Genomic DNA, 57344 nt, shown 5'->3' on the forward strand with positions numbered 1-57344 from the left:
GGCCAAGGCTTTGGGCGCGCCTTCCGGGCTGCGGTGGACGGACGCGGAGGTGTTCGTCGAGGAGAGCGGGCAGCCGCGGCTGCGGGTGAAGGGGACGGTGGCCGCGCGGGCCGCCGAGCTGGGGGTGCGGTCGTGGCATGTCTCGCTCAGCCATGACGCGGGGGTGGCTTCGGCTGTGGTGATTGCGGAGGGGTGATCGCTGGGGCTGGTTGCGGAGGGCTGGTTGCCGAGGGGTGATTGCTGGGGTTTGTTGGGGAGGGCTGGTTGCCGAGGGTTGGTCGTCGGGGCTGATTGCTGAGGGCTGATTGCTGGGGGGTGGGCGCCGGGTGACACTCGGGGCATGCGTACTGCTTATTCGGTGGAGACGGTCAGGGCCGCTGAGCGCGAGCTGATGGCCCGGGTGCCGGAAGGTGCCCTGATGCAGAGGGCCGCTGCGGGGCTCGCGGTGGTCTGTGCCGAGGTGCTCGGCAAGGTGTACGGGTCCCGGGTCGTGCTGCTCGTGGGGAGCGGGGACAACGGGGGCGACGCGCTGTACGCGGGGGCTCGGCTCGCCCGGCGCGGGGCGGGGGTTTCCGCGGTGCTGCTCTCACCCGAACGGGTGCATGCGGGCGGGCTTGCGGCCTTTCGGGCGGCCGGGGGGCGGGTCGTCGCGAGTGAGGGCGCGGAGGGTGTGCTGGGGCGGGCCGACCTTGTCGTGGACGGGATCGTGGGCATCGGGGGGAAGGGCGGGCTGCGGGCGCCGGCTGCTCAACTGGCGGGTGCGGTACGGGAGTCCGGGGTGCCTGCGGTCGCCGTGGACCTGCCGAGCGGGGTCGACGCGGACAGCGGGGAGGTTGCCGGGGCGGCCGTGCGGGCGGACGTGACGGTGACGTTCGGGGCGTACAAGCCGGGGCTGTTGATCGATCCGGGGCGGGAGTACGCGGGGGTTGTGCGGCTTGTGGACATCGGGCTCGGGGCTGTGCTGGGCGAGGGCGAGGGCGAGGTTGAGGCGCTTCAGTACGCCGATGTGGCCTCGCTTCTGCCGATGCCGACCGGGGAAAGCGACAAGTACCGGCGGGGTGTCGTGGGGATCGTCGCCGGGTCCGGCCGGTATCCCGGAGCGGCTGTGCTCTGCGTCGCCGGTGCGCTGCGGGGCGGTGCGGGGGCCGTGCGTTACGTGGGGCATGCCGCGGACGCGGTCATCGCACGGTTCCCGGAGACCCTCGTGTCCGCGGGGCCGCCGTCCAAGGCGGGGCGGGTGCAGGCCTGGGTGGTCGGTCCGGGGCTCGGGGACGACTCCGAGCGGCTCGAGGACGTGGTCGGCGCGGATGTGCCCGTGCTGATCGACGCGGACGGGCTGCGGCTTGCCGATGAGGCGGTGGTGCGGGGGCGCAGCGCGCCTACTTTGCTCACGCCGCATGCGGGGGAGGCTGCTGCCCTGCTGGGTGTGGCGCGGGAGGAGGTCGAGCGGGGGCGGCTTGCCGCTGTGCGGGAGTTGGCGGGGCGGTACGGGGCGACTGTGCTGCTGAAGGGGTCTACGACTCTGGTTGCGGGTGCCGCTGGCGGTGGGAGCGGTGGGGGCGGTGGGAGCGGGGTGGTGCGGGTCAATCCGACGGGGACGCCGTGGCTGGCCACCGCGGGGAGCGGGGACGTGCTTTCGGGGCTTGCGGGGGCGTTGCTGGCGGCGGGGCTCGGGGCGTTGGACGCGGGGGCCGTGGGGGCGTATCTGCATGGCCTTGCGGGGCGGCTTGCGGCGGATGGGGCGCCGGTGGGGGCGCATGATGTGGCGGAGGCGGTTCCGGTGGCTTGGCGGGATGTGCGGGGGGACTAGCGTCCGGCTTTGGCGGGGGCGGGGCTGGTCCGGTTGTGGGTGCGGGTGCGCGCCGGTATGTCCGTCCTCGCCATCCGCTGGTGGGCGCTTGGTTGCTTCGGGTGGGGAGTGCTGCGAACCGTGCTCCGGGCGGAAATACCGGCACACCCCCTTGCGAGCGCTGCCGGGTGCGGGTGCGTTCCGGTGCGGCTTCGCTTCGTGGGTGGGTGCGGGTGCGCGCCGGTATGTCCGTCCTCGCCATCCGCCTGCGGGCGTCTCGATGCTTCGGCTGGGGAGCGCTGCGAACCGTGCTCCGGGCGGAAATACCGACACACCCCCTCGCGTCTCGACGCCGACTGCGGCCTCCAGGGGGCGGATGCGGGGCAATCGGGCGGGCGGGAGAGCCTGTGCGGTCAGGGCGGATGCGGGGCAATCGGGCGGGTGGGTGGGGAAGGCTTGTTCGGTGCAGGTGAGGTCGCGGGGGTTCGGGCAGGGGTGGATTGGGGGGTGTTGCCGGCAGGCGGGTGGCGGCTGCTGACAGGGTGTTGGCGGGCTCTGAGAGACTGGGCGGCGATATGACTGAGACCGCACCCTTGCGTGCCCGTGCCGAGATCGACCTGGCCGCCCTCCGGGCCAACGTGCGCTCTTTGCGCGCCCACGCGCCAGGCGCCGCCTTCATGGCCGTCGTGAAGGCGGACGCGTACGGCCACGGAATGGTGCCCTGCGCCCGCGCCGCAGTCGAGGCGGGCGCCACCTGGGTGGGCACAGCGACCCCCGAGGAGGCCCTCGCGCTGCGGGCCGCCGGGATCGGGGGCCGGGTGATGTGCTGGCTGTGGACTCCCGGCGGGCCCTGGCGCGAGGGTGTCGAAGCTGATCTTGATATGTCCGTGAGTGGTATGTGGGCCCTGCGCGAAGTGGTGTCCGCGGCGCGGGACGCGGGGCGGACCGCCCGTATCCAGCTGAAGGCCGACACCGGACTCGGACGCAACGGCTGCATGCCCGCCGACTGGCCCGAGTTGGTCTCACAGGCCAGGCAGGCCGAGGCCGAGGGGCTCGTGCGCGTCACCGGCATCTGGTCGCACTTCGCCTGTGCCGATGAGCCGGGGCATCCCTCCATCGCCGCTCAGCTGGAGCTGTTCCGGGAGATGGTCGCCGCCGCCGAGGAGCGCGGCATCCGGCCCGAGGTGCGGCACATCGCCAACTCGCCCGGCACGCTCACGCTTCCGGAGACCCACTTCGATCTCGTACGCCCCGGCATCGCGATGTACGGGATCTCGCCCGTTCCGGATGTCGGCACTCCGGAGGACTTCGGGCTGCGGCCCGTCATGACGCTCAGCGCGTCGCTCGCCCTCGTGAAGCACGCTCCGGGGGGTCACGGCGTCAGTTACGGGCATCAGTACGTCACGCCCGGCGAGACGACCCTCGGGCTCGTCCCGCTCGGGTACGGGGACGGCATCCCGCGCCACGCCTCGGGCACCGGGCCCGTCCTTGTGGGCGGCAAGTTGCGGAAGGTCGCGGGAAGGGTGGCGATGGACCAGTTCGTGGTCGACCTGGGCGGAGACGAGCCCGCGGTGGGCTCCGAAGCCGTCCTGTTCGGCCCCGGCGACCGGGGGGAGCCGACCGCCGAGGACTGGGCCCGGGCAGCGGGCACCATCGCGTACGAGATCGTCACCCGCATCGGTTCGCGTGTTCCGCGCGTCCATGTGAATGAGCGACCCGACGACTGAGTAGGAGCGGCACGTGAGTGAGACCAGCACGGGGGCGGCCGCACAAGCGGTGACGGAAGTCGCCGCGACGGCCGGGAACTGGCGCAGGGCCGGCCTTGCCGGTGCCGCGATAGGCGTCGTCGCCGCGGGTGCCGCCGCCGGTGTCGCCATCGAGCGGCTGACCGTCGGCCGCGGCATGCGCAAGAAGGCGCGGCTCGCACTCGACGCGTCGGGGCCGTACGGATCGCTGCGCGGCACGCCGGGCCAGGCGTACGCCGACGACGGCACGGAGCTGTCGTACGAGGTCGACGAGGTCGAGACGGACGGCGCGCAGGCCCCGCGCCGCCGCAGGCTCTTCGGACGCAGGGCACCCGCTCCGGTCACCGTCGTCTTCAGCCATGGCTACTGTCTGAGCCAGGACTCCTGGCACTTCCAGCGGGCGGCCCTGCGCGGTGTGGTGCGCTGCGTGTACTGGGACCAGCGCAGCCACGGCCGATCGGAGCGCGGGGCGGCGCAGCTGGCGGACAGGACGCCGGTCTCCATCGACCAGTTGGGGCGGGACCTGAAGGCCGTCATCGACGCGGCGGCGCCCGAGGGGCCGCTGGTCCTGGTCGGGCACTCCATGGGCGGCATGACGACGATGGCCCTCGCCGACCACTGCCCGGAGCTGATCCGTGAGCGCGTCGTCGGCGTCGCCCTTGTCGGTACGTCGTCCGGGCGGCTCGGCGAGGTCAACTTCGGCCTCCCGGTCGCCGGGATGAACGCCGTGCGGCGACTGCTTCCGGGGGTCCTGAAGGCCCTCGGCTCCCAGGCCGATCTCGTGGAGAAGGGGCGGCGGGCCACCGCGGACCTCTTCGCCGGGATCATCAAGCGCTACTCGTTCTCGTCGAAGGACGTGGATCCGGCCATTTCGCGGTTTGCCGAGCGCATGATCGAGTCGACGCCCATCGACGTGGTCGCGGAGTTCTATCCGGCGTTCGCTGAGCACGACAAGACGGAGGCCCTGAAGCACTTCGCCGAGCTGCCGGTGCTCGTGCTCGCCGGTGACAAGGACCTGGTGACTCCCAGCGAGCACAGCGAGGTCATCGCCGATCTGCTCCCGGACGCCGAGCTCGTGCTCGTCCCGGACGCGGGGCACCTGGTCATGCTGGAGCACCCCGAACTGGTCACGGACCGCCTGGCGGACCTTCTCGCGCGGGCGGGAGCGGTGCCCGAGGCGGCCGGGGCACGGACGTCCAGCGGCTAACGTGGGTGGGCATGGAAGCACCGCACAACCCGGCCCCCGTGAACTCCCTCGACCTCACCGTCACCTCCCCCGAGCAGATGGGCGACCTGGGTCGCCGCCTGGCCAAGCTGCTGCGCCCCGGTGACCTCGTGATGCTCACCGGCGAGCTCGGCGCAGGCAAGACGACACTGACCCGCGGCCTGGGCGAGGGCCTCGGTGTCCGGGGCGCCGTCACGTCCCCGACCTTCGTCATCGCCCGCGTCCATCCCTCCCTGTCCGACGGGCCTCCCCTCGTACATGTGGACGCGTACCGCCTGGGCGGCGGGCTCGACGAGATGGAGGACCTCGACCTGGACGTCTCGCTGCCCGAATCGGTGATCGTCGTGGAGTGGGGCGACGGCAAGGTCGAGGACCTCTCGGACGAGCGGCTGCGCGTCGTCATCGACCGCGCCGTCGGCGACACGACGGACGAGGTGCGCGAAGTGACGCTGACCGGCGTCGGGGAGCGGTGGGCGCAGGCCGATCTCACGCTGCTCTCGGCCTGAGGCACGCTGCTGAAGGTCTGAGTCACCCTGCTCCCGGCCTGAATCCCGTCTTTCGGCCAGGACTCTCGTCTTCCGGCCAGGGCTTTCGTCTTTTCGCCCGAACATTCCGACAAGGCGTCGGCAAGATGTTGCGCGGCGCGCGTCCGGCATGGTCACATGGATGCCAGTACTGGTTAGGTCTACCTAACCACGTCTGCCCCCGGAGCCCAGGAGGCATCCATGTCGGCTTCAGAACGTGACGTACAGCCCCGGCCGCACGGGCTGCCGGGGCCGGCAGGGCCAGTGGGGTCAGCGGGGGTTTCCATGCACGATCTGCTGGCGTCCTGCGCCGCAGCGAGCGCGGTCTCGACACCGCCGCGCGACCCCGCGCCCACGGGAAACCGTCCTGCCGACCGACGCCCTACGGAACGACGACGACCTTCTTGCTGATCGTCGCGAACTCCCACATCGCGTTGCCGTCCTTGCGCGACTCGCGGATGCCGCCGGTCTTCTTCGACGGGTCCGGCTTCGGCGTGGAGCCGTCCGTCGCCGCGCTGAAGCCGATCGCGATGCCGTCGACGTTCGCGAAGCGCACGACGTGCTCGATCGCCACGCCGTCCGTTCCGGTGACGGTGCCCGAGCGCGAGGTGACGGCGTACGTCCCGGGGGCCGGGTCCACCGTGCTCGGCGTGACCTTGAAGGTGCGCTGCGCCTTGCCGGCGGCGCCGACCAGCCATACGCGGTCGTCGCCCACGGAGTAGACGACCCGCTCGCCCGTACCGGACTGCGCCGGGACCGCCGTCGGGTCGGTCTTGTCCTTGGGGGAGCGCGGGGCCGAGGCCGAGGGGGACTTGCCCGGCTTCTTGCCCAGGTCGTCCGGCGCGCTGGCCGACGCCTGGTAAGCGAGGAAGCCGACCGCGGCGACCGCGGCGGCGGTGAGCCCGGCCACGAATCCCGAGCTGCTCCTGGACAACTGCGCCACCCTCTTCGTACTCCGTACGGCTATGGGGTGACGTTAGCAGCAGGTGTGCGGCATGCCCGGTCGGCCGTGCGCCGGGCGCCGGAGCCGTAGGCTATTCGCGTGCTCTTGCTCGCTCTGGATACCGCCACCCCCGCCGTCACCGTCGCGCTGCACGACGGCTCGTCCGTCGTCGCAGCCTCCAGCCAGGTGGACGCCCGCCGTCATGGCGAGCTGCTGCTCCCCGCCGTCGACCGGGTCCTCGCCGAAGCCGGGCTGAGACTCGACGCCGTGACCGGCATCGTCGTCGGCGTGGGCCCCGGCCCCTACACCGGCCTGCGCGTCGGCCTGATGACCGCAGAGACCTTCGGACTCGCGCTCGGCGTGCCGGTGCACGGGGTCTGCACGCTCGACGGCCTCGCGTACGAGTCCGGCGTCGAGAGCGGGCCCTTCGTGGTCGCCACGGACGCGCGGCGCAAGGAGGTCTACTGGGCGCGGTACGCGGACCCCCGCACCCGCCTCACCGAGGCCGCCGTGGACCGTCCCGCCGACATCGCGGACGAGGTGGCGGGCCTGCCCGCCGCCGGCGCGGGCGCGGTGCTCTACCCCGAGACCTTCCCCGACGCCCGCGCCCCCGAGAACGTATCGGCGGCCTCGCTCGCGTCCCTCGCCGCGGAGAAGCTCGCCGCGGGTCAGGAGCTGCTGGCTCCCAGGCCGCTGTACCTGCGCCGGCCCGACGCGCAGGTGCCCAAAAACTACAAGGTGGTCACCCCCAAGTGACGTCCGTGACGACAGCTGTCCTGCGCGAGATGCGCTGGTGGGACATCGAACCGGTCTTCGTCCTCGAGAAGGAGCTCTTCCCGGACGACGCATGGTCGCGCGGCATGTTCTGGTCCGAGCTCTCGCACGCGCGCGGGCCGCAGGCCACCCGCCGCTATGTGGTGGCGATAGACGAGGGGCGGCTCGTCGGGTACGCGGGGCTCGCGTCGGGCGGCGACCAGGCCGACGTACAGACCATCGCGGTGGCCCCGAGCCACTGGGGCACGGGGCTCGGCTCCCGGCTCCTCGCCGACCTGCTGAGCGCGGCGACCGCCTTCGAGTGCGCCGAGGTGATGCTCGAGGTGCGGGTCGACAACACCCGGGCGCAGAAGCTGTACGAGCGCTTCGGCTTCGAGCCCATCGGCTTCAGGCGCGGCTACTACCAGCCGGGCAACGTGGACGCCCTGGTGATGCGTCTGACCGATCCATCAACATCCGTACAAGGAACCGACACCCATGGCTGACTCGCGCGACCAACCTCTCGTTCTCGGCATCGAGACCTCCTGCGACGAGACCGGCGTCGGCATCGTCCACGGCACCACGCTGCTCGCCGACGCCATCGCCTCCAGCGTCGACGAGCACGCCCGCTTCGGGGGCGTCGTCCCCGAGGTCGCCTCGCGCGCGCACCTGGAGGCGATGGTGCCGACCATCGACCGCGCCCTGAAGGAAGCGGGCGTCACGGCGAAGGACCTGGACGGCATCGCGGTGACCGCGGGCCCCGGTCTCGCGGGCGCGCTGCTCGTGGGCGTCTCGGCGGCCAAGGCGTTCGCGTACGCCTTCGGCAAGCCCCTCTACGGCGTGAACCACCTGGCCTCGCACATCTGCGTCGATCAGTTGGAGCACGGCAAGCTGCCCGAGCCGACGATGGCGCTCCTGGTCTCCGGCGGGCACTCCTCGCTGCTGCTCTCCGCCGACATCACCTCGGACGTACGGCCCCTGGGCGCGACCATCGACGACGCGGCGGGCGAGGCCTTCGACAAGATCGCGCGGGTGCTCAACCTCGGCTTCCCCGGCGGTCCCGTCATCGACCGGTACGCGAAGGAGGGCGACCCGGACGCGATCGCCTTCCCGCGCGGCCTGACCGGGCCGCGCGACCCGGCGTACGACTTCTCCTTCTCCGGCCTCAAGACGTCCGTCGCGCGCTGGATCGAGGCCAAGCGGGCCGCGGGCGAGGAGGTCCCCGTCCGTGACGTGTCGGCGTCCTTCCAGGAGGCCGTCGTCGACGTGCTGACCCGCAAGGCCGTGCGCGCCTGCAAGGACGAAGGCGTGGACCACCTGATGATCGGCGGTGGCGTGGCCGCCAACACGCGGCTGCGCGCCATGGCGCAGGAGCGGTGTGACGCGGCCGGTATCCGGCTGCGGGTGCCGCGGCCGAAGCTGTGCACGGACAACGGCGCGATGGTCGCCGCGCTCGGCGCGGAGATGGTGGCACGCAACCGCTCGGCATCCGACTGGGACCTGTCGGCGGACTCCTCGCTCCCGGTGACGGAGCCGCACGTCCCCGGCCACTCGCACTCTCACGACCACGACCACGTCCACGAGGTCAGCAAGGAGAACCTGTACTCGTGACCGTCGCGCTGATGTGGGAGGCCCGTGCCGTCGAAGGCCGGGGCGGGGAACTGCTCGCGTGGGCGCGCGCGCAGGTCCTGGACGGCGATCCGGTCCGGCGGGAGAGCTTCCGTGCCCCGCAGGACCGGGTGCTCGTCCTGACCTGGTGGGACGCCCCTTACGACGCCGACCTTCCCGAACTCCCGGAGCCGACCCCGGAGTTGGTGACGCGGGCGGTGCACCGGTGGCGGTTCGAGTCGCTCGGCACGGACTGACGCGGAGGCGGGGGTGCGTCAGCCGCGTTCCCCCGCCCGCAGCAGCCCGTCGATGACCGCTCCCAGTTGCACGGACATGTCGTAAGCCTCCGTCAGTTCCAGCCAGCGGTCGGCGAGTGCGGTCATGTGGGGCAGCTCTTCGGCGTCCGCGTCCGTGAGCATGTCGGGGAAGTGGCGCGCCCGGTCCGGCTCCTCGGCGCGGCGGGCCATCGCCTGTCGGAAGACCAGGTCGCCGTAGACGCAGTGCCAGATCGTCCGGTAGGCGGCGACGGCCCGGGCCGGGGACAGGCCGCAGGTCATGCAGCAGTCGATGATCTCCTCGACCATCCACAGGGCGCCCTTGTCGGTGAGGTCGCCGAGGCTGAGCACCTCGACCACCCAGGGCATCCGCGCCAGCGTGCCGTGCATGTGCACGGAGACCGCGAGCATCCGGTCGCGCGGGTCGTCGGGGAGCTCGGGGCGCGGGACCGAGTCGGCGGTCCCGGCCAGGGTGAGCATCAGGAGCTCGTCCTTGTCGCGTACGTGGTGGTAGAGCGCCATCGGGGTCGTACCGACCTCCTTGGCGACCCGGCGCATGCTCAGGGCGGCGACGCCCTCTTCCTGGAGGATGCGGCGCGCGATGCCGACGATCGTGTCGAGGTCGATGCGGCTGGGGCGGCCGCGTTTCCTCTTCTTCGCTACTTCCGCTACTTCCGCTTTCTCTGCTTCCACGTGGCTGATTGTCGCGCCTGCGGTGGGACCGGGGTGCGCGAGGGCACGCAATCCACTGCATTTTCTATACGCGTATAGTAATGTCTCCGGGCATGGTGAATCCCGTTGACTCGACAACCTCGGGGACCCGTTGGCTGCTGCCGGTGCTGCTCACCGTGCAGTTCCTGGTCTCCCTCGACATGTCCGTGGTGAACATCGCGCTGCCCGACATCGGCGACGACCTCGGCTTCGGCGCCGATTCGCTGCTCTGGGTCGTCAACGCCTACGCGCTCGCCTTCGGCGGCCTCCTCATGCTGGGCGGGCGCCTCGCTGACGTCGCAGGGCGGCGGCGCACCTTGCTCGCCGGGTTCGCGGTCTTCGGCATCGCGAGCCTGGCGGGCGGGCTCGCGCAGACGCCGGGGCAGCTCGTCGCGGCGCGGGCCGTGCAGGGCGCGGGCGCGGCGGCACTCGCTCCCGTCGCGCTCGCGCTGATCACCGTCAACTACGCCGCCGGGCCCGCGCGTTCACGGGCGCTCGGGCTCTGGGGCGCGGCGGGCGCGCTCGGCGGTGCGGTCGGTGTGATGGCGGGCGGGCTGCTCACGGACTGGGCGGGCTGGCGCTCGGTGATGCTGATCAACGTCCCGGTGGTGCTCGCGGTGCTGCTGCTCTCACGGCACGGCGTGCCCGCCGACCGGCGCACCGGGCCCGCGCCGCGCCTCGACGTGGTGGGCGCCCTGCTGGTCACGGGCGGCATGGCGGTGCTCGTCCTCGGCCTCGTCCGCACGGAGACGTACGCGTGGGGATCCGGCACGACGCTCGGCACGCTGGGAGCCGCGGCGGTGCTGCTCGCCGCGTTCGCCGTCGTCGAGGCCCGGCAGCGTCAACCGTTGCTCCGGCTCGGCCTGCTCGCGAACCGGCCGGTGCTCTCCGCCAACGCGTTCGCGCTGCTGATGTCGTCGGGGCAGTTCGCCGCCTTCTACTTCACCTCGCTCTACCTCCAGGAGGTCATGTCGTACGGATCGACGCGGGCGGGGGCGGCGTTCCTGCCGTTCTGCGCGGGCGTCGTCGCCGGGTCGGTGATCTCGACGCGGAACGCAGGGCGCTTCGGGGAGCGGGTGACGCTGGTGACCGGGGGGCTCCTCGGGGCGGCGGGGTTCGTGTGGTTCGCGCTCACGGTCGGGCCCGACGGCACGTTCCTCGGGTCCGTCCTGGGGCCCTCGCTGGTGGCGAGCGTCGGCATCGGCATGTGCTTCGTGCCGCTGGGGACGGCGGCGACTTCCGGTGTGGCCGCGGGGGAGACCGGGATGGCTTCGGGGCTGCTCAACAGCTCGCGTCAGCTGGGCGGTTCGCTGGGGCTCGCTGTTCTGGTGACGGTGGCTTCGGGTGTCACGGCGGGTACGGGGAACGGCCGGAGCCCCGGCGCGCTGGCGGACGGGTACGCGACCGCTTTCGGGGTCGCCGCCGCGCTGCTCGTGGCGGCAGCGGCGGCCACCGCGGTGCTGCATCCGGCGCGTACACCTTCGCGACCTGCGGAAACGTCCGCTGAGACGGTCGCGGAGGCGTCCGACACCGCTGCTCCCGAAAAAAGTCCGGAGAATCTCGCAGACGATGTCGATCCGCGCCCCTACCGTTCGACGCAGAGGTGAGAGGCGGGGAGAAGCCCCGCCCGTCGCCCGGCCCGCAGGGCATGCGACAGCCGAACGGAGACATGACCATGCCGCGCTTTCTGACGATGATCCGCGTCAACGAGAAGAACTCCCCCGAGGGCGGCCCCAGCCCCGAGATGGGCGAGCGCATGGGTGCGCTGCTGGAGGAGATCACCAAGGCGGGCGTCATGCTCGACACCGCCGGGCTCACCCCGAGCGCCCAGACCACCCAGGTGCACTTCGAGGGCGGCAAGGTGTCCGTCACGGACGGCCCGTTCACCGAGGCCAAGGAGGTCGTCGGCGGCTACTCGATCACGCAGTGCAAGGACAAGGCCGAGGCGGTCGAGTGGGCGAGCCGGTTCCTGAAGACCCACGACGAGCACTGGACCGTGACGGCTGAGGTCCGGGAGATCATCGAGGGCTGAGCGGCCGGCGCAGGCTCTCGCCTGCCCTGGCCGGCTCTCGCCGGCCCTTTGCGGTGACACCGCGGGGGTGCTCTGATGGGTGGCCGTGACGGCCCACTCCTCAGAGCCCCCTCGCCCGGACACCCCTCGCCCGGACACCCCCAGCGGCGCCATCGAGACGGTCTTCCGCATAGAGTCGCCGCGCCTCATCGCCGGTGTCGCGCGGATCGTGCGCGACGTCGGCATCGCGGAGGAGCTCGCGCAGGACGCGCTGGTCGCCGCGCTCGAACAGTGGCCGCTGACCGGCGTCCCCGACAACCCGGGCGCCTGGCTGATGACCACCGCCAAGCGCCGCGCCATCGACCTCGTACGCCGCAGGGAGCGCTACGCGCGCAAGTTGGCGGAGATGGGCCGCGACCTGGAGGCCGCCCCACCCCACGTGGACGAGCCCGTCGACCCCGATGACATCGACGACGACCTCCTGCGCCTCGTCTTCACCGCCTGCCACCCCGTGCTCTCCGCCGAGGCCCGCATCGCGCTCACGCTGCGGCTGCTCGGCGGTCTCACGACGACGGAGATCGCCCGCGCGGTCCTCGTCCCCGAATCGACGGTGGCCCAGCGCATCGTGCGCGCCAAGCGCACCCTCGCCGCCAAGGGCGTGCCCTTCGAAGTGCCGTACGGAGCCGAGCGCGAGGCCCGGCTCGGGTCGGTGCTCGAAGTCATCTACCTCATCTTCAACGAGGGGTACGCGGCCACCGCGGGCGACGACTGGCTGCGGCCGTCCCTGTGCGAGGACGCCCTCCGGCTCGCCCGCGTCCTTGCCGGGCTGATGCCGCAGGAGGCCGAAGTGCACGGCCTCGCGGCGCTGTTGGAGCTCCAGACGTCCCGCGCGGCGGCGCGTACGGGCCCGAAGGGCGAGCCGGTGCTCCTCGCCGACCAGGACCGCCGCCACTGGAACCGCCTCCTGATCCGGCGGGGCTTCGCCGCCCTCGCCCGCGCACACGCGGCGGCTGCGGGAGCGGCGGGTCCTTACGCACTCCAGGCCGCGATCGCCGCCTGCCACGCGAACGCCGCTTCGTACGAGGAGACGGACTGGCCCCGGATCGTCGCCCTGTACGAACTCCTGGCCGCCCGCACTCCCTCACCGGTGATCGAACTGAACCGCGCGGTGGCGGTGTCGATGGCCTCGGGCCCGGCGGAGGCGCTGCGCCTGGTGGACGCGCTGCGGGACGAGCCCGCTCTGAAGGGCTATCACCTGCTGCCGAGCGTGCGGGGTGACCTGCTGTTGCGCCTGGGCCGTGCGGCGGAGGCGCGGGGGGAGTTCGAGCGGGCGGCGGGGCTTACGCGCAATGAGCGGGAGCGGGAGTTGTTGCTGGGGCGGGCGGAAGGAATCAGCCCGTCCGGCGTTTGAGGACGAACTCGGCGGAGCCGGTGACGAGGGCGAGCGACGCCCCGCCTTCAGGCCCCCACCGGCCGCCCGATCAACATCGCCGGCGCCCCCGCCACCCGCGTAAGGAACACCGTCGCGGAGTTCTTGCCCTGCGGCTTCACCTTGCGCCGCAGCTCTTCCGGCTCCACCGCTGAACCCCGCTTCTTCACCGTCAGGATCCCCACCTCCCGCTCCCGCAGCACCGCCTTCAACTTCTTGACGCCGAAGGGCAGTTGATCGGTGATCTCGTACGCCACCGCGTACGGCGTCGCGTGCAGCGCGTCGGAGGTGACGTACGCGATGGTCTCGTCGATGAGACCGCCCTCCACCCGCGCGGCCACCTCCGCCACCAGATGCGCACGGATGACGGCGCCGTCCGGTTCGTAGAGATAGCGGCCCACCGCCCGTACCTGCGGGTCCGGCAGCATCGCGTCGAGCGGGGACGACAGACAGGCGCCCGAGGGCAGCAGCGTCGCGCGGTGCGAGGACGGGGCGTCCGTGCCGAACCACAGCACGGCCTCCTTCACGTCACCGCCGTCCGAGATCCACTCCGCCGCGGCCTCGGCGGGAACGGCCTCGTGCGGAATGCCGGGGGCGATCTTCAGTGCCGCGTGCGGGGCCTTGAGAGCGGCCCGGACGGCCCAGGAGAGGGGTGGGGAGTAGGCCTCGGGGTCGAAGATGCGACCCCGCCCGCCACGCCGCGCCGGGTCCACGAACACCGCGTCGTACGCGGCCGTGTCGACCTCGGTGACGTCGGCCTCGCGCACCTCGATGAGGTCCGCGAGCCCAAGCGCCTCCGCGTTCGCGCGCGCCACCGCACAGGTCAGCGGGTCACGGTCGACGGCGAGTACGGCGATCCCGGCCCGGGCCAGGGCGATCGCGTCGCCGCCGATGCCGCAGCACAGATCGGCCACGCTGCGTACGCCCAGGGACTTGAAGCTCTCGGCGCGGTGCACGGCCACGCTGGTGCGCGTCGCCTGCTCGACGCCGTTCGGGGTGAAGAACATCCGCCCCGCGTCATCGGCGCCGAACTTCGCCACCGCGCGCCGCCGCAGCCGCGCCTGTGCGAGCACCGCCGTGACCAGCTCCGCCGGGTGCTCGCGGCGCAGTCGGGTGGCGACGGCGAGCTCCCGTGCCGGATCGGCGTCCCGCACCTCGTCGAGATCGAGCAGCGACCGGCCTTCGGCGGTGAGCAGCGCGGAGAAGGAGGTCAGGGCGGCCGGGGCGCGGTCGAGGTCGTTCACCCGGTCCATTGTGGGCCAGTCGGTGGATGGTGCGCGCCCGGCGGCGGTGCCTGCCCTGCGGCAGCGCCGTGAGCTGCAAAGATCCGGCGCCATGCAACTAGTACGACAAAAAGATGAATTCAGGGCAAAGCGGGAGAGGCGGGAGCGGGGTCCGGCGCGGCGCAGGCGCCGGGCGACGGGCCGGACGCGGGCCGGGGCCGCCGTGCTCACCGTCGCCGCGATCGCCTCCGGATGCGCATCGGGCGCCGACGGCGGAGCGAAACCCGCACCCGGTCAGCAGCGCCTGGACGCGCCGCCCGCCCGCGCCCTCGACACCTACGCCCAGAAACTCCGCGTCGCCCAGGTCGCGCGCGCCGCCGCCGCGAAGCGCTGGGGCCTGGCGAAGACACCGCTGGCCGCGCCCGAGCCACCCGCCGAGAAGCCGAAGATCACCACGCGCAAGGGGTTCGAGGTCAAGGGCCAGGCGAATCTGCCGCCGGTCTTCACGACCATCCCGACGAAGAAGAAGATCGTCTTCCTGACCGTCGACGACGGCGCCGAGAAGGATCCGGCGCTGCTCAAGATGATGAGCGAACTGCAGATCCCGTACACCGCGTTCCTCAGCGACTACCTGGTCAAGGAGGACTACGGCTACTTCAAGAAGATGCAGTCCCGCGGCGTCGGGCTGAACAACCACACCCTCCACCACCGCTACCTGCCGGGGCTTTCGTACGCGGGCCAGCGGCGCGAGATCTGCGGCATGCAGGACATCATCCACAAGCGCTACGGCAAGCAGCCCGAGCTCTTCCGTCCGCCGTACGGCAACTACAACGCGGACACGCTGCGTGCGGCCAAGTCCTGCGGGATCAAGGCCGTGCCGCTGTGGGCGTCCGAGGCCTTCGCCGACCACATGGAGTGGCGCGAGTGGGACCGGGACCTGCATCCCGGCGACATCATCCTCACGCACTTCCGGGGACGCGAGGACTGGAAGGGCACGATGCCCGACATGGTCCGCAAGGTCATGAAGACGGTCACCGACAAGGGGTACGCGGTGGCCAGGCTGGAGGACTACCTGTGACCGGGCGGGCGCGACGATTCCTGGCGGGCGCCCTCGCGGCGGGAGTGCTCGCGCCCGCACTGCTCACCGGCTGCGCACAGTCGGTGGACCCGATCGAACGCCTGGGCAGGAAAGCGGCGGAGAAGGTCCCCAAACGGAAACAGGAAGCCGACCGCTGCGCCCGCCCGCCGGCCCGCGAGGCGGAACCGGTGGCCACGGCCGCACCCGCCGGCCCGCAGAAAACAGGACAGAGTCCGGACGCGGAGAAGGGGCCGCTGGCCCCCGAAAAGCCTTGCACTGAAGGGCGAGGAGCCGCCCCCGCACCACCGCGGAGCAGTCCGTCCCCATAAGACCCGCGTCAGCGAATTAGCAGTCCGCTTGACCGAGTGCTAATCCCCGTCCTAGTGTCAACCCTGGCACTCACCACTGGAGAGTGCCAACAGCGACGGGCAGGTCCGGCACCCGCGACGACGGATCCACCTGGTCGCCACCCCAGACTGTTAACCCCGTAGATCTCCGAAGGGGGAGACCGGATCGTGACGACCGCCAGCTCCAAGGTTGCCATCAAGCCGCTCGAGGACCGCATTGTGGTCCAGCCGCTCGACGCCGAGCAGACCACGGCCTCTGGCCTGGTCATTCCGGACACCGCGAAGGAGAAGCCCCAGGAGGGTGCTGTCCTCGCCGTGGGCCCGGGCCGCTTCGAGAACGGCGAGCGCCTGCCGCTCGACGTGAAGGTCGGCGATGTCGTGCTGTACAGCAAGTACGGCGGCACCGAGGTGAAGTACAACGGCGACGAGTACCTCGTCCTCTCGGCTCGCGACGTGCTCGCGATCGTCGAGAAGTAATTCACCTGCTTCACCAGTTTTGCTTTTTGAGTTGCGCCCCTGGTCACCCCGCTGCTGATTGCCGGGCGGCGAGGGGCGCAGTTCGTTGCTGGACATTTTCCGGGGGCTCCCCCCGGACCCCCTGAGTTTTCGAGAGGGCTGAACCGCTCCCATGGCGAAGATCCTGAAGTTCGACGAGGACGCCCGTCGCGCCCTTGAGCGCGGCGTCAACAAGCTTGCCGACACGGTCAAGGTGACGATCGGCCCCCGCGGCCGCAACGTCGTCATCGACAAGAAGTTCGGCGCCCCCACCATCACCAACGACGGCGTCACCATCGCCCGTGAGGTCGAGATCGAGGACCCGTACGAGAACCTCGGCGCGCAGCTCGTCAAGGAGGTGGCGACCAAGACCAACGACATCGCGGGTGACGGCACCACCACCGCGACGGTTCTCGCCCAGGCCCTGGTCAAGGAAGGCCTGCGCAACGTAGCCGCCGGCGCCTCCCCGGCCGCCCTGAAGAAGGGCATCGACGCCGCCGTCAAGGCCGTGTCCGACGAGCTCCTCGCGACCGCGCGCCCGATCGACGACAAGGCCGACATCGCGGCCGTCGCCGGTCTGTCCGCCCAGGACCCGCAGGTCGGCGAGCTCATCGCCGAGGCGATGGACAAGGTCGGCAAGGACGGTGTCATCACCGTCGAGGAGTCCAACACCTTCGGTCTTGAGCTCGACTTCACCGAGGGCATGGCCTTCGACAAGGGCTACCTGTCCCCGTACATGGTGTCCGACCAGGAGCGTATGGAGGCCGTCCTCGACGACCCGTACATCCTGATCCACCAGGGCAAGATCTCCTCCATCCAGGACCTCCTGCCGCTGCTCGAGAAGGTCATCCAGGCCAACGCCTCGAAGCCGCTCCTGATCATCGCCGAGGACGTCGAGGGCGAGGCCCTGTCGACCCTGGTCGTGAACAAGATCCGCGGCACCTTCAACGCCGTCGCGGTGAAGGCTCCCGGCTTCGGCGACCGCCGCAAGGCCATGCTCGGTGACCTCGCCACCCTCACGGGCGGCACCGTCATCGCCGAAGAGGTCGGCCTCAAGCTCGACCAGGTCGGCCTCGACGTGCTCGGCACCGCGCGCCGCGTGACCGTCACCAAGGACGACACCACGGTCGTCGACGGCGGCGGCGACGCCTCCGAGGTTGCGGGCCGCGTCAACCAGATCAAGGCCGAGATCGAGGCCACGGACTCCGACTGGGACCGCGAGAAGCTCCAGGAGCGCCTCGCGAAGCTGGCCGGCGGCGTGTGCGTGATCAAGGTCGGCGCCGCCACCGAGGTGGAGCTCAAGGAGAAGAAGCACCGTCTGGAGGACGCCATCTCCGCGACCCGCGCCGCGGTCGAGGAGGGCATCGTCTCCGGTGGTGGCTCCGCTCTGGTGCACGCCGCCAAGGTGCTCGGCGACTCCCTCGGCAAGGAGGGCGACGAGGCCACCGGTGTCGCCGTCGTCCGCCGCGCCGCCGTCGAGCCGCTGCGCTGGATCGCCGAGAACGCCGGCCTCGAGGGTTACGTCATCACCTCGAAGGTCGCCGAGCTCGAGAAGGGCTTCGGCTTCAACGCCGCGACCGGCGAGTACGGCGACCTGGTCAAGGCCGGCGTCATCGACCCGGTCAAGGTGACGCGCTCCGCTCTGGAGAACGCCGCGTCGATCGCTTCGCTGCTTCTGACGACCGAGACCCTGGTCGTCGAGAAGCCGGCCGAGGAAGAGGCTGACGCCGGTGGCCACGGCCACGGTCACTCGCACTGACGCTGACGCTTGCGCGTAGCTGTGACGGAGGCCCGGTACCCCGCGTTGGGGGTACCGGGCCTCCGTGCGTTTTTCGAGTGCGGGACCGTCGTGGCTTGTCGCGCAGTTCCCCGCGCCCCTTAAGGGGCGCTCTTCTTACTGCGGGCCGTACTTCCTGCCCGTCCGGGACGTCACCCCGCCCAGCAACGCCCTCGGCGTCACCTTCACCACGCCCATCAGGGCCTTGTACCGCGGGTCCGGGATGGACAGGGTCTTGCCGCGCGCCAAGTCGGCAATCGCCGCCGTGACCAGCTTGTCCGCGTCCAGCCACATCCACTTGGGGATGTTGGACGTCCCCATTCCGGCGCGCTCGTGGAACTCGGTCCGTACGAATCCGGGGCACAGGGCCATCAGACGCACCCCGGAGCCTGCCAGATCCTTCGCCGCTCCCTGCGTGAACTGCACGACCCACGCCTTCGAGGCGCCGTACGTCCCGCGCGGCACGAACGCCGCCACCGACGCGACGTTGACGACGCCCCCGCGGCCCCGCTCGCGCATCGACTCCGTCGCCGCCGACGTGAGGCGGAGCACTGCCTCGCAGTGCACCTTGAGCATCGTCAGCTCGTCCTCGATCGACACCTCCAGGTACTGGCCCTTGTTGCCGAACCCGGCGTTGTTCACCAGGAGGTCGACCGGATTCCTGCGGTCCGCGAGCCGCTTCTCGACGGCGGCGATCCCGTCGTCCGTCGCGAGGTCCGCGGTCAGGACCTCCGCCTCGATGCCGTGCCGGTCGTGCAGTTCGGTCGCCTGTTCCCGCAGCCGCTCGGTGTTCCGTGCCACCAGGACCAGGTTGTGGCCGTCACCGGCGAGCCGCCGGGCGAAGGCCGAGCCGATACCGGCGGTGGATCCCGTAATCAGAGCCGTAGTCATGGACCAAGGCTAGTGAGATCCCGGAGCCGTCGTGTCGCCCGGACTGCCCTCGGGACCGCCCCCGTACTTCTGCGCGTACTTCCGGGCCGTCACGATCAACTCGGAGTGCAGCGCGTCGCCCGCCGCCAGCAGGCCCGGCAGCAGCTTCCGCTCCGTCGTCACGGCCCTGAACTGGAGGGATACGGTGACGTCGTGCTCCGGCCTGTGCACGATCTCGATGGTGTCCCCGGCCCGGATCTCACCCGGTTCGATCACCCGCAGATAGGCGCCGGGAGCACCCTGCCGCGTGAAGCGCCTGACCCACTTCGTCTCGCCGAGGTGCCCCTGGAACGTCTGGCAGGGGATGCGGCCCGAGGTCACTTCGAGGAGCAGATCGGGACCGACGCGCCAGCGCTCGCCGATCTTTGCGCCGTTCACGTCGAGCCCGGACGTCGTGAGGTTCTCGCCGAAGGAGCCGCCCGGCAGCTTCCGGCCGAGCAGCCGCTCCCACTCGTCGAGATCCTCGCGCGCATAGGCGTACACCGCCTGGTCGTTGCCGCCGTGGTGCCGCAGATCGCAGACCTCGTCCCCGGCGAGCCCGCTCCCGGCGGTGCCCTTCGCGCCGGGAGCCGCCACCCGGACGGCTCCGTCGGCGGGCTTCTTGTCGATGCCCGTGCCGCCCGATGGGGCGTCGGTGTAGTCCACGGCCTTGAACCGGCCCAGATTCACGGAAAGAAGCTTCATGACGAAAGGCTAGGCGAGCCGACTCAAAGCGTCGACGCATTATCGGGCGCCTGCTCCAAGCGTCGCTTATGCTTGATCCATGATCGAGGCCCGTCATCTCCGCGTCCTGCGCGCCGTCGCCGCCACCGGCTCCTTCTCGGCCGCGGCGCGCGACCTCGGCTGCACCCAGCCCGCCGTCAGCCAGCAGATGAAGGCACTCGAAGCCTCCGCGGGCACGCCGCTGCTGATCCGCACCGGGCGTGAGATGCGCCTGACCCAGGCGGGTGAGGCCCTGGTCCGTCATGCCGCCGGGATCCTGGCCGGCCTGACCGCCGCCGAGGAGGAGGTCGCCGCCATCGCGGGCCTGCGGGCGGGCCGGGTCCGCCTCGTCTCCTTCCCCAGCGGCAGCTCGACGCTGGTGCCGAGCGCCCTGGCCGCCCTGCGCGCGGCGCACCCCGGCACGCGCGTCTCGCTCGTGGAGGCCGAACCGCCGCGCTCGGTGGAGATGCTGCGCGAGGGCGACTGCGACGTGGCGCTCGCCTTCCGCTACGAAGGCGCGACCGCCGCCGAGGAGTGGGACGACCTGGTCGTACGGCCGCTGCTCGCCGACCGGCTCGTCGGCCTCGTGCCGGAAGGGCACCGGCTCGCCAAGGCGGACGCGGTCGCCATCGGGGAACTGGCCGACGAGCCGTGGATCGCGGGCTGTCCGCGCTGTCGCAGGCAGCTGGTCGAGGTCTGCGAGGGAGCGGGTTTCGTGCCCCGCATCGATTTCGCGACCGACGACTATCCGGCGGTGATCGGCCTGGTCGGCGCGGGACTCGGAGTCGCGGTCCTGCCCGAGCTCGCCATCGAGTCCGTACGCCCCAAAGGTGCACGCACAGTGACGGTGGAGCCTGCCGTCCAGCGCGAGATCGTCGCGCTCACCCTGCCTGATCTGGCTCAGGTGCCCGCGGTGGCAGCCACCCTCGACCACCTGGCGCGTGCCGCGGAGCGCTGAGCGCGCCCATTGAAGAAACGTTCCTTCAGGGACGCGTGACCATGTCGCCGCGTGCTGTCGAGGTCGCGGCCGACGCCGCTGCCGAGGCCGACGGTGCGGATGTCGTGACGAGGCGGTTGCGGGCGCGGCCCATGAGTTCTTCGCGTTCGTCCTCGGTAAGGCCGCCCCACACGCCGTACGGCTCGCGCACCGCAAGGGCGTGAGCAGCGCACTCCGCGCGCACGGGGCACCTCATGCAGACCTCCTTGGCGGAGTTCTCACGCGCGCTGCGCGCCGCGCCCCGCTCGCCCTCCGGGTGGAAGAAGAGCGAGCTGTCGACCCCGCGGCAGGCCGCGAGGAGCTGCCAGTCCCAGAGATCTGCGTTCGGTCCGGGAAGGCGGGAGAAATCTGCCATTGCGTGTCTCCTGGTGGCCGTTCTGCGCGGATACGGTGCCCACGACCGTACATCTACTGTCTAAGGAGATGAAAATATGACTCATTGGAAAATCTAGCCACAGACACCAGTAAAAGGGAAGGAAAGCGTCTAAATGGGGCATGGGTTGTGATGAAAGGTTGAGGGTCTCTTGCGCCGTCTGCTCTGTGTGCGCGCCCTCACGTAGAGTGCCGAACGAGGCCGACCGCCCCGTAACTCTTTCGGGTGACCGTCGTTGAGAGTGCGAGGCGGTTGAAAGAACAAGCGCTCGGGCAGATGTCCGAGAGCGTCAACCGCACAGGTGACGAATATGTACCAGCCTGGAGGCTCAAGGTGACGCGCATCAGCTGCGGAGGGCGGCCATGACATCCGTCCTCGTCTGCGACGACTCCCCGCTTGCCCGAGAGGCGCTCCGCCGCGCGGTCGCGACCGTGCCCGGCGTCGAGCGCGTGACGACAGCGGCCAACGGCGAGGAAGTCCTCCGCCGCTGGGGCGCCGACCGCTCGGACCTGATTTTGATGGACGTACGCATGCCCGGTCTGGGCGGCGTCGAGACGGTCCGGCGGCTGCTGTCCGCCGACCCCGGTGCGCGCATCATCATGCTCACCGTCGCCGAGGATCTGGACGGTGTCGCGCTCGCGGTCGCCGCCGGTGCCCGCGGCTATCTGCACAAGGACGCCTCGCGTGCCGAACTGCGCGCGACCGTCACGCAGGCGCTCGCCGACCCGACGTGGCGGCTCGCTCCGCGCAGACTGCGCTCGGCCGAGATGGGCGCGGCGCCCACACTCACCGCGCGTGAGATCCAGGTGCTCGAGGGCATGAGCCACGGCCGGTCGAACGCCGAGATCGGACGTGAGCTTTTTCTCTCCGAGGACACGGTCAAGACCCACGCCCGGCGGCTGTTCAAGAAGCTCGGCGCCTCGGACCGCGCGCACGCCGTGGCGCTCGGTTTCCGCTGGGGCCTGGTCCGATAGGTGTATCGCCGTGCGGGCACGGCGATCCCCGCCCGCCGAGTGGTGGGCGGGGTCACGGACGCCCGTCGCTCCCTCTGTCGGGAGCGGTTGCCGTTGCTTCGCCGCCGATGCCGCATCCTTGAGATGTGGAGTTCCTCGGGGACAGGTCGGTCGAGCGGGAGGGGAGGGCGCACGAGATGAGTTCCGGCGCACCTGCTCATAACGCTTCGGTGCACAACTACGGACGTGGTGCCACGGATCAATCGGCGCCAAGGCACCATGGACCGATGCGCGATGACAAGACGACGGTGATCGGTGCCCTCGTCCTTCGCGCGGTCGAGGGTGATGAGCAGGCCACGCACGATCTTCTGGCTCATGTGCACCCCCTGGCGCTGCGGTACTGCCGCACGCGACTCTCTCGACTGCCCGGTGACGCAAGGCACTTCGTGGAGGACCTGGCGCAGGAAGTGTGCGTCGCGGTCCTCCTCGCGCTGCCGCGTTACAAGGACACGGGGCGCCCCTTCGAGGCATTTGTCTTCGCGATCGCCGCGCACAAGGTCGCCGATCTGCAGCGTGCGGCGATGCGCCATCCCGGATCCACGGCCGTGCCGTCGGACGAGATGCCGGAGCGGCCCGACGATTCCCTCGGCCCCGAGGAGCGCGCGCTGCTCAGCAGCGATGCCGAGTGGGCCAAGAAGCTCATGGCCAACCTTTCGGAGAACCAGCGCGAGCTGCTGCTCCTGAGGATCGCCGTCGGCCTCACGGCCGAGGAGACCGGGCAGATGCTGGGGATGTCCCCGGGCGCCGTGCGGGTCGCGCAGCACCGGGCGCTGAGCCGCCTGCGGGCGTTGGCCGAGCAGTAGCACGCGGCCGCAGTCCCGGCCGCGTACGCGTGCCGTATGCGGGTGCCGCATCCGCGTGCTGCTTGTGCGTGCTGCATACGTGTGAACGTACAAAGTAAGCCGATGATCTTGATCGTGGAATGAGACACCCTCGGTTCCCGTTAGCATGGACATCCGCACCGATCAAGGCCATTTGGGGAAGGTGTCATGACTGCAAACGTCGACGGAGTGCCCGAGAAGTTCGCGACGCTCGGGCTGACCTACGACGACGTGCTGCTGCTGCCGGGCGCGTCCGAGGTTCTCCCGAACGCGGTCGACACCTCGTCCCGCATCTCCCGCAACGTCCACGTGAACATCCCGCTGCTCTCGGCGGCGATGGACAAGGTCACCGAGGCCCGCATGGCCATCGCCATGGCGCGGCAGGGCGGCGTGGGCGTGCTGCACCGCAATCTGTCGATCGAGGACCAGGTCAACCAGGTCGACCTCGTGAAGCGCTCCGAGTCCGGCATGGTGACCGACCCGATCACCGTGAACCCGGACGCGACGCTGGCCGAGGCCGACGCGCTCTGTGCCAAGTTCCGCATCAGCGGCGTCCCGGTGACCGACCCGGCGGGCAAGCTGCTCGGCATCGTCACCAACCGCGACATGGCCTTCGAGAACGACCGCAGCCGTCAGGTGCGCGAGGTCATGACCCCCATGCCGCTCGTGACCGGCAAGGTCGGGATCAGCGGTGTGGACGCCATGGAGCTCCTGCGCCGCCACAAGATCGAGAAGCTGCCGCTCGTCGACGACGCGGGGATCCTCAAGGGCCTCATCACCGTCAAGGACTTCAAGAAGGCCGAGCAGTACCCGAACGCCGCCAAGGACGCCGAGGGCCGTCTCCTCGTCGGTGCCGCCGTCGGCGCGAGCCCCGAGGCGCTGGAGCGGGCGCAGGCCCTGGCCGCCGCCGGGGTCGACTTCCTGATCGTCGACACCTCGCACGGCCACAACAGCAACGCCCTGAGCTGGATGTCGAAGATCAAGTCCGGCGTGAACGTCGACGTCATCGGCGGCAACGTCGCGACGCGTGACGGCGCGCAGGCGCTCATCGACGCCGGTGTCGACGGCGTCAAGGTCGGCGTCGGACCGGGCTCCATCTGCACCACGCGCGTGGTCGCCGGAATCGGCGTCCCGCAGGTCACGGCCATCTACGAAGCGGCCGTCGCGGCGCGTGCGGCCGGCGTCCCGGTCATCGGCGACGGCGGCCTCCAGTACTCCGGAGACATCGGCAAGGCGCTGGCCGCCGGCGCCGACACCGTGATGCTCGGCTCGCTGCTCGCGGGCTGCGAGGAGTCGCCGGGTGAGCTGATGTTCATCAACGGCAAGCAGTTCAAGTCCTACCGCGGCATGGGTTCGCTCGGCGCGATGCAGGGCCGTGGCCAGGGTCGTTCGTACTCGAAGGACCGCTACTTCCAGGCGGAGGTCTCCTCGGACGACAAGCTCGTGCCCGAGGGCATCGAGGGCCAGGTGCCCTACCGCGGCCCGCTGGCCAACGTGCTGCACCAGCTCGTCGGCGGCCTGCGCCAGACGATGGGCTATGTGGGCGCCGCCTCCGTCGACGAGATGGAGTCCAAGGGCCGCTTCGTGCGCATCACGTCCGCGGGCCTCAAGGAGAGCCACCCGCACGACATCCAGATGACGGTCGAGGCGCCGAACTACACGAACAAGCGCTGACGCTCAGCACGACCAAGCGCTGACGGCGCTCCACGCGCGCGTGGGGGCGGTCCCGATTCCCGGGTCCGCCCCCTTTGCGCGCGTCGGGGATACTGGAACGGCAGACCAGTGCCGAAGTACCGAAGAAGTGCGAAGTACCGAAGAAAGCTGAAGGGCCACCCACGTGACTGAGATCGAGATCGGGCGCGGCAAGCGCGGCCGCCGGGCGTACGCCTTCGACGACATCGCCGTCGTCCCGAGCCGCCGTACCCGCGACCCGAAGGAGGTCTCGATCGCCTGGCAGATCGACGCCTACCGCTTCGAGCTGCCCTTCCTCGCGGCGCCGATGGACTCGGTCGTCTCGCCGCAGACCGCGATCCGCATCGGTGAGCTGGGTGGTCTGGGCGTCCTGAACCTCGAAGGCCTGTGGACGCGGTACGAGGACCCGCAGCCGCTGCTCGACGAGATCGCGGAGCTGGACACCGACAACGCGACCCGTCGCCTCCAGGAGATCTACTCCGCGCCGATCCAGGCCGACCTGATCGGGCAGCGCATCAAGGAGGTGCGCGACTCGGGCGTGGTCACCGCCGCCGCGCTCTCCCCGCAGCGCACCGCCGAGTTCTCCAAGGCCGTCGTGGACGCCGGCGTGGACATCTTCGTCATCCGCGGGACCACCGTCTCCGCCGAGCACGTCTCCGGTGCCGCCGAGCCGCTCAACCTCAAGCAGTTCATCTACGAGCTCGACGTGCCGGTGATCGTCGGCGGCTGCGCCACGTACACCGCCGCGCTGCACCTGATGCGCACGGGCGCCGCCGGTGTCCTCGTCGGCTTCGGCGGCGGCGCCGCGCACACCACGCGCAACGTCCTCGGTATCCAGGTCCCGATGGCCACCGCCGTCGCGGACGTCGCGGCCGCCCGCCGTGACTACATGGACGAGTCCGGCGGCCGGTACGTGCACGTCATCGCGGACGGCGGCGTGGGCTGGTCCGGCGACCTGCCCAAGGCCATCGCCTGCGGTGCCGACTCGGTGATGATGGGCTCTCCGCTGGCGCGCGCCACGGACGCGCCCGGCAAGGGCCACCACTGGGGCATGGAGGCCGTCCACGAGGACGTGCCGCGCGGCAAGCGCGTCGACCTCGGTGTGGTCGGCACGACCGAGGAGATCCTCACCGGTCCCTCGCACATCCCGGACGGCTCGATGAACTTCTTCGGGGCGCTGCGCCGGGCGATGGCGACGACGGGCTACAGCGAGCTCAAGGAGTTCCAGCGCGTCGAGGTGACGGTCGCGGACTCGCAGCACAAGCGCTGATCGACTGCTCCTCGGAGCTGATCGACTGCTTCTTCAAGAAGGGCCCCGGTACTCGTACCGGGGCCCTTCTTGCGTGCGTCACAGGCGGTGGGCCGCGCCCGCCGGGGTCGCGCCGCGGGTGTCGAGGAGCAGCTGGGCCTTCACGGCCAGACCTTGCAGGTCGTACGTGCGGTGGTGCTGGAGCAGGATCGTGAGGTCGGCGTCGGCCGCGGCCTCGTAGAGGGAGTCCGCGCGGGGGACGGGGTGGCCGAGCACGCTCCAGCTGGGGACGTAGGGGTCGTGGTAGCTGACGGTGGCGCCCATCTCCATCAGGCGGGTCGCGACCTCCCGGGCGGGGGAGCCCTGCTGATCGGCGAGGTCGGGCTTGTAGGTGACGCCGAGGAGCAGGACGCGGGCGCCGCGGGCGGACTTGCCGTGTTCGTTGAGCAGGGTCGCCGAGCGCTGGATCACGTACCGGGGCATGCGGTCGTTGACCTGCTGGGCCAGTTCGACCATGCGCAGGGGGCGGGCGCCGCGGCCGGGGTTCGGGATGTCCAGGGGGACGCCGTGGCCGCCGACGCCGGGCCCGGGGCGGAAGGCCTGGAAGCCGAAGGGCTTGGTCTCGGCGCAGCGGATGACGTCCCACAGGTCGATGCTCAGGTCGTGGCAGAGCACGGCCATCTCATTGACCAGGGCCATGTTCACGTGCCGGTAGTTGGTCTCCAGGAGGTGCACGGTCTCGGCCTCCCGCGGGCCACGCGCGCGTACGACCTTGTCGGTGAGGCGGCCGTAGAAGGCGGCGGCGGATTCCGTGCAGGCCGGGGTGAGGCCGCCGATGACCTTGGGCGTGCCCGCGTAGCCGTGGGTGCGATTGCCCGGATCGAGGCGTCCTGGCGAGTGCGCCAGATGGAAGTCGCGGCCCGCGCGCAGGCCGGAGCCCTCTTCGAGGATGGGGCGGAGGAATTCCTCCGTGGTTCCGGGGTAGGCGGGTGACTCGAGGATGACCGTGGTGTGCGGGCGCAGGCGCGCGGCCAGGGCGCGGGCGGCTTCGGCCACCTGGCTCAGGTCGAGGGTGCGGTCCGCTGCCGGAGGAGTGGGAGCACAGATGACCGCCGTGCGGACCCGACCCAGCTGGGCCGGGTCGGTGGTCGGCCGGAAGCCCCCCGAGAGCATCCGGCGGACGTCGGCGGCGGTCAGGGTTCCCTCCGCGCCGTCGCAGGGCAGGCGGCCGCTTGCCAGGTCGACGGCGCGGGCGGGGTCGTAGCCGATGGTGGCGATGCCACCCGAGACGGCGGCCCGGGCGAGGGGCAGGCCGAGGTGGCCGAGACCGATGACTGCGAGATCTGCGGGCATGGCGTTGGGCCGTCCTCCTAATAGCCGGAGCGGGACGAGCGCGCAAGTCCTGTGGACAAGGTGGACCAGCGCAATGTCAGACTAGGAGTAAATATGACCGTTATGTGGCATTGCCCAGTGTCAGGTGTCGGAGTGTTGTCCACAGGCGACGGCTGAACTCAGCGGACCCGGCCAGAATCTGGGCATGATGTGAGCGCGACCACACCCGACAAACCAACGGGAGGCAGCGGTGAGGACAGCGACCTTGGGACCGGCGGAGCGTGCCGAGTCACTTGCGGGAATGGCCGAGCGGGAGCTGGATGTCCTGGTCGTGGGTGCGGGAGTGGTCGGTGCGGGCACTGCACTGGACGCCGTGACCCGCGGTCTTTCCACCGGCCTGGTCGAGGCGCGGGACTGGGCGTCGGGCACGTCGAGCCGGTCCAGCAAACTGATCCACGGCGGTCTGCGCTATCTGGAGATGCTCGACTTCGCGCTGGTGCGGGAGGCGCTGAAGGAGCGCGGCCTGCTCCTGGAGCGCCTCGCCCCGCATCTCGTGAAGCCGGTGCCGTTCCTCTACCCCTTGCAGCACAAGGGCTGGGAGCGGATCTATGCCGGATCGGGCGTCGCGTTGTACGACGCCATGTCGATGTCACGGGGCCACGGCCGCGGCCTTCCCGTACACCGCCACCTGACCCGGCGTCACGCCCTGCGCGTCGCACCGTGCCTGAAGAAGGACGCCCTGGTGGGCGCCATGCAGTACTACGACGCGCAGATGGACGACGCGCGCTATGTCGCCACGCTGGTGCGCACGGCGGCCGCGTACGGCGCCAAGGTCGCCAACCGGGCGCGCGTGACCGGTTTCCTGCGTGAGGGCGAACGCGTCGTCGGCGCCCGGGTGCAGGACGTCGAGGGCGGCGGGGAGTACGAGGTCCGGGCCAAGCAGGTGGTGAACGCCACCGGTGTGTGGACGGACGACACACAGGCGATGGTCGGGGAGCGGGGCCAGTTCCACGTCAGGGCGTCCAAGGGCATCCACCTGGTCGTACCGAAGGACCGGATCAACTCGACGACCGGACTGATCCTGCGGACGGAGAAGAGCGTTCTCTTCGTCATTCCGTGGGGCCGGCACTGGATCGTGGGCACGACCGACACCGAATGGGACCTGGACAAGGCGCACCCCGCAGCGTCCAGCGCCGACATCGACTACCTGCTCGAGCACGTGAACTCGGTGCTCGCGGTGCCCCTTTCACGGGACGACGTCCAAGGGGTATACGCGGGGCTCAGGCCGCTGCTCGCCGGGGAGTCGGACGCCACGAGCAAGCTGTCGCGCGAGCACACGGTGGCGCATCCGGCGCCGGGCCTGGTGGTCATCGCGGGCGGCAAGTACACGACGTACCGAGTGATGGCGAAGGACGCCGTGGACGAGGCGGTGCACGCCCTCGACCAGCGGGTCGCCGAGTGTGTCACCGAGGACATTCCGCTGGTCGGCGCCGAGGGGTACAAGGCGCTGTGGAACGCCCGCGCCAGGATCGCGGCACGCACCGGGCTCCATGTGGTGCGCGTGGAACACCTGTTGAACCGGTACGGCTCACTCGCCGAGGAGGTGCTCGCCCTCATCACGGCCGAGACCACACTGGGCGAGCCGCTGCCCGCCGCGGACGACTATCTGCGCGCGGAGATCGTCTACGCCGCCTCGCACGAGGGGGCGCGGCACCTGGACGACGTGCTGACCAGGCGAACGCGCATCTCGATCGAGACGTTCGACCGGGGCACGCGCAGCGCACGGGTGTGCGCGGAGCTGATGGCGTCGGTTCTGGGCTGGGACAAGGACCAGGTGGAGCGAGAGGTTCAGCACTATGAGAAGAGGGTCGAGGCGGAGCGGGAGTCGCAGCGGCAGCCGGACGACCTGACGGCGGACGCGGCGAGGCTGGGGGCACCGGACATCGTGCCGCTGTAGCGCGCCGATCCGGCGCGCCGATGGTGCGCCGGAGCACGCGGAATCACCGTCTGCTGGTGCGTCGTGGCTGGTCGCGCAGTTCCGCGCGCCCCTGCGGGGCATGCTTGACGCGAACCTTACTGGGCAGTGGGGCCGTTGGAGGGCGCCGACTCTTCGCGGCCGACGGCGTCGCGGCGGGGCCTTGCCTCAAGTGGCGAGCAAGGGAAGAGTTCCCTGTGCGGAGCCCGTCAAAAGGGACGTTGCACCCTGGGCGTAGAGCGGTCCCGAAGTAAGGGACAATGAAGGCTCTGTCAGGGCGGGTTGCGCGGGTAGCAGCGGTAGCAGCAGAGGGGACGCATGTCGGACGCGGAGAAGACGGGTCAGTCCCGTCAGGACAAGAGCGAACGTCTCCTCTCCGGGCGCTACCGGCTGGGCGAAGTGCTCGGCCGCGGCGGAATGGGAACCGTCTGGCGCGCCAAGGACGAGACACTCGGTCGTACGGTCGCGGTGAAGGAACTGCGCTTTCCCTCCAGCATCGACGACGAGGAGAAGCGCCGGCTCATCACGCGTACGTTGCGTGAGGCCAAGGCGATCGCGCGGATCCGCAACACCAGCGCGGTGACCGTGTACGACGTGGTCGACGAGGACGACCGCCCGTGGATCGTGATGGAACTGGTCGAGGGCAAGTCGCTCGCCGAAGCCATTCGCGAGGACGGGCTGCTCACGCCGAGGCGCGCGGCCGAGGTCGGCCTCGCGGTGCTCGACGTGCTGCGCTCCGCGCACCGCGAGGGAATTCTGCACCGCGACGTGAAGCCGTCCAACGTGCTGATCGCCGAGGACGGCCGCGTCGTCCTCACGGACTTCGGCATCGCGCAGGTCGAGGGCGATCCGTCGATCACCTCCACCGGCATGCTCGTCGGCGCCCCCTCGTACATCTCGCCCGAGCGCGCACGCGGGCACAAGCCGGGACCTGCGGCCGACCTGTGGTCGCTCGGCGGGCTGCTGTACGCGGCAGTTGAGGGCGTGCCGCCGTACGACAAGGGGTCGGCGATCGCGACCCTCACCGCGGTGATGACGGAGGACGTCGAACAGCCGACGAACGCCGGGCCGTTGGAGAAGGTCATCTACGGCCTGCTCGCCAAGGACCCCGAGCAGCGGCTCGACGACGCGGGGGCGCGGGCGCTCCTGATCGACGTGATCCACGCGCCCGAGGTCAAGGAGGAGCCGGAGCCGGTCGACGCGACGAAGGTCGTGCCGTTGCCGCCGGTGCCGCCCACCTTGGGCAAGCGGTTCGGCAAGGGCAGGGGCAAAGGCAAGACGGGCGCGGGCAGCACGGCGGGTGCGGCCGGTGCCGGAGCCGGTGGTGTTGCGGGTGCGGCGGGCGCTGCCGGGTCTGCGGCCACGTCCGAGTCCGAGTCCGCCGGGGCCGCTGAGACTGCCGGCACCTCACAGTCCTCCGCGGACTCCGGGCCGGGCAAGGGCGAGGAGGCCGCCGAGCGGCTCAAGGGCGCGCTCAGGTCGGTGCGGAAGGCCGCCGCTGCGGCGACCACGCGGGGTGCGGGGGCCGGGGCGACTGCTTCCGGTGCTGACGCGGCTTCCGGATCGGGTTCGGGTGCTGACGCGGGTTCTGGTCCGGGGTCCGGTGCCGGGTCCGCCTCCGGTGCGGTGGCGGAGAAGCCTGCGCGGCCCGGTGCGGCCGGTGCGGCATCCGGGGCCGCTGCCTCCGCTGCTCCCTCCACTCCTCCCGCGACGCCGCCGCGTGCGACGCCTCCCAAGGCCTCGCTCACCGACGTGGTGCCCCGGCGCACGCTCGTCATCTTCTCGGTGGCCCTCGTGATCGCGGTGCTCGGAACGGTGCTGGCCTTCGCGCTCAGCGGCGGGGACGAGAACGACGGCCAGGACAGCAAGAACGGCGGCGACAAGGCCGCGTCCAGCGGGGCGACCGCGGGCGGCGGCGCGAAGGACGAGGAGAAGGGCAAGGGCGCCGGGCAGGACGACGGCGCCGAGAAGGGCAAGGGCGAGTCGGACACGGACACCGGCGAGGCGGAGGCCACCCCGGGTTCGGGCGAGGGCAAGGACCCGAGCGAGAGCGGCGACGACGGCGACGACGACTCGGGCAAGGAGCCGGGCGACGGCGCCGAGTCGACGTACAAGCACTCCCAGGGCTTCTCGGTGGGTCTGCCCAAGGGCTGGAAGTATCAGTCCACCGCTGCCGCGGGCGCGCGTTTCACCGGTCCCGACGGGCAGAAGCTGCTGATCGGCTGGACCACCACCCCCAAGTCCGACCCCGTGGCCGACTGGAAGAGCCAGGAGTCGTACATGGTCCGGTCGCAGTACAAGCGCATCCGGATAGAGAAGGTCGACTACCGGGGCTGGAACACGGCCGACTGGGAGTTCACGTACGTCGACGGCGGCACGAAGTACCGCTCGATAGACCGCGGCTTCGTCGTCAACGGCGGCCTGGGCTACGGAATGATGTACACCGCCAAGGACGCCAAGTGGGACAGCGACGAGCGCAAGGACGCCTGGCAGACCCTCACGAAGACGTTCAAACCGAAGAAGTAGCTACGAACGGGCTTGGGGCCGCGGACTCCGGGGAATCGGAGAGTCCGCGGCACTGGCCCCAGTGAGATCTCGCATCCCCTCAATGCGGTTTGCCTCGGGCACGTATCGTGAGTATCTGCGGACCGTACGCAGCCGCAAGAGTGCACAAAGCGAACGGAATTGACCACCGGGCGGACGGGGAGGCGGCGTGGACGAATACGCGGGTCGGGTGCTCGCCGACCGCTATCGCCTGCCTCTGCCTCCCGCGGACGAGCATGAACTCGCCGCGGAGACACGGGCCTTCGATACGTACAGCGGGCAGGAAGTCCTGGTCAGACAGGTTCCGCTGCCCGAGGTCGTCGACGCCGAAGTGCTCGAACTCGACGAGCGCAACCTCCCGGACGGTGACCTTCCCGCGGGCTTCGTGAGCGCGGGGGCGGTACGGCGGCCGTCGGCGCGTACGACGCGCAGGCCGGCTGATCCGGCGGTGCGGCGCGCCATAGAGGCGGCGCAGGCCGCCGCGCAGATACCCGACCACCCGAGGCTCGACCAGGTCTTCGACGTGTTCGCCGAGGGTGGTTCGCTGTGGATAGTCAGCGAGTTGGTGGCGGCGAGGTCGCTGGCCACGCTGCTCGCGGACCGGCCGCTGAGCCCGTACCGCGCGGCGGAGATCGCGTCGGACGTGGTGACGGCGCTGCGGGTGCTGCACGCGCACGGCTGGGTCCACCGGAACATCACCGATCGCACGGTCCTGGTCTGCGACGACGGCAGGGTGGTTCTCACGGGCCTTGCTGCGGGCGCGGCGGAAGAGGCGTTGTGCGGATACGACCCTCGGCCCGAGGAAGTTCTTGCGGGGTTTGAGAGCGGGGGCGGGGCTGACTCCGGCCTGGATACCGGCTCCGGCACGGACACCGGTTCCGGTGCGGATACCGGCTCCGGCGCGGATGAGGCTGACGAGGCCTATGGGGCTTACGAGGCATACGAGACGCACGAGGTCGATGAGGCTGACGGGCCGCGTGGGCAGGCCGCGATCGAGGCCGCCCCGTCCGCTGGGCCCGGCGCCGACGCACGGGTGGCACGGCCCAGTGCCATAGCCGCCTATCGGGCCGGGACGCGGGCCGCGGCGCGGGTGAGCGAGGACGCGGAGCTGCCGGGGCAGCGGAACGGCGGGTCGTTCGGGGCGACCCCGGGGTTCGGCGCGGGCGTCGACCCGGCCGAGGGGTACGACGAGGACGACCCGGAGCGCGGGTACGGCGCGGAGGACCGCAGCGGCGGTGAGATCGAGGCTGCCGGGCTGATCCTGGACCCGTACGGCGTCGCCGGTACGAAGCAGTGGCACGGGGCTGTGCCGAGGGGCGGTAGCGCGGAGGCGTCGAAGGCCGGCGCGGGGAAGGGCGCCGGCGCGTTCTCCGGTGGGGTTCCGGACCGGCGCGGGGCCGCGGAAACGGCCGGGTCGGGCTTTGACGGTCGGGGTTATGAGGAGCAGGGCTTTGAGGGGCAGGGCTACGAGGGCCAGGGGTACGAGCAACAGGGCTTAGACCGGCAGGGCCACGACGAGCAGGGCTTTGGCGATCAGGGCTACGACGAGCCGGGCTACGGCGAGCAGGCCTATGAGGGCCAGGGCTACGACAACGGTCGGCGCCCCGGAGCCGGCCGCGCAGAGACGAACCCCGCAGCCGCCAAGGGCTCCTCCACCCCCGACCGAGCCGCTCCCGCCCCCGACCAGGCCGCTCCCGCTCCCACCACATCCGGCCACAGTTACTGGGACTCCCTCGTCGCCGAGCGGAGCGCGGTTCGGCGCGGGCCCGCCACCGCCCTTGCCGCGGAGCGGGCCCGGCATGCCCGGATGACCGTGGTCGGCGGAGTGACCGAGCGGTGGGCCCCCGAGCAGGCGGGGCCCGTGCACGAGAACTGGCAGCTCGCCCCGCCCATCGGGCCAGCCACCGACCTCTGGGCCCTGGGTGCCCTGCTGTTCAGGGCCGTGCAGGGCCACGCGCCCTACCCGGAAGAGAGCACCTTCGAGCTCGTCCAGCTGGTGTGCGCCGAGCCGCCCGCCTTCGCGGAGGAGTGCGGGCCGCTCAGGCCCGTCGTCGAGTCGTTGCTGCGGCAGGACCCCACCGAGCGGCTCGACTTCGAGGAGCTGAACGGCTGGCTGCGTTCACTGGTCCGCTCGGCGCCCGAGCCGGAAGCCGGTGCGAACGTCGTGCCCGCGCCTCCGTTCGACGCCAGGCGCCTGCCCGTCGTACGCCGTCGCGGTGATCTCGTACGGCGAAAGAAGCGGCGCGCACCCGAAAAGCGCCGCGCGCCCGAGAAGCGGCGGAAACCCGAGAAGCAGCGCAAACCCGAGAAGCAGCGTGCCTCCACGCCCTCCGTGGCCGACCCGGTGCCGAGCCGGCAGAACGGGCGGCACAAGCACAAGCAGCAGAAGCGAGGACGGGAAGCCAGGCCGTCAGCTTCCATGCCCACGACGGCTGCCGGCCGGGTCGGCGCGCCCAAGCGGAGCAGCGTGCCCCGGCAGGGCGGTACGGGCCGCCCGCGTTCCCTGGGGCGCCTCCTGCTCCTGCTCATCCTCGTCGGGCTCGTCGCGGCGGTCGCCTACGCCGTGGCCTTCATGCCCAAGTCGGGGGAGGACGGCGGCAGTGAGCGTGCCGGCTCCGTCGGGGACCCCGGCACCAGTCAGGGCCCCGGGCCCGGCAGCAGCTCCAGCGCCCGGCCCAGCGAGGACGGCAAGTCCGACCGGCCGAGCGAGAAGCCGGAGAAGTCCGGGAAGAGCACCGATGCGCAGCCGCCGCGGACCAGCGGCCCCGAGCTGCCGCAGGGCTTCACGCTCCGCAAGGACACCGAAGGCTTCCGGGTCGCCGTCGCCAGCGGCTGGGACCGGCAACCCAAGAACGGCCGGGGGCAGGTCCGTTACACGCACGGTGACTTCGAGCTGATCGTCGTGCCGGGGCGGGACGGCACGGACGAGTACGGCAAGGACCCCATGAAGTACCAGCGTGAGCACGAGCGCGAGTTGCAGCCGTTCCGCGACTCGACGTGGGCCACGTCCAGCGGTATGCGCACGGTGGAGGTCGGCGGGCGGACCATGGCCGAGGGGCAGTTCACCTGGCAGGACGCGGAGGGGCGCGAGACCTTCGTACGCAACCTCGCGATGGCCGTCGGCGGGAAGTACCACGTCGTGCAGATCCGGGGGCCGGAGGCCGAGCGGGACGAGGTGTCGCGGCTCTTCGAACAGGCTTCGTCCACGTACCAAGCCGATTGAGTTTGATCGAGTTTTGTTCGCTCGCGTTCCTGGATGGTCACGGTCGTTCAGAGATGTGCATGAAACTTCACAGACCTTCACGGATACTGCATCAGCCCTGCGTCCGGGCGTAGTTGACGTCCCGAAAGGCCCTGAATTGCTGCGTCACGCGTCACAGTGAGGTCTCCGAGCACCCCCGGAGGTTCCGTGCACGCCCCCCGCTCCCTAATCTGGGGCATGTCAGAACCAATGCGGGGGATCGTGAATCAGATGCAGGGCCTGCTCCTCGCGGGCCGCTACCGGCTCGGAGAGTCCATAGGCCGCGGTGGCATGGGCCGGGTGTGGCGAGCACACGACGAGGTGCTGCACCGGACCGTCGCCGTAAAGGAACTGACGGCTGTCCAGTTCGTGCCGGAGGGCGACCGTGCGGTTCTCTTCGCGCGTACGCACGCGGAGGCGCGGGCAGCGGCCCGGATCAACCACCCTGCGGTTGTCACCGTCCACGACGTCCTGGAGTACGACTCCCGCCCCTGGATCGTGATGGAGCTTGTCGAGGGCTGTTCGCTCGCGGACGCCGTCAAGGACAAGGGCCGCATCGAGCCCGTCGAAGCCGCCCGCATCGGCCTGTGGACCCTGAAGGCCCTGCGTGCCGCGCACGCCGCCGGGGTCCTGCACCGCGACGTCAAGCCCGGCAACGTACTTCTGGCGAACGACGGGCGCATCCTGCTCACCGACTTCGGGATAGCCGCGATCGAGGGGGACTCGACGATCACGCGGACCGGCGAAGTCGTCGGCTCCGTCGACTATCTGGCGCCCGAGCGGGTCAGCGGCGCCAACCCCGGGCCCGCTTCGGATCTGTGGGCGCTCGGCGCCACGCTGTACACGGCAGTTGAGGGGAACTCCCCGTTCCGGCGCACGTCGCCGATCGGCACGATGCAGGCCGTCGTCACGGAGGAGCCCGCGCCGCCCGAGTACGCGGGGGCGCTCGGCACCGTCATCGGCGCGCTCCTGCGCAAGGACCCGGACACCCGGCCGACTGCCGAAGTGGCCGAGCTGATGCTCGCCGAGGCGGCGGAGGGGCGCTCGCCGAGCGCCGGGCCTGCCTACGTGCCGACGCAGGTCCATGCCACGTCCCAGCCGCCGCAGTCGAACCTGCAGGCCCAGCAGCATCCCCAGCCCCAGCCCCAGCCGCATCCGCAGGACCCGCACCAGCACACACCGCAGTCCGGCACCGTCGCTCCCGGATACGGCGGCAGCGGATACGGCAGCGGGAACACCCCCGCATACGGCAGCGGAGACAACACCAGGATCGGAACGGGTACCGGCACCGGCCCCAACTCCGCCCAGCATCACGCCCCCCACCACTCCGGAACCGTCGTCCAGGGGCCCCACCAGTCCTCGTACGACCCCGCTCGCCCCGCGAAGCGCCGCAAGTGGCCCGTGGTGGTCGCGGCCGTTGCCGCGGTCGCGCTGCTCGGCGGCGGTGGGCTCGGCGGCTATCTGTACTTCCAGGAGGGCAACAACGGCGGCACGTCGCAGGCCGGCGACGGAAAGCCGGGCAAGTCCGTCGGCGGCATCCCCGCCAGCTGGGAGCGGGTGCATGACGCCGAGGGCTTCAGCCTCATGCTGCCCAAGGGCTGGGAGCGCGAGGTGGACGGCAGCCAGATCGACTACACACCGGACCACGGACGGCACTTCGTACGTATCAGCACCGACCGTCACACGACGTTCGAGAGCCCCTACACGCACCAGGTGCAGCTCGAGAAGAACCTGCGGCTCAAGCTGCCGGAGTACAAGCGGCTCCAGCTGGACCAGAACACCTTCCGCGATCAGCAGGGCGCGCTCTGGGAGTTCAGCTGGAAGGCAGGGGCGAACGACACGACCGCGGGCCCGCGCCGCGCCATCTCACAGAGCTATATCAGCCGTGACGGCGTCGAATACGTGCTTTACATGTCGTCCCCCGCAGGCGACTGGGACAAGACACGGACACAATTCGACGCGGTACTCCGGGGCTGGCGAGAGGGCTGAATGCGTTCGTCCGCAGCCGGGATGGCTGGGACAAGCGGCCGGAACCAGTCCGCCGCACAGGCCGGCAGGGTCCGTCCGCACACGTGTGGGGCATGATGGCCGCATGGGGAGCGTGGGGGACAACGCCCGGGTCATAGCTGGCCGTTACCGCCTGGATGCGCGGCTCGGCAGGGGTGGCATGGGCGTGGTCTGGCAGGCCACGGATCAGTTCCTCGGCCGCCGGGTCGCCGTCAAGGAACTCGCCCTCGACGACACGCTCTCCGAGTCCGACGCGATGCAGCAGGTCGAACGCACCCTGCGCGAGGCGCGGGCGGCGGCGCAGCTCCAGCATCCGCACATCATCGTCGTCCACGACGTCGTCGTGCAGAGCGACCACCCGTACATCGTCATGGAGCTGATCGAAGGCGGATCGCTCGCCGGGCGGATATCGCGGAGGGGTCCGATGCCCGCGCGGACGGTGGCCCGGATGGGCATCGACCTGCTGGGCGCACTGCGCGTCGCGCACGCCGCGGGGGTCCTGCACCGTGACATCAAGCCCGCCAACGTCCTCATGGAGGAGGCGACCGGGCGCGTCGTCCTCACAGACTTCGGGATCGCGCAGGTCAGCGGCGCGACGACGCTCACGGAGATCGGGTCCTTCGTGGGCTCTCCCGAGTACACCGCGCCCGAGCGGATGTCGGGCGAGCGGACGGGGCCCGAGTCCGACCTCTGGTCGCTCGGCGCGCTCCTCGTCGCGGCGCTGACCGGCGAGTCGCCCTTCCGCCGGGACTCGATCAGCGGCGTGCTGCACGCCGTCGTCTTCGACGAGATCCGCCCGCCGCCCGCCGCCGCACCGCTGCTGCCCGTCATCCTGGGCCTCCTCGAACGCGACCCGGAACGGCGGCTCGGCGTGGCCGATGCCGAGCGGCTCCTTCGGCGGTACGTAGAGACGGGGCGGATGCCGTCGACGCCCGCGGGGCGGGCCGGCGGACAGCCGTCGGCGCTGCCGGGCGGGAGATCAGGCGGGAGATCGGGCGGCAGACCGGGGGGCTACACGCCCACCTACCGTGACCTGCCCAGCCGTCCTCCCGTGCACCCGGCCGGGCCTTCCCGCCGCCGCCGTCGCGCCATGCTGATCGCCGCCGCCCTTGTGGCCGCCGTCGCCGGGGCCGCGGTCTCCGCCGCGCTCCTGCTGGGCAGGGACGGTGGCGGCGGTACGCCTTCGACACCGCCCTCGCAGAGCCAGAGCGCGCCGACGCGGACGGTGACCCCGTCGCCTTCGCCCACCCCGACGGTGACGGTGACGCGCAGCTCCAACACCCCGAAGCCCTCGACGCCCGAAGCCCCTGAGGGCTACCGGATCGCGAAGGACCGCAAGGGCTTCACGCTCGCGGTGCCGGACGGCTTCACGCGCGAGGCGGACGGGCCCCGCGTCTTCTACAAGTCGCCGGGCGGCACCTTCCGTATCGGCATCAAGGAAACGTCTCCGCAGCCGGGCGGGCCGCTCGCCGTGCAGCGCCGCTCCGACGCCGACGGGCCGGAGAACAACCCCGGTTACCGGGACGGCGAGGTCACCGAGACCTCGCACAACGGACGGCCCGCGGCCCTCTGGCAGTTCACCTGGGACGGCTTCACGGAGGCGGAGGGCGACCGGCACACGTTCGACCTGTGCTGGCAGGAGAGCGGCCGGATGTACGAGGTCTGGGTGTCGGCGCCGGTCGGCAGGGCCAAGGAGGCGCGGCGGTACTTCGACACGGCGGTGGACTCGTTCGTACGCCGCTGAGGCTGCGCCCCGCGCATCACCCCTGTCACAAGTCGGTGACCCCTGTGGAACCGGATGCCTTCGGCAAGGTAGGCATGTGGCCATGAGCAATGACGGGGGAGCCTCCTACGGCCCGTACGAACCAACCAGCTTCGACCTCCAGCCGCCGCAGCAGCAGCCACCCCGGGAGCCGCAGCCACCCCTGCAGCAACCGCCCCAGCAGCAGAGGGCGCAGCACCCCGCCGCGCCGGGCCCGCCCCCGTCTCCGTATGCCGAGCCCACCCGGGTGGTGCAGAACCAGCAGGACCAGCACAACCAGCCGGACCCCGGCACGGGCCGCCTGGTCGCCGGCCGCTACCGCCTCCTGTCCAAGCTCGGCCACGGCGGCATGGGCACGGTCTGGCGCGCGAAGGACGAGACGGTGGACCGCGAGGTCGCGGTCAAGGAACCCCGGATCCCCGACCACCTGCCCGAGCGCGAGCGCGCCAACGCCTTCGAGAGGATGCGCCGCGAGGCGCGCGCCGCGGCCCGCCTGGACCACCCCGCCGTGGTCAACGTCCATGACGTGGCGGTGGAGGACGGCCAGCCGTGGATCGTCATGGAGCTGGTCCAGGGCCGCTCGCTCGGCGCCGCGCTCCAGGAGGGCACCCTGGGCGCCCGCGACGCCGCCCGCATCGGCCTTGAGGTGCTCGGCGCGCTTGACGCCGCCCACCAGGCGGGCATCCTGCACCGTGACGTCAAGCCGGACAACGTGATGCTGGGGCAGCACGACCGGGTCGTCCTCACCGACTTCGGCATCGCCCAGATCGAGGGCGAGACGAACCTGACGGACACCGGCGGCTTCGTCGGTTCGCCCGAGTTCATCGCCCCGGAGCGGGTCCTCGGTCAGCGCCCCGGCCCGGCGTCGGACCTCTGGTCGCTGGGCGTGGTCCTCTACGCCGCCACGGAGGGCGTCTCGCCGTTCCGGCGCAACAACACCCCCGCGACGCTGCAGTCCGTCCTGAACGCGACTCCGGCGGCGCCCGCCTCGGCCTCGGGCCCGCTCGCGCAGGCGATCAACGGCCTGTTGATCAAGGAGCCCGGCCAGCGCCCGCGCGCCGCACAGGTCCGCGCCCTCCTGGAGGAAGCGGCACGGCCTGCGCAGCCGGCGCCCACGCAGCTCGTCACGGCCGCCGGTGGTGCCTCGCCCGCCGGTGCTCCGCCCAGTGGCAAGGGCGTTTTCCTCAGCCGCAAGGCGCTGGCCGTCATCGCCGGTGTGGCAGCCGTGGCCGTGGCGGCGGGCGTGCTCGTAGCCGTGGATCCCTTCGCGGGCTCGGACACCGAGGGCTGGAAGGAGCACGAGGCGAAGGCGGTCGCCGCCACCGTCTCCGCCCCGGAGCACTACGTGGAGAGCAATCCCGAGCCCACCGACACGAACAAGACCTGGGTGCGGTACACCGACCCCAGCGGCGCCGTCTTCATCACGCTGGACCTCGCGGAGAAGACGGACACCTCCCAGGAGATCCTCGGGTCCGCGGCGTCCCAGGCGTACGCCGACATGGAGGACTTCAAGGCGAGCGGCGAGACCTCGTTCAGTCACATGTCCGGCGATCCCGCTCCGCGGGGAACGACGAAGGACGCCAAGTACAAGGAGAAGGACGCCGCCGAGAACACGGTCAAGTACACCGACTCGGAGACCGAGCTGCCGCACGAGGCGAAGATCTTCTACTACCGGACCGAGTCCGGGAACATGTACCGCCTGTGGATCGACTATCCGGGCAAGGGCGACTTCACCGAGCGCGGCCGCCAGGTCGCGAGCACCGCCATCGAAAACCTGGGGATCGATAAGCTCTGACCCGCGTGGAGTCCGCGTGGAGTTCCGCGTGGAGCCCCACTAAGGCCCTGATCAGGCCCTTTGCCGCCAGCAATCGCTGGCAGGGTGTGTGCGCCCGGTGAAAGCTGATTACCGACGGGTACCCAAAACTCTGACCTGGGCCTACGCTCACCACCATGACGGACTCGCAGGCCACCGCAGCGGCCATCGGAACCAACCCGACAGCCACCGCTCCCGACGGCGCGCGCACCACCGCCGACGTGGTGACTCCCGAGCTGATCGCCCAGCTCACCAGGGACGTGATCGGCACGGGACGGACCGCCAACCACACGCCGTTCACCGGCGAGAAGCTGGCCGACCTGCCCGAGTCCACTCCCGAGGACGTGGCCACCGCCTTCGGGCGCGCCCGCGTGGCCCAGGTCGCCTGGGAGCGCACCCCGGTGCGGCAGCGCGCCGCGGTCCTGCTCCGCTTCCACGACCTGGTGCTCCAACGCCAGGCCGAGGTCCTCGACCTCATCCAGCTGGAGACCGGCAAGGCCCGGCTGCACGCGCACGAGGAGCTGCAGGCGGTCGCCGTCGCCGCGCGGCACTACGGCCGCAAGGCCCCCGCGTATCTGAACCCCAAGCGGCACACCGGCGTCGTACCGACCCTCACGAAGGTCACCGAGAACCGGCAGCCGCGCGGTGTGGTCGGCCAGATCGCGCCCTGGAACTACCCCTTCGAGCTGTCCATCGGCGACGCCCTTCCGGCACTCGTGGCGGGCAACGCCCTGGTGATGAAGCCCGACACGGAGACCTGCCTGACCGCCCTGTGGGCCCGCGACCTCATCATCGAGGCCGGTCTGCCCGCCGAGGTCTTCCAGGTCGTCATCGGGGACGGTCCGGTCGTCGGACCGGAGATCGTCAAGCACGCCGACTACGTCTCCTTCACCGGCTCCACGCGCACCGGCCGCGAGGTCGCGCAGGGCGCAGCGGGCCGGCTCGTCGGCGTCTCGCTCGAACTCGGCGGCAAGAACGCCATGCTGGTCCTGCACGACGCCGACATCGACAAGGCGGCGGCCGGCGCGGTGCGCGCCTGCTTCTCGTCCGCGGGCCAGCTCTGCATATCCATCGAGCGGCTGTACGTCCACGAGTCGATCGCGGAGGAGTTCGTGGAGCGCTTCGCGGCACGGACGAAGGCGATGCGCCTCGGCCGTTCCCTGGCGTACGGCGCGGAGATGGGCTCGCTGGTCGGCGAGCGGCAGCTGGAGACCACCAAGCGGCACGTCGACGAGGCGGTCGCCAAGGGCGCCAAGCTGATCGCGGGCGGCGTCGCCCGGCCCGACATCGGCCCGTACTTCTTCGAGCCGACGATCCTGGACGGCGTCGAGTCCCCGATGGCGGTGTGCGGCGAGGAGACCTTCGGCCCGGTCGTCTCCATCTACCGCTTCACCGACGAGAACGAGGCGGTCGACCTCGCCAACTCCACGTCGTACGGACTGAACTCCTCGGTCTGGACGAAGGACGGCAGCCGTGGCCGCAAGATCGCGGCCCGCCTGCGCACCGGCACGGTGAACGTGAACGAGGGCTTCGCGCCCGCCTACGGCAGCGTGCAGTCGCCGATGGGCGGCATGAAGGACTCGGGCCTCGGCCGCAGGCACGGCTCCGAGGGCATCCTGAAGTACACCGAGGCGCAGACCGTCGCGCACCAGCGTCTTATGCCGCTCGCGCCGTCCTTCGGCATGGACGACGAGAAGTACGCGGCATTCATGAGCCTGAGCCTGAAGGTCATGAAGTCACTGCGCCTTCGGTAGGCGTCAGTCGGCAGGCGTCGCAAGAGCCCTTCTCCAGGGGTCAGTTCTCAACGAGGAGAGTCAATGTCACAGGAGAGCTCTGTCCAGAAACAGCCGGACAGCGAGGCGGACGGTTACGACGACGCGTCGTACGACTACGACGTCATCGTCGTCGGTTCAGGCTTCGGCGGCTCCGTCTCCGCCCTGCGTCTCACGGAGAAGGGTTACCGCGTCGGCGTGCTCGAAGCGGGGCGCCGCTTCACCCGTGAGTCGCTCCCGAAGAACTCCTGGGACCTCAAGAACTACCTCTGGGCACCGGCCCTCGGCCTCTACGGCATCCAGCGCATCCATCTGCTGGGCAACGTGATGGTGCTCGCGGGGGCGGGCGTCGGCGGAGGTTCGCTCAACTACGCGAACACGCTCTACGTACCCCCCGCGCCGTTCTTCAACGATCCCCAGTGGAAGGACATCACGGACTGGCAGGACGAGCTCGGCCCCTACTACGAGCAGGCCAAACGCATGCTCGGGGTGCGGCTCAACCCGACCACGACTCCGTCCGACGTCCACCTGAAGGCGACCGCCGAGGCCATGGGAGTGGGCGACAGCTTCCACATGGCGCCCGTGGGCGTCTTCTTCGGCGACGAGCAGGACGCCTCGGGTACTTCAACGGCCAAGCCCGGCCAGGAAGTTCCCGACCCCTACTTCGGCGGCGCGGGCCCCTCCCGCAAGGCCTGCAGCGAGTGCGGCGAGTGCATGACGGGCTGCCGGCACGGAGCGAAGAACACCCTCAACGAGAACTACCTCTACCTGGCGGAGAAGGCGGGCGCCGTCATCCACCCGATGACGTCCGTCGTCACCCTCACCGACGACTCGCGGGGCGGGTACGCCGTCGCCACGCTGCCCACCGACAGCAAGCGCAAGGGCAACGGGCGCACGTTCACGGCGCGCCACGTCGTCGTCGCCGCGGGCACCTACGGCACGCAGACGCTCCTGCACCGCATGAAGGACACCGGCCTGCTCCCGCGGATCTCGGGGAAGCTCGGCGCGCTCACCCGCACCAACTCCGAGGCTCTGGTCGGCTCACAGACCACCGACCGCCGCTACCGCAAGCAGCACGGGGTCGCGAAGGCGGACTTCACCAAGGGCGTCGCGATCACCTCGTCGATCCACCCGAACGCCACCACGCACATCGAGCCGGTCCGCTACGGCAAGAAGTCCAACGCGATGGGCGGCATGACGATCCTCCAGGTGCCGTACAGCCTCAAGGGCGGCGGCAGGGCGCGCGTCACGGGATGGCTCGGCAACGTCGCCAAGCACCCTTGGCTGATGGTGCGGTCGCTCTCCAACCGACGCTGGTCGGAGCGGACCATCATCGGCCTGGTCATGCAGACGCTCGACAACTCCCTGACCACGTACCGCAAGGAGAAGGGCATCGGCAAGGGCCTGCTGACCGCACGGCAGGGCCACGGCGCGCCCAACCCGACGCAGATCCCCGAGGCCACCGAGGCCGCGACACTGCTCGCCAAGGAGATCAACGGCTTCGCGGGGTCGAACGTCGGAGAGCTGATGGGCACCCCGCTGACGGCCCACTTCCTCGGCGGCTGCCCGATCGGCGACTCCGCCGACGCCGGGGTCATCGACCCCTACCACCGCCTCTACGGCCACCCCGGCATCTCGGTCGTCGACGGCGCCGCGGTCTCCGCGAACCTGGGCGTGAACCCCTCCCTGACGATCACCGCGCAGGCCGAGCGCGCGATGTCGTTCTGGCCCAACAAGGGCGGCGAGGACACGCGGCCCGCGCAGGGCGCTCAGTACGTGCGTCTCGCCGCCGTCGAGCCGAAGACCCCGGCGGTACCGGCGGACGCGTTCGGCGCGCTGAAGCTGCCCTTCCTGGGGATGCCGGCCGTGCCGGCCAAGAAGTAGCCCCGGCCCGCTCCACGACACGTACATACGCGAAAGGACCTGCGCCCCCCTCCGAGCGCAGGTCCTTTCGCGTGCTTCAGGTGCCGCTGAGCGGCGTGCCGTTACCGGCGAGCTGACGCACGTGCTTACGCGTTGGCGTCGGCCTTCTTGCGGCGGACGACGAAGACCGCGCCCGCACCGGCGATGACGGCGACACCGCCGACGAGGCCGATGGTCGGCAGCGCGGAGCTGGAGCCGGTCTCGGCGAGGCTGCCGGTGGTCGGGATCTTGTTGGCGCCGCCCTGGGGCTTCTGGCCGCCCTGGGGCTTCTTGCCGTCCTCGTTCTCCTCGGCCTCGCCGGGGTTCTCGTTGGAGCTGCCGGCCTTCAGGACGGTGAACTCGTAGAACGAGAACGACTCGTGCACGCAGTTCTGCTCGGAGTCGAGGTAGCCGCCGAGGCCGAGCGCGTAGCCGTCACCGGCCGGGGCCTTGGCGCTGATGTTGAGGCGCAGCTTGATGTCGACCTTCTCCTTGGCACCGAGCTCGGTGGTGCCGAAGTAGAGGCCGCCCGTGACCTCGTCCGCGATGGACTCCCAGGCCTTGGTCTCGGGGTCGAAGTACTGGATCTGCGCGTAGTTGGCGAGCCAGTCCTTCTCCTTCTCGCTGTCCGTGAAGTTGTTCACGGCGGCGAGCCACTGGACCTCGCCGAGGTCCTCGTCGGTCGGGTTGGCGGCGGTCAGCTTGAACTGGTGCCAGCCGCTGCCCGCGACGATCTTGCCGGGCAGACCCGAGATGCCGAGCTCCAGCTTCGAGTCGACGTCGTTGCCGTCCTCGTCGACCGCGCACTCGGTGGGCTCTTCGGAGGGCTCGTCGGTCGGCTCCTCCGTCTCGGCCGGCGGGGTCGTCGTCTCGGCGGGCGGGGTCGTCGTCTCGGCCGGCGGCGTGGTCTGGGCCGGCGGGGTCGTCGTCTCGGCGGGCGGCGTGGTCTGGGCCGGCGGGGTCGTCGTCTCGGCCGGCGGGGTCGTCCCCGGGGCCGTCGAGCTCGGAGGCGCAGTGGTGGGTTCGTCGGTCGCGAAGGCGGCAGGGGCCGAAAGCAGCGCGATCGGGGCTATGGCGGCGGTCGCGGCCGCAGCGGCCATGACACGGCGGAGCTTCATGAAGACCTCGGTCAGTCCGGCGTACCACCTGGTGGGCGATACGGAGGTGGAGGCCTCCGCGGTGGGGACGCGGGTGTGGCCGTTGTTACGCATGCATGACCTGCGTCGGCTGTGAATGGTTGTCCTTTAACTCACAGAATTCTTATGTGGCTTGGATCACACGGCTTGTGCCGTCATTGCCGGGTGCCGTAGAAATTCCTCCGCTCTACGGTGATCCGCCGGGAGCGAGGGGCATCAGGAGGGGGCGTCGTGGCGGAGCCGGACGAGAAATCGGACCGAATACCGGAGGAGATACCCGACCGCTTGCCGGACGAGGTGTGGGAGCGGTTCGAGCGCGACAGCCTGCGCGACATCCGTTCCTCCGCGCCGAAGGAGCCGTCCGCGCGGGCGCGCATGGTGGCCGAGCGGCTGCGGCGTCTCGACGAGGAGGCGGCGGTCCGGCAGGCCGCGGAGTCGCGTGCGCTTGGCCGCAGGCGCAGGAAGCGCAAGGCGGCGAAGGGGGAGGGCACGTCCGGGGCGTGGCGGCCGGACGAGTGGCGGTCCGCGCCGACCGGGCCGCAGCGCAACGGACGTTCGGAGCGCGGCCGCCGGGTGTGGAGCGTGGTGATCGTGGTGGGCGGCATGGTGCTGGCGATCGTGCTCCTGAGCCCGTTCCGTTTCTGGTTCTGGCTGTAGCGGGAGCCTTCGGTACGCGCGGAAGGGTGACGTGCGGCCCCGGCGGGAACCGCCCGTAACGATCTTCCGTCGTAGGAGGGGTGCGGGTGACTCCGCATGACGCAGGACGAAAGTGGGGGTGCGGGGACGTGAAGTCAGCTGTGTCGCGTGGCGTGGTGGCTGTTTCAGTGGTGGCGGTGCTCGGTCTTGCGGCGGGGTGCAGCGGGAGCGGCGGCGGTAAGGGGGACGGCGCCGGCAACGGCGACGGGAAGCCGTCGAAGTCCGCGCAGGCCCCCGATGCGTCGTCCACCGTCGCGAAGCTGCAGAAGGCGGCCCTCGCCTCGGGCGACGTCAAGAAGTACGAGGTCGAGGAGGCGCCCGACAAGACGGCGGGGGAAGGACGCGCGACCCCGGCCGATTGCCGCCCGCTGTCGGAGTGGCTCGACGCCACCGCCCCGCGGAAGTCGAAGGCCCACGTCAGCCGCACGCTGAGCGGCACCGACACCGCGAACACCACGATGACCGAGGTCGTGCTGTTCGCGTACGACCGGGCCGACGCCGAGAAGACCATGGACACGCTCCGTACGGCGACGAAGTCGAAGAAGTGCGCCACGTTCGGGGGCGGCAGTCACCGCTACTTCGGTGCCAGGCCGCAGCCCGCGCCCGTCAGCGGCGACGAGGCCGTCTCGTACAAGCTCGCGAACCGTGCCGACGAGTTCCTCGAGCGGCACCGCGTCTCGGTCGTACGCAGCGGCTCGACGGTGATCGCTTTCCGCGCCGTGAATGTCTTCGATCCGAAGGCGGCCGGGGCGGACGAGGGCGGAAACGCGGCCGACCCGGAGGTGGAGGACGCGATCGTCGACGCGCAGCTCGCGAAGCTGGCAAAGGTGGCGAAAGCGAAGTAGGCAGGGCACGAAGACGTCCGGCTGCGGCCTCAGGAAGCAGGCACGGCAGGAAGGTCACGGCAGACCGAAGGGCCCCGCGGGACGGATCCGCGGGGCCCTTTGGCTGTCAGCACCGACGTCAGGGCAGCGTCGGTGCCGCGGAGCGGCGCCGGGGGAGTGCGCCGCGAGTCGGGAGGGCGCTGGTGGCCGCCCCGGCGCACGGGGGGCGCACTAGTGGTCTCGACCAATGGCAATTGAGTTGTGCACTGCCGCGCTTGCGGCCCGTCCTGCTAGGCATCGTGCTGGATGCGCCGTGACCCGCGCAACCGGTTCGACGTGATCCAGACGAACAGGGACAGCTGGGGCGTTCCGCGGGGACGGGAAAGCCGGAGAGCCGAGGGACTGGGGACGTGCAAACGGTGGGGGGCGCTTGGGGGGCGTTCGGGAGCGGCTGGGGGCGGCCGATCGGGGACGGCCGGTTGGGGACGGCCCGGTTGGGGCGTTTCGGGGGACGGAGGCCGGTCGGCTCCGGGCGTCCCCGAAGCCGACCGTTCCCTGGGTGACCGGGCATGCTGTCCCCTGCCGTCCGGTCACGTCTCTGGAGCGAGGTCCCACGGCACACACGAGGTGTGCCTCATCGCTCCAGCGGAGCCACGCGTGGTTTTTCCGTGCCCGCCCCTGGCTGGCACGGACATCGGGACCAACGAAGCCCCTCCGGGCCCGGTCACGCGCCGTACGGGTGAGAGCGGACCCGAACTCAGATCCGGTGGAACCCGTGGCGCGACCAGCAGGGTTCAGACCCGGCCCCTGCACAGCTCGAGGAGCGTCATCGCGAGCGACGTGCCGGGCTTGCCGAGCGCGTCCCTGTAGTGGCCGAGCACCTCCATCTCGCGGGAGAGGTTGACGCGCCGGCCGCCGGAGCCGATCCGGGCCTCCTGAATGACGGCCGACACGGCCATCCGTTCCTGTACGAGACCGATGATGCGGTCGTCGAGTGCGTCGATACGGTCGCGCGCGCCCTCGATCACGTCGGCGGCCTCGGGGGTGCGGGCGCCGGTCTTGTCGGTCGTGGCGATGGTCATCTGGGGCTCCTCGTGGGATGCGAATCCGGGATCTCGGATTTCGGTGGAGTGCCCCGGGGCGACAAGGTCCGGAAACGACAGAACGCCCCGGGCCTTGTCGGCCCGGGGCGCCTGGGAAGTCGCTTGTCAGTGGATCAAGCAGCTCGACCATGGCAGCCGGCGGGCCGGTTGCCATAGGTAAAGAGGAAGTTGAGGTGCTTGGTCACGGAGTCAGTATGCCCCTAGGCGCGCGTGGGCGGTCAACACGGGCTCCGGCGCGGCTCGGATGCTGAGACGCCCCGCGCCGCCGCGTGCGCGGACCGTGAGCGGAACCGGGCTCCGTCGGATGCGACGAAGGGGGTGTCCGCGGGCCCGTTAGAATCGACAAAACAGACCCCTGCTTCACGCACGAGCCCCAGCTCACGCGCAAGCTCAAGCTCAACGCCGGAAGGCCGCCGCCGTGCCATCAGCGTCCCCCGCTGCCGCCGCCCCCGACACCGTTCTGGTCGTCGACTTCGGAGCGCAGTACGCCCAGCTCATCGCCCGCCGCGTCCGCGAGGCCCGGGTCTACAGCGAGATCGTGCCGAGCACCATGCCGGTCGCCGAGATGCTCGCGAAGAAGCCCGCCGCGATCATCCTCTCCGGCGGCCCCTCGTCGGTGTACGCGGACGAGGCCCCGCGCCTGGACCGCGCGATCTTCGAGGCCGGGGTCCCCGTCTTCGGCATGTGCTACGGCTTCCAGCTGATGGCGATCACCCTCGGCGGCACCGTCGACAACACGGGCGCGCGTGAGTACGGCCGCACGCCCCTGGCCGTCTCCAAGCCCGGCTCGACGCTCTTCGAGGGCACTCCGTCCGAGCAGCCGGTGTGGATGTCGCACGGCGACGCGTGCAGCGCGGCGCCCGAGGGCTTCTCCGTCACCGCGTCCACGGACGTCGTGCCGGTCGCGGCCTTCGAGAACGACGAGAAGAAGCTGTACGGAGTGCAGTACCACCCAGAGGTCATGCACACCACGCACGGCCAGCAGGTCCTCGAGCACTTCCTCTACCGGGGAGCAGGCCTGAAGCCCGACTGGACCACCGGCAACATCGTCGAGGAGCAGCTCGCCGCGATCCGCGAGCAGGTCGGCACCAAGCGCGCGATCTGCGGTCTGTCCGGCGGCGTCGACTCCGCCGTGGCCGCCGCCCTCGTACAGAAGGCCATCGGTTCGCAGCTGACCTGCGTCTATGTCGACCACGGCCTGATGCGCAAGGGCGAGACCGAGCAGGTCGAGAAGGACTTCGTCGCGGCCACGGGCGTCAAGCTCAAGGTCGTCGACGCGCAGGAACGCTTCCTGACCGCGCTCGCCGGGGTCTCGGACCCCGAGCAGAAGCGGAAGATCATCGGCCGCGAGTTCATCCGCGTCTTCGAGCAGGCCCAGGCGGAGATCGTCGCCGAGGCGCCCGGCGACCAGCCCGTCGAGTTCCTGGTCCAGGGCACGCTCTACCCCGACGTCGTCGAGTCCGGCGGCGGCACCGGCACCGCGAACATCAAGTCCCACCACAACGTGGGCGGCCTCCCCGAGGACATCGAGTTCCAGCTGATCGAGCCGCTGCGCCAGCTCTTCAAGGACGAGGTGCGGATGGTCGGGCAGGAGCTCGGCCTGCCGGAAGAGATCGTCCAGCGCCAGCCCTTCCCCGGCCCCGGCCTCGGTATCCGTATCGTCGGCGACGTCACCAAGGAGCGCCTGGACCTGCTCCGTGAGGCCGACGCGATCGCCCGCGAGGAGCTGACGGCGGCCGGTCTCGACCGCGAGATCTGGCAGTGCCCCGTCGTGCTGCTCGCGGACGTGCGCAGCGTGGGCGTGCAGGGCGACGGCCGGACCTACGGCCACCCGATCGTGCTGCGCCCCGTCTCCTCCGAGGACGCCATGACGGCCGACTGGACGCGTATGCCATACGACGTCCTGGCGAAGATCTCGACGCGCATCACGAACGAGGTCGCCGACGTGAACCGCGTGGTCCTGGACGTGACGAGCAAGCCGCCGGGCACCATCGAGTGGGAGTAACCCCCGTGTGAGCGGGAGTAGTCCCCGTGGCCCGCTGAGGGCCCGGGATCGAACGCCGGTGCCGCCGTCCCCCGAAGCAGGGCGGCGGCACCGGCGTTTTCTCATGTCCGCCTGGTTGTCCGCGCCGGCGCCCCCGGCTTCCACAGCTGCACCGCGACGTACTTCTCGTCCTCGATGTACGTCCGCACCACCTCCGTCAGCTCCGTGCGGAAGAGGTGGAACGCGGTCGGGTCCGGCGGGTTCACATCGCCCACGTACCGCGCGATGACCTCGGGGTCCTCGACCTCGATCGCCCGCCCGGAGATCCGGATGTCGCCGCCGGCCATCTCCGTGCCCGGTCCCGGGTTCGCCTGGACCGAGAAGCGCTGATCGCGGCGCAGATCGAGCGCCTTCATCGAGTTCGGCATCATGCCCAGCCACAACTCCCCGTGCAGGAAGCGGACCTCCAGCCCGGTCGTGCGCGGCGATCCGTCCTTGCGGAGCGTGGCCAGGACGTGATGCGTGAACAGGCCGAACCGCTTCTCCGCGGTCCGCGCGAAGTCGGGTTCTGCTGCGCTGAAGGCTGCCCAGTTCGTCGTCATACGGCGAGTGTCGCGCCGATACCCGACACCTTCCGTCCGGTTTGGCGCGCCGATTTCTGTCCGACGTCGCGCCCCGCATGCGCACTCTCTTCACAGGGGACCCCTGTCTTCCTGCGCTGACCGGCGGTAACTTCCGCTCCGTACAGCCAGGGATGGAGGACACATGCAGGCGCCCACACCGATACCCGTCGAGCGGTTGCAGTTCGCGATGCCGCCGGTGCACGACTCGTTGGCCGACGAACGTCGCTACCGCAAGGAGCGGCTCGCCGGGGCGCTGCGGATCTTCGGGCGGCTCGGATACGAGGACGGGGTGTCCGGGCACATCACCGCGCGGGACCCCGAGCACGAGGACTGCTTCTGGGTGAATCCCTTCGGGATGCCCTTCAAGCACGTGACCGTGGGCGATCTGGTCCTCGCCAACGCGCAGGGACAGGTCGTCGAGGGCCGCCACCACGTCAATCAGGCCGCCTTCACCGTCCACGCGCAGGCGCACCTGGCGCGGCCCGATGTCGTCGCCGTCGCGCACTGCCACTCGCTGCACGGCCGCGCACTGTCCACCCTCGGCGAGCTCCTCGACCCGATCACCCAGGAGTCCTGCGCCTTCTACGAGAGCCACGCGCTGTACGACGGCTACACGGGTGTCGTCGTCGACTCGGACGAGGGACGGCGGATCGCCACCGCGCTCGGCGACCACAAGGCCGTCATCCTGCGCAACCACGGGCTGCTCACCGTCGGCGACTCCGTCGACGCCGCGGCCTGGTGGTTTCTCACCATGGAGCGCTCCTGCCAGGTCCAGCTGAGCGCGCGTGCCGCGGGCCGTCCGATCCTCATCGGCCACAAGCAGGCGGTGGCCACGCGCGAGCAGCTCGGCAGCGATCTCGTCGCGTGGATCAACTACCAGTCCCTGTGGCAGGACATCAGCCGCAGCGAACCGGATCTCCTGGCCTGAGCCGATGGCCTCCGCCGTCAACGCGAGCGTGCGGAATTCACCCTCGCTGACCTGACCCCGGGCATTTGATCGTCTTCCAGTACGGCACAATCCCCTTTCATCGCAAGGAAGTTCACGTTGCGGTGCTCGAACGAGGGCGGGGAAGGCGGCGTACGAGGTGGTGGCGGTGCAGGAGGCGCGGCAGGGCGCACACGGGGGCGGCTGCACGTGCGGCGACTGCCCGCACGGTGCGCGGGTGGGGCATCGGCGTGCCGTGGCCGCTTTTCTCGCCAAGCGCGACGAGCTTGCGGCGGGGCAGGGGCTGCCCGCGGCGGTCGCCCACTCGGCGGGCGCTTCCCGGCAGTGGGTGTCGGACGAGCTGACCCAGTCCGCGCGCGACGTCGCCGAACGCGGCCGGGCCGAGGGCGAGGCCTGGCTCGGCCTGCTGTGGCGGCGCACCGTGAGTGTCGTCTGGGCGGCGGTGGGCGTACTGCTCCTGGTCCAGGCCCTCACCGCGATCGGCACCGGGTGGACCCTCGCCCGGACCGGGGGAGTACTCGCGGCCGTGGTCGTCGGCGCACTGCTGACCGGCGCCGGATACGCGCACCGGGCGCGCGGCGGCATCATCGCCCCGCTGCTCGGTGAGGACAACCGCCTCTCCACCTCCCGCGCCGTGGCTGCCTGTTGGGTCCTGCTCGTCGTGTTCGCCGTGCTCGTCCTCGCGGGCGAGCTCGCCGGCGCTTCGGGCCACCGCGAGCGGGACGAGCTGATCGCCGGGCTCGATCTCGCCCGCGCCGCCGGCGCCGTGACCGTCCTCGCCGTGGTCTGCGGGGTCGCCGTGCTCGTACGCCGCGTGGTGGGCCTGCGGGTGCTCGGCCAGCGGCTGCAGAAGGTGCCCGCCGACCGGCCGCGGGCCGCCGATCTGCTCACCGACGACGCGGGCCGCGGCAGCTTCACGGACGCGCAGTACGTCCTGGTCAGCGCCGTCGCCATGGTCTTCGCCGCCGTACGCCTCGCGCGCCGGCCCGAGCAGCTGCCCGACCTGCCGTGGGGGCTTGCCGTCCTCGTCCTGGTGTCGGCGGCGACATACCTCACGGGCAAGTACACCGAGGGCGGCCGGCCCGTGATCCTCTCCGTGGTGCGCGCCCGCGAGGCCGGCGATCTCGACGGCCCCATCCGTACGGGCGACGACATCGAGATCCGGGGTGCCGGATTCGTGCCGCCCGGCGCGCAGACCGCCGATCGCCTCGCCCGTATGGTCGTTCGCATCGGGACCGTGCACGTCCATGTGCCGCTCGTCCCCGTGCCGGGCGGATTCACCAACCCGACCGACGCGGCCCTGACCGTCCCCGTCCCGGTCGACGTGGAGCCCGGGCGCGTCGACGTGCAGGTGATCACGGCCGCCGGCGTGGAGACGAACCGCTGTGCGATCGACGTGACGGACTGAGTGCCCCGGCCCTGTGTCGGACCGGTCCTCGCGAATTCGGTGCAAGCCACTGAGCAGGCCCCCCTGTTCGTACGTATCGTCAGATGACGGGTTCATGGGCGAAGCGGGTCAACGGGAGAGGCGGCGAGAGCTATGGCTCACGGCATGCGCACCGAAAGCCACACCAGCTACGTCAGAAGCAGCGGCTGGCGGGAGAGCGCTTCCCGGTACGCCCTGCTCCCGCTCCGGATCTTCCTCGGCGTCACCTTCGTCTACGCCGGTCTGGACAAGCTCACCGACGGCGCCTTCATGTCCGCCAGTGGCGCGGGATCCATCGGCGAGATGATGGAAGGCGTCCGCGACATCTCCGCCTTCCCGGGGCTCGTCGACCTCTCCCTGAAGAACCCCGTCGGCTTCGGCTACGCCATCGCCCTCGGTGAGCTGGCCGTCGGCATCGGGACCCTCGTCGGCCTGTTCGCCCGGATCGCCGCGCTCGGCGGTGCGCTGATCTCGCTCAGCCTCTGGCTGACCGTGAGCTGGTCCACCGAGCCCTACTACTACGGCAACGACCTGGCCTATCTGATGGCGTGGCTCCCGCTGATCCTCGCCGGGGCCGCCGTCTTCTCGATCGACGCGATGATCGCGAACCGGCGCAGGCACAGTGCGGGACTCGACTGAGCTGCTCGGGCGGGGCGTAGCCGGGTCGGTTAGGCGTCCGTGGAGTCGTCCGCCGAGCGGTCCGGCGTGCGGTCGGTAGGCCGTCCGGGGCGAGCGGCAGGGCGGCCGCGTATGCCGTAGGACACGGCCGCCGCCGCGCCTCCGAGCAGCAGACCCGCAAGGAGCAGCGGGAACGCCACGAACCACGGTGTGTCCCAGATGCCGCCCGCGTCGCCCGCGTAGGCGATGGCCGCTATCAGCAGGAACAGGCCCAGGACCAGCTTGCCGGGATGGAACTCATGACGTAGCACGGGTCACCTCCACCTGTCCGATGCCTACCTCGGCACGCACCTCGAGCGTGCCGTCGTCCTTGCTGCCCGAGGGCCGGTCCAGTGTCACCGACTCCTCCTTGCCCGGAGCGATGTCCACGTCCCCCTTGCGATCGTCCGGCAATTGGATGTCGCCGACGCCCACTTCGATGTCCAGCTTCACCGTGCCGCCCTTCGGCACGATCACCTTCAGCTGCCCCGCTCCCACCTCGGCACTGGTGCTGAGCGTCCGGCCCTTGCCGGGGCCGGCGCGGGTCAGGTCGAGTGTTCCGATGCCCGTCCCCAGTTCGTACCGGGGCCTGACCTGTTCCGCCGAGGCCGGTCGCCACTGGGTCTCAGCCCAGCTGGTGCTGATGTCCTTGGGCAGTGCGGCCGAGCCGGCGAGCAGCCCGGCCGTGATCACCGCGAGCACGATCGAGCCCACTCCGGTGCGCCCGAGGAAGGCGCTGAGAGCGATGCCCAGGCCGAACACGGCGAGCGCGAGGGCGAGGCCGGTCTGCAGGCTGGTGCCGAGCGACTGCTCCTCCCAGGTGAGGCCGGTGCCGAGACCGCCGGCGAGCAGCGCTCCCAGGAAGACGAAGCCGCCGATCCAGCGCGGACCGCGCGGCTTGGGCCGCGGGGCAGGCGTGGGCGCCCGCTGCGGTATCCGCCCGTGCGGGGGGTCGGGCCGATACTCGACGGCCACTCCCTCGGGCCCCCAGAAATAGCCCGAGATTCCGTCGTGCGTGCCGTCCTTGATGATCGGGTCCCGCCACCACGAAGGAGCACCGGCCACCGGCGGCGCCTTCGCCTCGGGCGGGGCATCCGCCACGGCCTGGGCCGCCACCGGGTCGGGGTCGGTCGTGCCCCGCTGCTGCGACCAGTACCCCGCGCCCGCCAGGAGCAGCGCGAGGACCGCGGCGAAGGTGAGCGCCCCGCCGTTGTTCAGCAAGGAAAGAAAGACGCCGCAGCCGACGAGCGCGAAGAGCACGGCGGTCAGGGCCTGGCCGTCCACCCGGCCGGAGAGGAGCCTGCGCGCCTCGTTCTCCTCCTCGTCCTCGAAGGGGACGAACAGCCAGGCGAAGCCGTAGAAGACAAGTCCGAGCCCGCTGGTGACGGAGAGGATCGCGAGCCCGATCCGGAAGATGACCGGGTCCATGTCGCAGTGCTGACCGAGCCCCGCGCACACGCCGCCCAGCTTTTTGTGCCGTCGGTCGCGGCGGAAGGCCCGCACGACCATCGGCCCGCCCGGCTCCTGCGCCGTGGCGGTGAGGGGATCGCACGGCGCGGCCTGCGGGCCCGTCCCGGCGGGCTGCTCGTCTGTCATGTGTCCATGGTGACGGGCGGGGGGCCGCCGCGGCAGTCGGGACAACCCTGGACGAACCCTGAGATCACCCCTGACACGCCCCTGCCCCGACCGCCGCGCCCCGGCCGTCCGGGTCGGAGATCAGGGACGTCTCGGGGGTCGACCCTGATGCCCGCGCCCGCGTACGCGTGTGAATATCGGAGACATGCCGGAAGCCGCGACAGGATCCATCGAAGACGAGCGGCCGCTGCGAAAGCTCTATCGCAGCGGTGACGGTCGTTGGCTCGGCGGTGTCGCTCGCGGCCTCGCCGGTCATCTCGGGCTGCCCGTCATCTGGGTGCGGCTGATATTCGCCGGACTGTTCATGGCGGACGGGCTCGGGGCGCTGCTGTACGCGGCGTTCTGGTTCTTCGTGCCGCTGGGCGTCGGCGGTGTCGACGCCCAGCGCCCGCCTTCAGCCGTCACCAGTGAGACGGCGGCCGACGGGCGCCGCAGACTCGTGGCCCGAAAGCCGGACAAGGGTCAGCTCGTCGCGCTGCTCGCGATGGTCGTCGTCGCCATGGTCTTCGTCGGCAACGTGGATCTGGGCAGCTCGACCAAGGCCTATCTCTGGCCCACACTGCTCGTCGCCGCCGGTGTCGCCCTGGTCTGGCGGCAGGCCGACAACGCCCGCCGGGCCCGCTGGATGGCCGTCGGCCGTCGCAGGCGCACCCTGACCATCGCCCGCGCGGGGGCCGGAGTGCTGCTCGTCGGCGCAGGGGTCAGCGGCATCGTCGTGCTGCAGGGCTCCACATCGCACCTCAGCTCCGTGCTGCAGGCCGCGCTCGCCGTGCTCGTCGGCGTCGCGCTGCTCGCCGGCCCCTATCTCGTGCGCATGATGCAGGACCTCTCCGAGGAGCGGCTGATGCGTATCCGCGCCCAGGAGCGGGCCGAGGTCGCCGCGCATGTGCACGACTCGGTCCTGCACACCCTGACCCTGATCCAGCGCAACGCGGAGAACGCGGGAGAGGTGCGCCGCCTGGCCCGCGCCCAGGAGCGCGACCTGCGGCAATGGCTCTACAAACCGGAGGGCACGGGCAAGGACGAGGCTGACGAGCCCGACACTCTCGCCGAAGCGGTCCGGCGCGACGCCGCGGAGGTGGAGGACAAGCACGGCGTCCCCATCGAGGTCGTCATAGTCGGGGACTGCCCGCTCGACGACCGGCTCACGGCGCAGACGCAGGCCGCGCGGGAAGCAATGGTGAACGCCGCCAAGTACGGTGGCGAGGGCGGCGCTGTGCAGGTCTTCGCCGAAGTCGAGGGGGAGACGGTGTTCGTGTCCGTCCGGGACCGTGGGCCCGGCTTCGATCTGGATTCCGTGCCGGACGACCGCATGGGCGTACGAGAATCGATCATCGGCCGTATGCAGCGCAACGGCGGCACGGCGCGGCTGCGCGCGGTGCCGGGGGGCGGCACGGAAGTCGAGCTGGAGATGGAGAGGACGGCGACGACATGAGCGACGCGAGCGAGCCCGTGGGGACCAGGGGCGGGTCGGAAGGCGCGGCCGAGCCGGGCACGCCGGCCGGGGCGGATCGGCCCGCCGAAGAGACGGCCGGTGCGGCCGGTGTCGCTGCCGGCGGTGACCAGGAGGGTCGCCGTGCACGCGTCGTCCTCGTCGACGATCACCGGATGTTCCGTACGGGAGTCCAGGCGGAGATCGGCAGGACCGCGATCACCGGTGTCGAGGTCGTCGGCGAGGCCGCCGACGTCGATCAGGCGGTCACGGTCATCACGACGACGCGTCCCGAGGTCGTGCTGCTCGACGTGCACCTTCCGGGCGGCGGTGGCGTCGAAGTGCTGCGCCGCTGCGCGCCGTTGATGTCCGATGCCGAGAGCCCCGTGCGGTTCCTGGCGCTCTCCGTCTCGGACGCCGCCGAGGACGTCATCGGAGTCATCCGTGGCGGTGCCCGCGGCTATGTCACCAAGACGATCACCGGCACCGACCTGGTGGACTCCATCTTCCGTGTGCAGGACGGCGACGCGGTCTTCTCGCCGCGCCTCGCCGGGTTCGTCCTCGACGCCTTCGCGTCGACCGACGCGCCGCCGGTCGACGAGGACCTGGACCGCCTCACGCAGCGCGAGCGCGAGGTGCTGCGGCTCATCGCGCGCGGGTACGCGTACAAGGAGATCGCCAAGCAGCTCTTCATCTCGGTGAAGACGGTCGAGTCGCATGTGTCGGCGGTGCTGAGGAAGCTCCAGCTGTCCAACCGGCACGAGCTGACGCGGTGGGCCACCGCGCGGCGGCTGGTCTGACGGCCGGGCCGGGCAGCCCTGCGG

The 57344-nt window shown here is 70.9% G+C and carries 48 protein-coding genes (1 of these 48 cut by a window edge); 36 read left to right on the forward strand and 12 right to left on the reverse strand.

The genetic code is table 11. The features are described 5' to 3' along the window. The 5 genes from ACWFR3_RS12635 to tsaE all read left to right on the forward strand — a co-directional run. On the forward strand, positions 1-196 hold the 3' portion of the coding sequence (locus ACWFR3_RS12635; RefSeq protein WP_453734544.1) for a holo-ACP synthase. 173 nt of this gene lie to the left of the window's left edge; only the last 196 of its 369 coding nucleotides appear in the window; the start codon falls outside the window, past its left edge; its stop codon occupies positions 194-196. A gap of 144 nt (positions 197-340) precedes the next feature. Then, on the forward strand, positions 341-1810 hold the full coding sequence (locus ACWFR3_RS12640; RefSeq protein ID WP_453734545.1) for an NAD(P)H-hydrate dehydratase: 1470 nt from the start codon (positions 341-343) through the stop codon (positions 1808-1810). A gap of 554 nt (positions 1811-2364) precedes the next feature. Then, positions 2365-3516 carry an alanine racemase gene (gene alr, locus ACWFR3_RS12645; RefSeq protein WP_453734546.1) on the forward strand — a complete coding sequence of 384 codons (1152 nt, stop codon included), beginning with the start codon at positions 2365-2367 and terminating at the stop codon, positions 3514-3516. A 13-nt stretch (positions 3517-3529) separates the two neighbouring features. After that, positions 3530-4741, forward strand: coding sequence for an alpha/beta fold hydrolase (locus tag ACWFR3_RS12650; protein ID WP_453734547.1), 1212 nt, complete (start codon positions 3530-3532; stop codon positions 4739-4741). An 11-nt stretch (positions 4742-4752) separates the two neighbouring features. Continuing rightward, on the forward strand, positions 4753-5265 hold the full coding sequence (gene tsaE, locus ACWFR3_RS12655; RefSeq protein WP_453734548.1) for a tRNA (adenosine(37)-N6)-threonylcarbamoyltransferase complex ATPase subunit type 1 TsaE: 513 nt from the start codon (positions 4753-4755) through the stop codon (positions 5263-5265). 400 nt (positions 5266-5665) lie between these two features. Here the strand turns inward: tsaE and ACWFR3_RS12660 are convergent, their stop codons facing one another. Then, complete coding sequence (locus ACWFR3_RS12660) at positions 5666-6217, reverse strand: hypothetical protein (protein ID WP_453734549.1); 552 nt, start codon at positions 6215-6217, stop codon at positions 5666-5668. Between the two features lie 108 nt (positions 6218-6325). Here ACWFR3_RS12660 and tsaB point away from each other — a divergent pair, with 108 nt between their 5' ends. The 4 genes from tsaB to ACWFR3_RS12680 are packed head-to-tail and all read left to right on the forward strand — an operon-like array spanning position 6326 to position 8844. Beyond that, positions 6326-6982, forward strand: coding sequence for a tRNA (adenosine(37)-N6)-threonylcarbamoyltransferase complex dimerization subunit type 1 TsaB (gene tsaB, locus ACWFR3_RS12665; protein WP_453734550.1), 657 nt, complete (start codon positions 6326-6328; stop codon positions 6980-6982). Positions 6983-7011: 29 nt separating this feature from the next. Further along, positions 7012-7485: a ribosomal protein S18-alanine N-acetyltransferase gene (gene rimI / locus ACWFR3_RS12670; protein ID WP_453734621.1), complete on the forward strand. Its 474-nt coding sequence runs from the start codon at positions 7012-7014 to the stop codon at positions 7483-7485. Further along, the gene (gene tsaD / locus ACWFR3_RS12675) at positions 7478-8590 is read left to right on the forward strand and encodes a tRNA (adenosine(37)-N6)-threonylcarbamoyltransferase complex transferase subunit TsaD (protein ID WP_453734551.1); all 1113 of its coding nucleotides are present in this window, start codon (positions 7478-7480) and stop codon (positions 8588-8590) included. Before rimI ends, tsaD begins: the two co-directional genes overlap by 8 nt. Then, positions 8587-8844, forward strand: a complete 258-nt coding sequence (locus ACWFR3_RS12680; RefSeq protein WP_453734552.1) for a hypothetical protein — start codon at positions 8587-8589, stop codon at positions 8842-8844. The genes tsaD and ACWFR3_RS12680 overlap by 4 nt, the downstream gene beginning before the upstream one ends. An 18-nt stretch (positions 8845-8862) precedes the next feature. On the opposite strand, the gene ACWFR3_RS12685 is transcribed toward ACWFR3_RS12680, so the two are convergent. Further along, a complete protein-coding gene (locus tag ACWFR3_RS12685; protein WP_453734553.1) occupies positions 8863-9555 on the reverse strand; it encodes a TetR/AcrR family transcriptional regulator in 693 nt (230 codons plus the stop codon). Positions 9556-9647: 92 nt separating this feature from the next. On the opposite strand from ACWFR3_RS12685, the gene ACWFR3_RS12690 reads away from it, so the two are divergent. The 3 genes from ACWFR3_RS12690 to ACWFR3_RS12700 all read left to right on the forward strand — a co-directional run bounded on the left by ACWFR3_RS12690 (position 9648) and on the right by ACWFR3_RS12700 (position 12995). After that, the gene (locus ACWFR3_RS12690) at positions 9648-11180 is read left to right on the forward strand and encodes an MFS transporter (protein ID WP_453734554.1); all 1533 of its coding nucleotides are present in this window, start codon (positions 9648-9650) and stop codon (positions 11178-11180) included. Between the two features lie 68 nt (positions 11181-11248). Then, positions 11249-11605 carry a YciI family protein gene (locus ACWFR3_RS12695; protein WP_361182292.1) on the forward strand — a complete coding sequence of 119 codons (357 nt, stop codon included), beginning with the start codon at positions 11249-11251 and terminating at the stop codon, positions 11603-11605. A gap of 79 nt (positions 11606-11684) precedes the next feature. Then, a complete protein-coding gene (locus tag ACWFR3_RS12700; RefSeq protein WP_453734555.1) occupies positions 11685-12995 on the forward strand; it encodes an RNA polymerase sigma factor in 1311 nt (436 codons plus the stop codon). Positions 12996-13042: 47 nt separating this feature from the next. Here the strand turns inward: ACWFR3_RS12700 and ACWFR3_RS12705 are convergent, their stop codons facing one another. Continuing rightward, entirely contained in the window at positions 13043-14266 is a 1224-nt protein-coding gene (locus ACWFR3_RS12705; RefSeq protein ID WP_453734556.1) for a class I SAM-dependent methyltransferase, read from the reverse strand. 82 nt (positions 14267-14348) lie between these two features. On the opposite strand from ACWFR3_RS12705, the gene ACWFR3_RS12710 reads away from it, so the two are divergent. The 3 genes from ACWFR3_RS12710 (at position 14349) to groL (ending at position 17915) form a co-directional block, all read left to right on the forward strand. Continuing rightward, on the forward strand, positions 14349-15314 hold the full coding sequence (locus ACWFR3_RS12710; protein WP_453734557.1) for a polysaccharide deacetylase family protein: 966 nt from the start codon (positions 14349-14351) through the stop codon (positions 15312-15314). A gap of 515 nt (positions 15315-15829) precedes the next feature. Next, the gene (gene groES / locus ACWFR3_RS12715) at positions 15830-16138 is read left to right on the forward strand and encodes a co-chaperone GroES (RefSeq protein WP_006347174.1); all 309 of its coding nucleotides are present in this window, start codon (positions 15830-15832) and stop codon (positions 16136-16138) included. A 151-nt stretch (positions 16139-16289) separates the two neighbouring features. Further along, the gene (gene groL / locus ACWFR3_RS12720) at positions 16290-17915 is read left to right on the forward strand and encodes a chaperonin GroEL (RefSeq protein ID WP_453734558.1); all 1626 of its coding nucleotides are present in this window, start codon (positions 16290-16292) and stop codon (positions 17913-17915) included. Between the two features lie 135 nt (positions 17916-18050). On the opposite strand, the gene ACWFR3_RS12725 is transcribed toward groL, so the two are convergent. Together ACWFR3_RS12725 and ACWFR3_RS12730 are read right to left on the reverse strand one after the other, a co-directional pair. After that, positions 18051-18824 (reverse strand): SDR family NAD(P)-dependent oxidoreductase, encoded by a 774-nt coding sequence (locus tag ACWFR3_RS12725; RefSeq protein ID WP_453734559.1) that lies wholly within the window; start codon positions 18822-18824, stop codon positions 18051-18053. Between the two features lie 9 nt (positions 18825-18833). Beyond that, complete coding sequence (locus ACWFR3_RS12730) at positions 18834-19547, reverse strand: MOSC domain-containing protein (RefSeq protein ID WP_453734560.1); 714 nt, start codon at positions 19545-19547, stop codon at positions 18834-18836. A 79-nt stretch (positions 19548-19626) separates the two neighbouring features. Between ACWFR3_RS12730 and ACWFR3_RS12735 the strand changes: the two genes are divergently transcribed. Beyond that, a complete protein-coding gene (locus ACWFR3_RS12735) occupies positions 19627-20523 on the forward strand; it encodes a LysR family transcriptional regulator (RefSeq protein WP_453734561.1) in 897 nt (298 codons plus the stop codon). 25 nt (positions 20524-20548) lie between these two features. Here ACWFR3_RS12735 and ACWFR3_RS12740 read toward each other — a convergent pair whose 3' ends face one another. After that, positions 20549-20917 carry a WhiB family transcriptional regulator gene (locus tag ACWFR3_RS12740; RefSeq protein WP_453734562.1) on the reverse strand — a complete coding sequence of 123 codons (369 nt, stop codon included), beginning with the start codon at positions 20915-20917 and terminating at the stop codon, positions 20549-20551. A 380-nt stretch (positions 20918-21297) separates the two neighbouring features. On the opposite strand from ACWFR3_RS12740, the gene ACWFR3_RS12745 reads away from it, so the two are divergent. The 4 genes from ACWFR3_RS12745 to ACWFR3_RS12760 all read left to right on the forward strand — a co-directional run bounded on the left by ACWFR3_RS12745 (position 21298) and on the right by ACWFR3_RS12760 (position 25731). Then, positions 21298-21909: a response regulator transcription factor gene (locus ACWFR3_RS12745; protein ID WP_003948568.1), complete on the forward strand. Its 612-nt coding sequence runs from the start codon at positions 21298-21300 to the stop codon at positions 21907-21909. A 266-nt stretch (positions 21910-22175) separates the two neighbouring features. Then, positions 22176-22751, forward strand: a complete 576-nt coding sequence (locus tag ACWFR3_RS12750) for a sigma-70 family RNA polymerase sigma factor (RefSeq protein ID WP_190084454.1) — start codon at positions 22176-22178, stop codon at positions 22749-22751. A gap of 186 nt (positions 22752-22937) precedes the next feature. After that, positions 22938-24443 carry an IMP dehydrogenase gene (guaB, locus tag ACWFR3_RS12755; protein ID WP_453536437.1) on the forward strand — a complete coding sequence of 502 codons (1506 nt, stop codon included), beginning with the start codon at positions 22938-22940 and terminating at the stop codon, positions 24441-24443. Between the two features lie 163 nt (positions 24444-24606). Then, positions 24607-25731 carry a GuaB3 family IMP dehydrogenase-related protein gene (locus ACWFR3_RS12760; protein ID WP_266870046.1) on the forward strand — a complete coding sequence of 375 codons (1125 nt, stop codon included), beginning with the start codon at positions 24607-24609 and terminating at the stop codon, positions 25729-25731. A 78-nt stretch (positions 25732-25809) separates the two neighbouring features. Here ACWFR3_RS12760 and ACWFR3_RS12765 read toward each other — a convergent pair whose 3' ends face one another. Further along, the gene (locus tag ACWFR3_RS12765) at positions 25810-27063 is read right to left on the reverse strand and encodes a nucleotide sugar dehydrogenase (RefSeq protein WP_453734563.1); all 1254 of its coding nucleotides are present in this window, start codon (positions 27061-27063) and stop codon (positions 25810-25812) included. Between the two features lie 229 nt (positions 27064-27292). Here ACWFR3_RS12765 and ACWFR3_RS12770 point away from each other — a divergent pair, with 229 nt between their 5' ends. The 8 genes from ACWFR3_RS12770 (at position 27293) to ACWFR3_RS12805 (ending at position 44040) form a co-directional block, all read left to right on the forward strand. Next, positions 27293-28999 carry a glycerol-3-phosphate dehydrogenase/oxidase gene (locus ACWFR3_RS12770; RefSeq protein WP_453734564.1) on the forward strand — a complete coding sequence of 569 codons (1707 nt, stop codon included), beginning with the start codon at positions 27293-27295 and terminating at the stop codon, positions 28997-28999. 336 nt (positions 29000-29335) lie between these two features. Beyond that, entirely contained in the window at positions 29336-31543 is a 2208-nt protein-coding gene (locus ACWFR3_RS12775; protein WP_453734565.1) for a protein kinase domain-containing protein, read from the forward strand. A gap of 187 nt (positions 31544-31730) precedes the next feature. Beyond that, positions 31731-34784 carry a protein kinase gene (locus ACWFR3_RS12780; RefSeq protein ID WP_453734566.1) on the forward strand — a complete coding sequence of 1018 codons (3054 nt, stop codon included), beginning with the start codon at positions 31731-31733 and terminating at the stop codon, positions 34782-34784. A 249-nt stretch (positions 34785-35033) separates the two neighbouring features. Continuing rightward, the gene (locus tag ACWFR3_RS12785) at positions 35034-36791 is read left to right on the forward strand and encodes a serine/threonine-protein kinase (protein WP_453734622.1); all 1758 of its coding nucleotides are present in this window, start codon (positions 35034-35036) and stop codon (positions 36789-36791) included. Positions 36792-36894: 103 nt separating this feature from the next. Continuing rightward, positions 36895-38553 carry a serine/threonine-protein kinase gene (locus ACWFR3_RS12790; protein WP_453734567.1) on the forward strand — a complete coding sequence of 553 codons (1659 nt, stop codon included), beginning with the start codon at positions 36895-36897 and terminating at the stop codon, positions 38551-38553. Positions 38554-38635: 82 nt separating this feature from the next. Further along, the gene (locus ACWFR3_RS12795) at positions 38636-40366 is read left to right on the forward strand and encodes a serine/threonine-protein kinase (protein ID WP_453734568.1); all 1731 of its coding nucleotides are present in this window, start codon (positions 38636-38638) and stop codon (positions 40364-40366) included. Positions 40367-40521: 155 nt separating this feature from the next. Next, a complete protein-coding gene (locus ACWFR3_RS12800) occupies positions 40522-42138 on the forward strand; it encodes a succinic semialdehyde dehydrogenase (protein WP_453734569.1) in 1617 nt (538 codons plus the stop codon). Positions 42139-42201: 63 nt separating this feature from the next. Then, positions 42202-44040, forward strand: coding sequence for a GMC oxidoreductase (locus ACWFR3_RS12805; RefSeq protein WP_453734570.1), 1839 nt, complete (start codon positions 42202-42204; stop codon positions 44038-44040). A 125-nt stretch (positions 44041-44165) separates the two neighbouring features. On the opposite strand, the gene ACWFR3_RS12810 is transcribed toward ACWFR3_RS12805, so the two are convergent. Next, positions 44166-45269, reverse strand: coding sequence for an LPXTG cell wall anchor domain-containing protein (locus tag ACWFR3_RS12810; RefSeq protein WP_453734571.1), 1104 nt, complete (start codon positions 45267-45269; stop codon positions 44166-44168). Between the two features lie 156 nt (positions 45270-45425). Here ACWFR3_RS12810 and ACWFR3_RS12815 point away from each other — a divergent pair, with 156 nt between their 5' ends. Both ACWFR3_RS12815 and ACWFR3_RS12820 read left to right on the forward strand, forming a co-directional pair. Further along, positions 45426-45851: a hypothetical protein gene (locus ACWFR3_RS12815; RefSeq protein ID WP_453734572.1), complete on the forward strand. Its 426-nt coding sequence runs from the start codon at positions 45426-45428 to the stop codon at positions 45849-45851. A 155-nt stretch (positions 45852-46006) separates the two neighbouring features. Continuing rightward, entirely contained in the window at positions 46007-46735 is a 729-nt protein-coding gene (locus tag ACWFR3_RS12820) for a hypothetical protein (protein WP_453734573.1), read from the forward strand. 773 nt (positions 46736-47508) lie between these two features. Here ACWFR3_RS12820 and ACWFR3_RS12825 read toward each other — a convergent pair. Continuing rightward, positions 47509-47796, reverse strand: a complete 288-nt coding sequence (locus ACWFR3_RS12825; RefSeq protein ID WP_361389652.1) for a chorismate mutase — start codon at positions 47794-47796, stop codon at positions 47509-47511. A gap of 439 nt (positions 47797-48235) precedes the next feature. Between ACWFR3_RS12825 and guaA the strand changes: the two genes are divergently transcribed. Next, a complete protein-coding gene (gene guaA, locus ACWFR3_RS12830) occupies positions 48236-49822 on the forward strand; it encodes a glutamine-hydrolyzing GMP synthase (RefSeq protein ID WP_453734574.1) in 1587 nt (528 codons plus the stop codon). Positions 49823-49923: 101 nt separating this feature from the next. Here guaA and ACWFR3_RS12835 read toward each other — a convergent pair whose 3' ends face one another. Continuing rightward, on the reverse strand, positions 49924-50403 hold the full coding sequence (locus ACWFR3_RS12835) for a pyridoxamine 5'-phosphate oxidase family protein (protein WP_453734575.1): 480 nt from the start codon (positions 50401-50403) through the stop codon (positions 49924-49926). A 163-nt stretch (positions 50404-50566) separates the two neighbouring features. On the opposite strand from ACWFR3_RS12835, the gene ACWFR3_RS12840 reads away from it, so the two are divergent. The 3 genes from ACWFR3_RS12840 to ACWFR3_RS12850 all read left to right on the forward strand — a co-directional run bounded on the left by ACWFR3_RS12840 (position 50567) and on the right by ACWFR3_RS12850 (position 53435). Continuing rightward, on the forward strand, positions 50567-51352 hold the full coding sequence (locus ACWFR3_RS12840) for a class II aldolase/adducin family protein (protein WP_367044367.1): 786 nt from the start codon (positions 50567-50569) through the stop codon (positions 51350-51352). A gap of 160 nt (positions 51353-51512) precedes the next feature. Further along, complete coding sequence (locus tag ACWFR3_RS12845) at positions 51513-52778, forward strand: hypothetical protein (protein WP_453734623.1); 1266 nt, start codon at positions 51513-51515, stop codon at positions 52776-52778. Positions 52779-52910: 132 nt separating this feature from the next. Next, positions 52911-53435: a DoxX family protein gene (locus ACWFR3_RS12850; RefSeq protein WP_453734576.1), complete on the forward strand. Its 525-nt coding sequence runs from the start codon at positions 52911-52913 to the stop codon at positions 53433-53435. 29 nt (positions 53436-53464) lie between these two features. On the opposite strand, the gene ACWFR3_RS12855 is transcribed toward ACWFR3_RS12850, so the two are convergent. Both ACWFR3_RS12855 and ACWFR3_RS12860 read right to left on the reverse strand, forming a co-directional pair. Further along, entirely contained in the window at positions 53465-53725 is a 261-nt protein-coding gene (locus ACWFR3_RS12855; protein ID WP_453734577.1) for a hypothetical protein, read from the reverse strand. Further along, positions 53712-55049: a PspC domain-containing protein gene (locus ACWFR3_RS12860; protein ID WP_453734578.1), complete on the reverse strand. Its 1338-nt coding sequence runs from the start codon at positions 55047-55049 to the stop codon at positions 53712-53714. The genes ACWFR3_RS12855 and ACWFR3_RS12860 overlap by 14 nt, the downstream gene beginning before the upstream one ends. A 184-nt stretch (positions 55050-55233) precedes the next feature. On the opposite strand from ACWFR3_RS12860, the gene ACWFR3_RS12865 reads away from it, so the two are divergent. Both ACWFR3_RS12865 and ACWFR3_RS12870 read left to right on the forward strand, forming a co-directional pair. Continuing rightward, positions 55234-56523 (forward strand): ATP-binding protein, encoded by a 1290-nt coding sequence (locus ACWFR3_RS12865; RefSeq protein ID WP_453734579.1) that lies wholly within the window; start codon positions 55234-55236, stop codon positions 56521-56523. Further along, a complete protein-coding gene (locus tag ACWFR3_RS12870) occupies positions 56520-57320 on the forward strand; it encodes a LuxR C-terminal-related transcriptional regulator (protein ID WP_453734580.1) in 801 nt (266 codons plus the stop codon). Before ACWFR3_RS12865 ends, ACWFR3_RS12870 begins: the two co-directional genes overlap by 4 nt. Positions 57321-57344: the final 24 nt, after the last annotated feature.

The sequence above is a fragment of the Streptomyces sp. NPDC055189 genome (assembly GCF_053606765.1).

Coding starts and splice junctions, on each gene's coding strand:
- alr (WP_453734546.1), top strand. CDS start 2,365: ATGACTGAGACCGCACCCTTGCGTGCCCGTGCCGAGATCGACCTGGCC.
- ACWFR3_RS12825 (WP_361389652.1), bottom strand. CDS start 47,796: ATGACCATCGCCACGACCGACAAGACCGGCGCCCGCACCCCCGAGGCC.
- ACWFR3_RS12790 (WP_453734567.1), top strand. CDS start 36,895: ATGGGGAGCGTGGGGGACAACGCCCGGGTCATAGCTGGCCGTTACCGC.
- ACWFR3_RS12850 (WP_453734576.1), top strand. CDS start 52,911: ATGGCTCACGGCATGCGCACCGAAAGCCACACCAGCTACGTCAGAAGC.
- tsaD (WP_453734551.1), top strand. CDS start 7,478: ATGGCTGACTCGCGCGACCAACCTCTCGTTCTCGGCATCGAGACCTCC.
- ACWFR3_RS12705 (WP_453734556.1), bottom strand. CDS start 14,266: ATGGACCGGGTGAACGACCTCGACCGCGCCCCGGCCGCCCTGACCTCC.
- ACWFR3_RS12695 (WP_361182292.1), top strand. CDS start 11,249: ATGCCGCGCTTTCTGACGATGATCCGCGTCAACGAGAAGAACTCCCCC.
- ACWFR3_RS12750 (WP_190084454.1), top strand. CDS start 22,176: ATGCGCGATGACAAGACGACGGTGATCGGTGCCCTCGTCCTTCGCGCG.
- ACWFR3_RS12640 (WP_453734545.1), top strand. CDS start 341: ATGCGTACTGCTTATTCGGTGGAGACGGTCAGGGCCGCTGAGCGCGAG.
- ACWFR3_RS12725 (WP_453734559.1), bottom strand. CDS start 18,824: ATGACTACGGCTCTGATTACGGGATCCACCGCCGGTATCGGCTCGGCC.
- ACWFR3_RS12805 (WP_453734570.1), top strand. CDS start 42,202: ATGTCACAGGAGAGCTCTGTCCAGAAACAGCCGGACAGCGAGGCGGAC.
- ACWFR3_RS12730 (WP_453734560.1), bottom strand. CDS start 19,547: ATGAAGCTTCTTTCCGTGAATCTGGGCCGGTTCAAGGCCGTGGACTAC.
- ACWFR3_RS12800 (WP_453734569.1), top strand. CDS start 40,522: ATGACGGACTCGCAGGCCACCGCAGCGGCCATCGGAACCAACCCGACA.
- groL (WP_453734558.1), top strand. CDS start 16,290: ATGGCGAAGATCCTGAAGTTCGACGAGGACGCCCGTCGCGCCCTTGAG.
- rimI (WP_453734621.1), top strand. CDS start 7,012: ATGCGCTGGTGGGACATCGAACCGGTCTTCGTCCTCGAGAAGGAGCTC.
- tsaE (WP_453734548.1), top strand. CDS start 4,753: ATGGAAGCACCGCACAACCCGGCCCCCGTGAACTCCCTCGACCTCACC.
- guaB (WP_453536437.1), top strand. CDS start 22,938: ATGACTGCAAACGTCGACGGAGTGCCCGAGAAGTTCGCGACGCTCGGG.
- ACWFR3_RS12765 (WP_453734563.1), bottom strand. CDS start 27,063: ATGCCCGCAGATCTCGCAGTCATCGGTCTCGGCCACCTCGGCCTGCCC.
- ACWFR3_RS12745 (WP_003948568.1), top strand. CDS start 21,298: ATGACATCCGTCCTCGTCTGCGACGACTCCCCGCTTGCCCGAGAGGCG.
- ACWFR3_RS12735 (WP_453734561.1), top strand. CDS start 19,627: ATGATCGAGGCCCGTCATCTCCGCGTCCTGCGCGCCGTCGCCGCCACC.
- ACWFR3_RS12710 (WP_453734557.1), top strand. CDS start 14,349: ATGCAACTAGTACGACAAAAAGATGAATTCAGGGCAAAGCGGGAGAGG.
- ACWFR3_RS12775 (WP_453734565.1), top strand. CDS start 29,336: ATGTCGGACGCGGAGAAGACGGGTCAGTCCCGTCAGGACAAGAGCGAA.
- ACWFR3_RS12785 (WP_453734622.1), top strand. CDS start 35,034: ATGCAGGGCCTGCTCCTCGCGGGCCGCTACCGGCTCGGAGAGTCCATA.
- ACWFR3_RS12865 (WP_453734579.1), top strand. CDS start 55,234: ATGCCGGAAGCCGCGACAGGATCCATCGAAGACGAGCGGCCGCTGCGA.
- ACWFR3_RS12740 (WP_453734562.1), bottom strand. CDS start 20,917: ATGGCAGATTTCTCCCGCCTTCCCGGACCGAACGCAGATCTCTGGGAC.
- ACWFR3_RS12840 (WP_367044367.1), top strand. CDS start 50,567: ATGCAGGCGCCCACACCGATACCCGTCGAGCGGTTGCAGTTCGCGATG.
- ACWFR3_RS12860 (WP_453734578.1), bottom strand. CDS start 55,049: ATGACAGACGAGCAGCCCGCCGGGACGGGCCCGCAGGCCGCGCCGTGC.
- ACWFR3_RS12835 (WP_453734575.1), bottom strand. CDS start 50,403: ATGACGACGAACTGGGCAGCCTTCAGCGCAGCAGAACCCGACTTCGCG.
- ACWFR3_RS12795 (WP_453734568.1), top strand. CDS start 38,636: ATGAGCAATGACGGGGGAGCCTCCTACGGCCCGTACGAACCAACCAGC.
- ACWFR3_RS12690 (WP_453734554.1), top strand. CDS start 9,648: ATGGTGAATCCCGTTGACTCGACAACCTCGGGGACCCGTTGGCTGCTG.
- ACWFR3_RS12810 (WP_453734571.1), bottom strand. CDS start 45,269: ATGCGTAACAACGGCCACACCCGCGTCCCCACCGCGGAGGCCTCCACC.
- ACWFR3_RS12870 (WP_453734580.1), top strand. CDS start 56,520: ATGAGCGACGCGAGCGAGCCCGTGGGGACCAGGGGCGGGTCGGAAGGC.